This window comes from Amycolatopsis sp. CA-161197 (assembly GCF_050942255.1).
Taxonomy (GTDB): Bacteria; Actinomycetota; Actinomycetes; order Mycobacteriales; family Pseudonocardiaceae; genus Amycolatopsis.
In genome coordinates this window covers 9060128-9116419 of the sequence record NZ_CP192059.1, presented here as the reverse complement: position 1 = coordinate 9116419, position 56292 = coordinate 9060128, and the positions used below count along the sequence as shown (strand labels likewise).

Genomic DNA, 56292 nt, shown 5'->3' with positions numbered 1-56292 from the left:
CGGCATCGTGGTGCGGGGTGCGCAGATGCTGGCCACGGGCGGTCCGGTCGCCGACGAGATCCTCGTGTCGTGCATCAAGCCGCTGACGCCGGAGGACACGGATTTCGCGCTCAGCTTCGTGCTGCCCGTGGACACCGAGGGCCTCAAGCTCTACTGCCGCCGCCCGTACGCGCCCGCCGCGACGAGTCACTACGACTACCCGCTCACCACGCGCTTCGACGAGACCGACGCGTTGCTGATCTTCGACGACGTGTTCGTGCCGTGGGACCGCGTGTTCGTCTACCGCGACGTCGCCGGCGTCCGCAACCAGTTCTTCGCGACGGGCGCGCACGTGCTGGGCAACTGGCAGGCGCAGATCCGGTTCTCGGTGAAGCTGCAGTTCCTGGCCGGCCTGGCGCGCAAGGTCGCGGCGGTCAACGGTGTCGACAGGTTCCCCGGTGTCGTGGAGAAACTCGGCGAGCTGGCCAGCCTGGTGTCCCTGGTGGAGTCTGCCGTGCTGGCCGCCGAGTACACGGCCTCGCCCGACTCGGCCGGCCTCTGGCGCCCGGGCAGCCGCGCGCTGTACGGCGCCATGGGCCTGCAGTCGGAGCTGTACCCCCGCGTGCTGGCCATCCTCCGCGACCTCGTCGGCGGCGGCGTGCTGCAGGTCCCCTCCAGCGTCGCCGACATGACCACCCCGGAAACCCGCGCGGACATCGACCGCTACATCTACAGCCCCGGCACCCCGGCCGCCGACCGCGTCAAGCTCTTCAAACTCGCGTGGGACGCCGTCGGCAGCGAATTCGCCGGCCGCCACCACCAGTACGAACTCTTCTACGCCGGCGCGCCCTTCGTGGTGAAGGGCTACTCCTTCCGCAACTACGGCTTCGACGGCCCGCTGTCCGAAGTGGACCGCTTCCTGGCCGGCTACTCCGAGGACAGCCAATGAGCAAACCCGAACGCGAGTTCTTCCCCGTGACCGACGTGGACTTCACCATCTGCAAGGGCGACGACCCGCGCATCACCGAACGCGTGCTGTCCACGGACCCGGCCTCCGGTGTCGCCACCCGCATCCTCCGCTACGCCCCGGGCGCCGACTCCTCCCCGATGGGCGTCCAGTCCCACGACTTCTGGGAGGAGGTCTACATCCTCGAGGGCTCGTTCACCGACCTCACCCTCGGGCAGACCTTCACCGCCGGCATGTACGCCTGCCGCCCCCCGGGCATGCCCCACGGCCCCTGGCGCACCGAGGAGGGTGTGCTCACGTTCGAGGTCCGTTACCGCGCATGACCACCATGCCTCCCGACTGCACTCCCGGATCCGGCCCCGTTGACGCGTTGGCCATGCGGACGACGATGGGCCGGTTTGCCACCGGAGTCGCGGTGGTGACCACCGTATTCGACGGGGTTCCCCATGGAATGACGGTGAATTCGCTTACTTCGGTGTCCCTGTCTCCGCCTTTGGTGCTGGTGTGCTTGACGACTGGTGCTCGCACTACCGAGGCGGCGGTCTCGGCGGGCCGCTTCGCGCTGAACGTGCTGTCCACTCGGCAGGAGCAACTCGCCCTTCGCTTCGCTCGTCGCGGCGAGGACCATTTCTCGGGCCTGCCGGTGAAGACGGGGGCACATGCGGTGCCGGTGATTCCGGATGCCCTGGTGCACTTGGAGTGCTCGGTCCACCGGGCGTTGACGGCTGGGGATCACGAGGTGGTGATCGGCGAGGTGCTGAAGGTGTGCTCACGGGACGGCGAACCGCTGGGGTTCCTCGGCGGGCGGTTCAGTGACGTGGTGGACCGGGGTCATGAGCCGGTGCCGTGGTTCTTCTGAACCACCCGCTTTCCGCCGGCCAAACCCATCTCCCCGACAGACAGCGGGCTTACCCAACCCAAACATCTCCTCAACCAACCCCCCGAGCCGTCGTGACAATTGAACTTCGGGGAGCTACTCGTAACCAATCTTTTGATCTTTAAAGAAGAAGATAAAAGATCAAAAGACGAAAGACATGCACATGTGGCTAGCCCCCGCTGCGCTCAATGGTTCTACGGGACTTGCTTTGTGTCAAGGCTGGAAAGAGTACCTTGACACAAAGCAAGTCCCGTAGGAGAAAGTGCTTCGCCGGGGGCCGGCCGGGGGAAGGTTAGTCGGAGATATCGGCGGCTTTGTCGGGTGGTTGAGTTGGGTGGACGGAAAAGCAGAAGCCCCGCACCGAGTTGTTTCGGTGGCTGGCTGGCTGGTGCGGGCGGAGCACCCAGTCGATCATCCGGCAGGTGCCACCCCAGCATCTCCTCCGGAGTGAACTCGACAGCCTGAGGAAGAGTCGCGTGCCGACGGGCAGTCTCCGGGAACGGCACGGCAAAGAAACAAACCGACACCAGCCCACCGTGGTCCGAGACCAAATCCCGCAGCATCTCCCCGAAGCGCGCGAACGGGGAAGATCCCCTCCAAGACCACGGCGTAACCGGTGCCGAGCACCCGACATGCCGCGCACGATCAGCAAACGCGCCACAGCCACCGACGCTGACTCAAAGCGAGTATGACCGTTCAGACATGCCCGACGCCCGGATCGGCATTGGACGGGTATGGCTCCGGCAGCGACGATGGATGCACCAATCACCGCTGGTCAGAAGCGGCTTACGTCGAGGAGGACGTCCGTGGGAACACCGCGCAGCACCTACGCCCCCACCGATCCGCACGCGTTGAAGTTTCGGCGGGCGTTGCGGCACTTCCCCAGTGGTGTGTCGGTGGTGACCGTTGTGGATGGGGACGGTGGGGTGCACGGGATGACGGCGAGTTCGTTCGCGTCGGTGTCGTTGGATCCGCCGTTGTGTGCGGTGAGTGTGAACAAGCCGGGGCGGATGCATCAGTTGCTGCAGGGCACGGATGGGCACTTCGGGCTCAGCATCCTGGGGAACGACCAGGGGGCGATCGCCGATTTCTACGCGCGGCAGCCGTGGAGCGTGGCGGTGGACGTGGAGATGGACGTGTACCACGGGTGTCCCACAGTGGGCGGTGCGCTGGCGTGGTTCGTGTGCCGGAAGTGGGCCGCGTACGACGGTGGGGACCACACGATTTTCGTGGGCGAGTCGTTGGACTACGGGTCGACGTCGCGGGAGGACCTGCAGCCGCTGGTGTGGCACAAGTCGGCCTATCACGACCTGGGCGAGCAGCGTCCGCGGGTCACGAAGCAGGGCTGAAGCGGCGGGTCACCTGGACGGCCTCGGCCACGAGCTTGTCGATGAGCGCGCTCGCCGACGGAGTGGGCGTGCCGGCGGCGGGCATGGTGATGCCGACGCTGTGGCCGATCGGTTCGAGCGACAGCGGCAGGCGCGCGATCCCGGGGTCCTCCTCGGTGATCAGGCGCGGCAGCGCGGCCACGACGTCGGTGTCGCGCAGCAGCTGGCGCACGGTGAGGAACGAGGTCGCCTCGACGCGGTTGGCGGGCAGGAGCACGTCGTTGTTGTGGAACAGCTCCTCCAGCTCACGCCGCAAGGCCGTCTCCGGACCGGGCAGGATCCACGGGTACTCGGCGACCGTCGCGAGGTCCACGGTCTTCGCACCGGCCAGCGGGTGCGCGGCGCGGACCACGAGGACCACGGACTCGTCGTAGAGCTTGCGGCGCAGGAAGCCCTCGTCGGAGATCTGCGTGAGCCGCCCGACGATCAGGTCGAGCCGGCCCGCGCTCAGCTCCACCAGCAGTGACTCGGGCGTCCCGTCTCGCACGGCCACGGTGAGATTCGGCCGCTCGGCCTTCAACGCCGCGATGGCCCTCGGGAGCAGCACGTTCGAGCCGAACAGGTGCGTCCCCACCACCACGGTGCCGCGTTCGGCGCCCGCCAGCTCCACCACGTGGCGGGCGGCCTGGCGGGCCTGGGCGAGGATCGCGCGCGCGTGCTCGGTGAAGGCCTCGCCGTACACGGTCGGCGTGAGGCCGCGCGGGCCCCGCTGGAACAGCTCGACCTCCAGGATCTCCTCCAGCTCCCGCAACCCGCGCGTCGCCACGGGCTGGGTCACGTGCAGCTCGGCGGCCGCGCCGACGATCGTGCCGCGCCGCGCGATGGCGTCGAGCAGCACCAGGTGGCGGAACTTCATCCGGCCGTCGAGCAGTCGCGGCAGCTCACGAGGGGTCATACCGAGCGACTATAGCCATATGCACATATCAACTTAAGGCTTTGGCATTTGTCAGGCATAGCTGGAGGTCGCGACGATGAGCAGGGATCACAGCCACGCGGGAAGGTGGACATGACGGTGCTCAAGAGCTTCGTGGACGGGCGGTTCACCGACAGCGGTGGTGACCTGTTCGACAAGGTCAGCCCGGTCGACGGGACCCTCGTCACCCAGGTCGAGGAAGCCGGCCAGGCGGTGGTCGACCGCGCGGTGCGCGCCGCCCGGGCCGCGCTCGACGGCGCGTGGGGCCGCACCTCCGACGCCGAGCGCGCGCGGGTGCTCAGGAAGATCGCCGACCGGATCGACGAGCGGTTCGACGACCTGCTCGCGGCCGAGGTCGCCGACACCGGCAAACCGCTCGACCTGGCCCGCCGCCTCGACGTCTCGCGCGCCGCGGCCAACTTCCGGGCCGCGGCCGACACGATCGCGTCGGCCGGGCTCGACTCGTTCCTCACCGAAGGCCCGGCCGGGCGCGCGCTGAACTACGCGCTGCGCAAGCCGCTCGGCGTGGTCGCGGTGATCGTGCCGTGGAACCTGCCGCTGTTGCTGCTGACCTGGAAGGTCGCGCCGGCGCTGGCCGCGGGCAACGCCGTGGTGGTGAAGCCGTCGGAGGAGACGCCCTCGAGCGCGACGCTGCTGGCCGAGCTCATCACCGAGGCCGGCGCGCCCGACGGCGTGTTCAACGTCGTCCACGGCTTCGGCCCCGGCTCGGCCGGCGAGTTCCTCACGAGCCACCCGGGCATCGACGGCGTCACCTTCACCGGCGAATCCCGCACGGGCTCGGCGATCATGCAGGCGGTGGCGCCGCGCGTGCTGCCGGTGTCGTTCGAGCTCGGCGGCAAGAACGCGGCCGTGGTGTTCGACGACGCGGACCTCGGCAAGACCGTCGACGGCCTCGCCCGCTCGACGTTCACCAACACCGGCCAGATCTGCCTGTGCACCGAGCGGATCTACGTGCAGCGCGGCATCTTCGACGAGGTCGCCGCCGGCCTCGCCGAACGCGCCGAGGCCCTGCGCTTCGGCCGCCCCGACGATCCGGGCACCACCACGGGACCGCTGATCTCCCGCCAGCACCGCGAAAAAGTCCTCTCCTACTACGAGCTCGCCGAGCAGGAAGGCGCGAAGCTCCTGGCCGGCGGCGGGATCCCGGACCTCGGCCCCGATCTCGACGGCGGCGCCTGGGTGCGCCCCGCGCTGTGGACCGGGCTCGACAACACCCACCGCGTGCTGCGCGAGGAGATCTTCGGCCCCGTCGCGGCGCTCGTGCCGTTCGACACCGAGGACGAGGCGATCCGCCTGGCCAACGACAGCGACTACGGTCTCGCCGCGGCCGTGTGGACCACGAATCTCGAACGCGCCCACCGCGTCGCGGGCGCCATGCGCGTCGGCATGTCGTGGGTCAACACCTGGTACCTGCGCGACCTGCGCTCGCCCTTCGGCGGCAACGGGCTTTCGGGCATCGGCCGCGAGGGTGGTGTGCACTCGCTGCACTTCTACACCCAGCCGACCAACGTGTGCGTGGCGCTGTGAACGCCCGGGTCGCAGCGGCGATCGACACCGCCGTCGCCCGCCTCCAGCGGGCCGAACGGGACCGGACGCCCGTGCAGCCGGTGCGCGAGTTCCTCGGCGAAGACGACATCGACGCCGCCTACGAGGTGCAGCGCCGGATCATCTCGGACAAGATCGCGAGCGGCCGTCGGATGGTCGGCCGCAAGATCGGGCTGACGTCGGAGGCCGTGCAGCGCCAGCTCGGCGTGGACCGGCCGGACTTCGGGGTGCTGCTCGACGACATGGTGTTCGGCGACCGCGCCGAGATCCCGCTCGAGCGCTTCTGCCAGCCGCGCGTCGAAGGCGAAGTCGCGTTCGTGCTCGGCGCGGACCTGTCCGACGGCGCCACGGTCGTCGACGTCCTGCGCGCCACGGAGTTCGTGCTGCCGGCGATCGAGATCGTCGACTCGCGAGTGGCCGGCTGGGACATCCGGATCACGGACACCGTCGCGGACAACGCGTCGAGCGGCGCTCTGGTGCTGGGCACGCGGCCGGTGAAACTGTCCGAAGTGGATCTCGCCGGGCTCGGCATGGTGCTGGAGCACGGCGGCGAGCCGATCTCGACCGGCTTCGGCGCGGCCTGCCTCGGCTCACCGGCCGTCGCCGTCGCGTGGCTGGCGCAGGAGGTCGCGCGCCGCGGAGAGCCGCTGCGGGCGGGGGAAGTGGTGCTGGCCGGCGCGTGGGGACCGATGGTGGCCGTGCCGGCGCCCGGGAGCTACGTGGCCCGGTTCGAAGACATCGGAGAGGTCCGCGTCGGGTTCACCGCCGGACCGGACGGAGGGAAACGCGCATGAGCACCCCGGTGGCGATCATCGGGTCGGGCAACATCGGCACCGACCTGATGTTCAAGGTGAAACGGCTTTCGACCGAGCTCGAAGTCGCGGCGATGGTCGGCATCGACGCCGCCTCCGACGGGCTCGCGCGGGCGCGCCGGCTCGGGGTCGCGACGTCGCACGAAGGCGTGGCCGGGCTCGTCGCCCTGCCCGAGTTCGCCGACATCCGGCTGGTCTTCGACGCGACGTCGGCCGGCGCGCACCGGCACAACAACGAGGTCCTCAGCGCCCACGGCAAGCAGCTGGTGGACCTCACGCCCGCGGCCATCGGGCCGTACGTGGTGCCGACCGTGAACCTCGACGAGCACCTCGGCGCGCCCAACGTCAACATGGTCACCTGCGGCGGCCAGGCGACGACCCCGGTCGTGGCCGCCGTTTCCGCGGTGGCGCCGGTGGCCTACGCGGAGATCGTGGCGACGATCGCCGCCAAGTCCGCCGGTCCCGGCACCCGCGCGAACATCGACGAGTTCACCGAGACCACGGCGCGCGCACTGGAAACCGTCGGCGGCGCCGGGCGCGGCAAGGCGATCATCGTGCTCAACCCGGCCGACCCGCCCATCACCATGCGGGACACGGTGTTCTGCCTCGTGGAAGAGTCCGAAGTGGACGAAGCCGCCGTCAGTGCGTCCGTCGAAGCCATGGTCGCGCAGGTGCAGGACTACGTGCCGGGCTACCGGCTCAAGCAGCGCGTGCAGTTCGACCGGGTGGACGAGCCGTTCCTGCCCGCGCTCGGGCGCGCGTTCCGCGGGGTGAAGGTGGCGGTGTTCCTGGAGGTCTCCGGCGCCGGGCACTACCTGCCGGAATACGCCGGCAACCTCGACATCATGACCTCGGCCGCCCTGCGGACCGCGGAACGGCTCGTGCAGGTCGCCGCGGAAGGAGCCCTTCGATGAAACTCTACGTGCAGGACGTGACGCTGCGCGACGGCATGCACGCCGTCGCCCACCGCTACAGCGTCGAGCAGGTGCGCACGATCGCCGCCGCGCTGGACGCGTCGGGTGTCGCGGCCATCGAGGTCGCGCACGGCGACGGGCTGGCCGGGTCCAGCGTGAACTACGGCCACGGCGCGGCCACCGACGCGGGCTGGATCGCCGCGGCCGCCGAGGTGGTGAAGAACGCCAAGCTCACGACGCTGCTGCTCCCGGGCGTCGGCACGATCGAAGACCTGCGGGCCGCACGCGACCTCGGCGTCGCCAGCGTCCGCATCGCCACGCACTGCACCGAGGCCGACATCGCGATCCAGCACATCGGCTGGGCGCGGGAGAACGGCATGGACGTCGCCGGGTTCCTCATGCTGAGCCACATGAACTCGCCCGAGGAACTGGCGAAGCAGGCGAAGATCATGGAAGACGCGGGCGCGCACTGCGTGTACGTCACCGACTCCGGTGGGCGGCTGACCATGAGCGACGTCGCCGCTCGGGTCGACGCGTACCGCGAGGTCCTCGACCCGGACACGCAGACCGGCATCCACGCCCACGAGAACCTGTCGCTGTCGGTGGCCAACAGCGTCACCGCGGTCGAGCACGGTGCCTACCGGGTCGACGCTTCCCTGGCCGGCCAAGGTGCCGGCGCGGGCAACACGCCGATCGAAGCGTTCGTCGCCGTCGCCGACCTGCTCGGCTGGGACCACGGCTGCGACCTGTTCGGCCTGCAGGACGCGGCCGAGGACCTCGTCCGTCCACTTCAGACGCGGCCGGTGCGGGTGGACCGCGAGACGCTGACGCTGGGCTACGCCGGCGTCTACTCCAGTTTCCTCCTCCACGCCGAACGCGTCGCCGGCCGCTACGACCTCGACGTCCGCGCGATCCTGCTCGAAGCCGGCAAGCGCGGCCTCGTCGGCGGCCAGGAAGACATGCTGGTCGACGTCGCGCTCGACCTCGTGGCCACGCGAGAGGCGGCCCCGGCGTGATCGAGGAGTTCGCGACGCGGCTCGACGAAGCCGCCACCACCCGCAAGCCGTGTGCGCAGCTGTCCACGGACCACGAGCTGTCGCTGGACGACGCCTACGCCGTGCAGCGTGAGCTGGTCGAACGCCGCCTCGCCCGAGGCGAGCGCCACTTCGGGGTCAAGCTCGGCTTCACCAGCAAGGCCAAGGCCGCGCAGATGGGGGTCGACGACGTCATCATCGGCCGCCTCACCTCGGGCATGGTCCTGGCCGACGGCGACGAGCTCGACCTGAACACCCTCATCCACCCGCGTGCCGAGCCGGAGGTCGCGTTCCGGATCGGCCGCGACGTCGAGCCCGGCGAGGTGCCCGGCCCGGACCTCGTGGACGCGGTCGCCCCGGCGATCGAGGTGATCGACTCCCGCTACCGCGACTTCAAGTTCTCGCTGGCCGACGTGGTCGCCGACAACACCTCGGCCGCCGCCGTCGTCCTCGGGCAGTGGCAGCCGCTCGCAGCCGGGCTCGACAACCGCGGCGTGGTGTTCGAAGTGGACGGACGCATCGCCGGCGCCGGCTCGACCGCCGCCATCCTCGGCGACCCGCTGCGCGCGATCCCCGCCGCCGTCCGCATGGCTCAGCGCTACGGCCTCCCGCTCGCCGCGGGCACCGTCCTGCTGGCCGGCGCGGCCACCCCCGCGGTGGCGCTCGAAGCCGGCACCCACGTCAGCGCCACCGTCTCCGGCCTCGGCCGGGCCCGCTTCTCCGTCGCACCGCAGGGAGCACCCCGATGACCGAAGCCAAAACGCTCGCGGACAAGGCCAAACCCCGCGGCCGCTTCCCGCACCTGAAACGCGCCGGCGACCTCGTGTTCGTCTCGGGCACGAGCAGCCGCCTGCCGGACAACACGTTCGCCGGGGCCGAGGCCGACGAGTTCGGCACTACGACGCTCGACATCCGCGTGCAGACCGCCGCCGTGCTGGACAACATCGACGACATCCTCGGTTCCGTCGGCGCGAGCCTCGACGACGTCGTGCAGGTGACCAGCTACCTGGTCAGCATGAACGACTTCGGTGGCTACAACGAGGTCTACGGCCGCTACTTCGACGAGAACGGTCCGACGCGCACCACGGTCGCCGTGCACCAGCTGCCGCACCCGCACCTGCTCATCGAGATCCAGGCCGTCGCCCACGTGCCGCGTGAATCCAGTGGAGGGAACTGAAATGACCGACATCAACCCCGTTTTCAACTTCGCCGCGTGGGTCGAGGAACACCAGCACCTGCTCAAGCCGCCGGTCAACAACAAGCAGATGTGGGAACGCACGGGCGACTTCATCGTGCAGGTCGTCGGCGGGCCCAACCAGCGCACCGACTTCCACGTCGACCCGTACGAGGAGTGGTTCTACCAGGTCAAGGGCAGCATGCACGTGAACGTGATGACCGACGAGGGACAGCAGACCGTCCACGTGCGCGAGGGTGACATGTGGCTGCTGCCCGGCAACGTGCCCCATTCGCCGCAGCGCCCCGAGGCCGGCTCGATCGGTGTCGTGATCGAGCGCGTCCGCGAAGAGGGCACGCTGGAGAAGTTCCAGTGGTACTGCCTCAACTGCGAACACCTCGTGCACGAGGTCGAACTGCAGGTGCGTGACATCGTCGAGGACCTGCCGCCGGTGTTCGAGCAGTTCTACGAAGACGAGTCCCTGCGCAAGTGCGCCAACTGCGGCACGGTGCACCCCGGAAGGTCCGCGCTCTGATGCCCCAGGTGATCGACGTCCACACACACTTCGTCCCGCGCGGCTGGCCGGCGCTGGGCGACGGCCCGGTCGAGGAGAGCACGCTGCCGTGGCTGCGCGTCGAGAACGAGCGCGAGGCGACCATCATGGTCGGCTCGCGCGAGTTCCGGCGCGTCCTCGCCAACTGCTGGGACGCGGGCGAGCGGCTGCGTGAGATGGGCGAAGACCAGGTCGACGTGCAGGTCGTGTCGCCGACGCCGGTGTTCTTCTCCTACGACCGCACGCCCGCCGAGGCCGTGCGGATCGCGAAGGTCTTCAACGACCTCGCGCTGGAGATCTGCGAACCGGCGTCCGGACGGCTGCTGCCGTTCTGCCAGGTTCCGTTGCAGGACCCGGATCTCGCGTGCGAAGAGCTCGACCGGTGCCTCGCCGCCGGCCACCGCGGCGTCGAGATCGGCAACCACGTGGGCGACCGCGACCTCGACGACGCCGGCATCGTCACGTTCCTGCAGCACTGCGCCGCCAAGGGCGTGCCGGTGTTCGTGCACCCGTGGGACATGCCGAGCTCGCCGCGGCTGAGCCGCTGGATGTCGCAGTGGCTCACGGGGATGCCGGCGGAGACGCACCTTTCGCTGCTGGCCATGATCCTCGGCGGCGTGTTCGACCAGGTGCCCGAGACGCTCAAGATCTGCTTCGCCCACGGCGGCGGCTCGTTCGCGTTCTGGCTCGGCCGGCTCGAAAACGCCTGGCACGAGCGCCACGACGTGATCGGCGGCTCCGCCAACCCGCCGTCGAGCTACCTCGGCCGGTTCTCCGTGGACAGCGTGGTGTTCGACCCGTCGGCGCTGCGGCTGCTGGTCGACGTCGTCGGCGTGGAGAACATCCTGCTCGGCAGCGACTACCCGTACCCGCTGGGCGAACGGCCGGTGGGCCAGGTGGTGCGCAAAGCACAGTTCTTGTCCGAAGCCGAACGCGGCCTGTTGCTCGGTGGCAACGCCGCGCGGTTCCTCTCCCTGCCCGAGGAGGTCACGACATGACCGCGTACAACTCCTACCTCAAGGCCGACGTCCTGCACACCCTGCAGGAGCCGGTGACCGACCTGGAGGGCGAGCGGTCGTTCCTCGTGGTGTGCCAGGTGCAGGAGCTGTACTTCGGCCTGATCACCACGGAGCTGCGCTTCGCCGCGCAGCACTTCCGGGACGGCGAGACCCCGTCGGCCGCGGCGGCCCTGCGCCGGGCGGCGGACCACTTCGCGGGGCTGAACGCGTCGTGGAAGTCGCTGGAGTGGATGACCGTCGGCGACTTCCTGCCGATCAAGAACGGCCTCGGGTCCGTGCACGGCAAGTCTTCGTCGCTGCAGTCGTGGAAGTACCGCGAGCTGGTGTTCCTGCTCGGCATCCGCCCGCACGCGCTGGCCGACCCCGTGTCGTCGATGCCGGACGAGCACTCGTCGCTGCTGACGACCCTGCGCGAGCCGAGCGTCTACGACGAGGCGCTGGCGCTGCTGAGCCGGCGTGGACTGTCCATTCCGGACTCGGTCGTGAAGCGTGACCCGCAGGAGGAACACGAGTCGCACCCTGACGTGGTGCGCGCGTGGACCACGGTCTTCTACGGCGGCGACCCCGCGCTCGTGGACCTGCGGTTCTGCGGCGAGGCCCTGATGAAGATCGCGGAGGGCTACGCCGAGTACAAGCACCTGCACCTCGTGGCCACGCGCCGCACGTTCGGCCACCGGCCCGGCTACTACGGCTCCAGCGGCCTCGACTGGCTGGTGCAGACGGTGGTCGAGGTGCCGTTCCCCGAGCTGTGGTCGATGGACCCGGAAGAATCGTGACGGGAGAAAACCCTTGTCGGACTTGACGATCCTCGCGCTGTCCGGAAGCCTGCGCAAGGATTCCCTGAACACGCGCCTGCTCATGGCGGTCACGCAGCTCGCGCCGCCCGAGCTCTCCTTCGACGTCTTCGGTGAGCTGGCGGCGATCCCGCCGTTCAACGAGGACGAAGAACACCCGGCCCCGCCGGCCGTCGCGCAGCTGCGCCACCGGATCCGCACGGCCGACGGGGTGCTCATCGCCACCCCGGAGTACAACGCGGCCATGCCCGGCGTGCTGAAGAACGCGCTGGACTGGCTTTCCCGCCCCGTCGACGAAGGTCCGGCGCTGGGCCGCAAGCCCGTCGCGATCATCGGGGCTTCGCAGGGGCCGCTGGGCACCATTCGCGCGCAGCTGAACCTGCGTTCGGTGCTGCACAAGATGAACGCCGACGTGGTCGGCCAGCCCGAGTTCGTGCTGCCCCACGCCCATCAGGCGCTCGCCGACGGCGAGCTGCCGGAGGGTTCGCCGTCGTCGGCGATCCTCACCGCCGTGGTCGACGGCCTGGTCGACCTGATCGAACACCGCCGCGCCCTGGCCTCGCTTGGCCGGTGAAGCGCTTTCCCCGTCCCCTGAACAACGGAGTTCCCCCATGACACAGGTGTCCCCGCCGCCGCGGCAGATGAGAAAGAACATCCTCGTCAGCGTCGCCGGTTCGGCCATCGAGTGGTACGACTTCTTCATCTACGCGTCGGCTTCGGCGCTGGTACTGAACAAGCTGTTCTTCCCGTCAGTCGATTCCGTCGCGGGCACGCTGCTCGCGTTCAGCACGTTCGCCGTCGGCTTCCTGATCCGGCCCGTGGGGGCGGCCGTGTTCGGGCACTTCGGTGACAAGTTCGGCCGCAAACCGGCGCTGGTCACGGCCATGATGATCATGGGCGTGGCCACGACGGCGATCGGCCTGCTGCCCTCCTACGCCACCCTCGGCGTGGCCGCGCCGATCCTGCTGGTGGTGCTGCGCCTGGTCCAGGGCCTGGCGCTCGGCGGCCAGTGGGGCGGCGCGGTGCTACTGGTCACGGAGTGCGCGCCCGAGGGCAAGCGCGGGTTCTACGGCAGCTTCGCGCAGCTCGGTGTGCCGATCGCGTTGATCTTCTCCAACGTGATGTTCCTGATCCTCTCGGCCACGCTCTCGCAGAACGCGTTCCTGGCGTGGGGCTGGCGGATTCCGTTCCTGCTCAGCATTCTGCTCATCGCAGTCGGGCTCTACGCCCAGTCGCGCGCGTCGGAAACTCAAGCAACGCCTGCGGAGGAGCCGGCCCGGCGGCGCGCGCCGCTGCTCGAACTGCTGCGCTCGCACCCCAAGCAGATCCTGCTCGCCGCCGGCGCGACCGTGATCAACGGCGGCGCGTACTACCTGCTCACCGTCTACATCCTGTCCTACGCCACGCAGGCCCTGGGCGTGCCGCGCGGCACGATCCTGGTGGCCGTGCTGATCTCCGCGGTCGCCTCGGGTCTCACGATCCCGGCCGCCGCCGCGTTGTCCGACCGCGTCGGCCGGCGCAAGGTGTTCCTCAGCGGGGCCGCGGGGCTGGCGGTGTGGGGCTTCCCGATGTTCTGGCTCGTGAACACGGGCTCGCCGGTGCTGATCACCGTGGCGCTCGTCATCGCGCAGGTCATCTTCAGCCTCACCTACGGCCCGTGCCCGGCGTTGTTCTCGGAGATGTTCGGCGCCAGCGTCCGCTACTCGGGTGTCTCGGTGGGCTACCAGATCGGCGCGGTCGCCGGCGGTGCTCTCGCGCCCATCATCGCGACGTCGTTGTTCGCCGAGTTCCGGACGGCCAACGCGATCGCACTGTACCTCGCGGTGATGGCCGCGGTGTCGTTCCTGGCGGTGTTCCTGGTGACGGAGTCCGTCCGTCGCAAGAGGACAGTCCCTGCCCCGCTCGCGGCGCCGGTGGACTGACGAGGTGCCGGCGGGCGGCGCGCACACCCGCGCCGCCCGCCGGGCCTCAGCCCAAGCGCACCAGGGCGCTGCCCTCGGCGGTCTGCTCGCCGAGCTGGTTGCGCGCGGACAAGGCGATCAGCACCTCGCCGTTGTCCCGCACCTCGGTCACCTCGCCGCCGCACCAGACGGTGTCGCCGAAGATGTCCGGCCGGCGCAGGCGCACGGAGAACTCGCGCAGTGAACCGGCGTCACCCATCCAGTTCAGCACGGGGTGCGCCATCCACCCGCATTTCTGCGGGCCGTTGTTGTACGCGCCGGGCATGCCGATCTCCTTGGCCACCTCGGGGTCCTGGTGCCCGAGGCTGGGTAGCACGCGCTCGCTGAAGTACGTGGGGTCGTAGTTGTTCGGCAGCCGCTCCGGCTCCTCGACGGCCCACGTGCGGTACAGCCACGAGATCTCGCCCGCCTTGTAGCCGGGCGAACCGATGCAGCCGGCGTAGTAGGCCGTCATGGTGATCTGGTCGATCGGTCCCTTCACCACCTCGGGGACCACGTCGCCGACCTGCACTTCGGCCGGGTTGCGCGGAGTGGTACCGCGCCGTGCCTCGGTCGTCGCCCAGCGGCGGATCTCCTCGAGCTCCTCGTCGCGGTAGACGTGCTTGTCGCGGGCCTTGTACGACAACCCGCCGGACGCCGATGCGCGCGGCACGCGGAACGTGCTGGCCAGCGCCTCGGCCAGCAGCGCTCCGTCGCTCTCGCGGCGGTACTCGGTGTGCACGCGCTGGATTGCGAACCGGTCGGAGTGGCGGCCACTGTGGACGGTCACCTTCCCCAGCCGGGCCTTCGGCAGGATGCGGTCGCCGCGGTGGATCGTCTCGTGGAACACCCATTCCGTGCCGGCGTAGATCGGCTGCACCCCGGGAAAACCGAGGCCGACGGCACCGTCGTAGCTGGAGTACAGGAACGTGGGCGGGGCGATCACGCCACCGTGCGGGCTCGCCGCCGCGTACTGCTCGTCGTGGAACAGCGGGTTGTGGTCGCCGAGGCCCCAGGCGTAGTGGCGGATGGTGTCCAGTGTCGCCTCGTTGTTCCACGGTTCGACGCGGATCTCCTGGCCTTCGAGCGCTGCCGCCTCCGACAGCATCTCGTCGGTGATCTCGGTGCTGAACTCAAGACGCGTGGTGGCCATTGGTGCTCGCCCCCTCTTCCTCGAAGTCCTTCTCCCAGGCCGCCCACAGCTTGTAGCCGACCTTGCCCCAGCCCGACACGCCCAGCACGAGGAACGCGATCTGCAGCGACTCGCGCAGCTGCTCGGCGGTCAGCCCGGCGCGCTTGGCCGCGCGCAGGTGGTTGATCGCGCCGCCGGCGTTGCTCACGGCCAGGTCGAACATGACCAGCAGCAGCTCCTTCATCGCGAGGGAGAGCCCGTCGGCGTGCTGGGTGTAGATCCGCTCGCGGATGTCGGTGTAGTCGCCGGCGAAGCCCTCGTCCATCGCGAACATCGTCGAGATGGCGGGCGGGATGTTGCCCAGCGACTCCTGGTAGTGCTGCAACCTGTCTTGTGCGGTCATGCTCTTCCCTTCACCCTTCGTTTCCGCCCGATCGCGTCGATCGCACGGACCCCGTCCGCCAGCACGAGCACGGGGTTGAGCTCCACAAAGGACACCGGCTGGTCGGCCAGCGCCGTGAACAAGGTGGTGATCGCGGCGTTGAGCGCCTCGACGTCACTCGCCGCCTGGCCGCGGTAGCCGGACAGGAGCACGCCGAGCCGGGACTCCCGCAGCGTCGCCAGCCGTTGCTCGGGCGGCCAGCCGTGCCAGAGCACGACCTGGTCGTCGAGCAGCTCGGCGTTCACGCCACCCGGGCGGAGCACGGCGGACAGGCCGTACTCCGGGTCGCGCACGACGGCCACCAGCACTTCCTGCCCCGAACCGACTCCCCGCTGCACCACGACGTCGTCACCGTGCTCGGCGCACACCTTCGCGACCCGTTCGTACGCCGCCGTGAGGTGGTCCTCGCCGTGCACCACCGCGACGGCGCCGAGCTCGGATCGGTGCGCGATCGTCCGCCCGGCCGCCTTGACCGCCACGGGGTAGCCCCACCGGCCCGCCGCCTCCGCCGCGGCCGCTCGGTCGGGTGCGGAAACCCAAGGCGCCCAGGGGAAGTCCGCGGGCAGTAAGTCGGCGATGTCCGGCAGGCCGAGGTACCCGGTCAGGTCTTCGGCGGGTTCGGCCGTGGCTTCAGCACCCGCGTCACCCGCCAGGAGGCCCAGCGCCTGCACCGCGCGTTCCGGCGTCGGGACCACGGCCACCCGCGCCGCGGCGAGCCGCGCGAGGAGGTTTTCCGGGATCGGATCGTCCTCGCTGAGGTGGCTGAGCACGACGGGACTCGCAGCGGGGGATCGCGCGGTGAGGATCTCGGTCAGCACCTCGCGGTCGTGCGCGAGGCTCGACTCGACGGCCACGACGACGTCCGAATCCGGCGCTTCGGACAACGTTGCCACCGTGCGCGCGAACGTCTCGGTCTCGCCGAGGAACGGCACGTCCATGGGGTTGTGCAGTTCGACCCGGTCCGCCAGCACCTCCCGCAACCGGACGCGAGTGGAAGAACCCAGCTCCGGCAGCGACAACGCCGGCGCCTGCTGCACGCGGTCGGCCAGTACCACCGCCCCCGCCCCCGACACCGACGCGGCGGCGATCCGCGGCCGCGCGGGCAGCTCGCCGACCACCTGCGCGGTCACCAGGCAGTCGGCCAGCTCCGCGATGCCCGGCACCCGCACGAACCCGGCCTGCTTCAGCACCGCGTGGGAGATGTCGCTCGACCCGACCACCCGCCCGGTGTGCCCGCCGGCGGCGAGCTGCCCGAGGTCGCTGTCGGCGATCTTGACCAGGAACACCCGTTTCCCGGTGCGCGCGATGGCTTCGGTGGCCGCCGGCAGCCAGTCGAGGTCGGTGATGGCTTCGAGGAACAGCCCGACCGTGCGCACGTCGTCGCGCGCCAGCACGCCCACGAGCAGTTCGAGCGCGCCGACGTCGAACTCGTCTCCCGTGCTGAACCAGTGCGCGATGCCGCCGCCGCGGCGCAGGATCGACATGAGCAGCCCGTTGCCGCTCGCCCCGCTCTGCGTGATCATCGCGACCGAACCGGCTCGCGCCGGCCCGCGGCCGAGCACGCTCGAGAAGTTCAGGTGCGCACCGGAAACCACGCTCATCGTGCCGACGCAGTTGGGTCCGATCACCCGCAGCCGCCGGTCGGGCGAGGCCAGGAACCGGTTGAGCTCCTGGCGCGGGGCGCTGTCGGGGCGCTCGAAGCCGCTGCCGATCACGACCGCGGCCCGCACACCGCGGCTGTCGAGGTCGTGCAACGCACTCGGCACCTGGTCGGCGGGCAGGTTGACGATGGCGGCCTCGGCCGCGTCGACGGGGAGGTCGAGCACGGCCGGCACCGCCGGGTAGCCGCCGACGACGGAGTGGCGGGGGTTGACGACGAACACGTCACCCGTGAACCCGTAACGGCTGAGGTAGGCCAGCGGCCGGCCCGCGGGCTTGGCCGGGTCGGCCGACGCGCCGACGACGACCACGCTGCGGGGCGCGGTGACGAGGTCGACGAGCGCGCTCCCGGTGGCGAGCTCCGCCATCACGCGGCCCCGGTCACGGTGCCGGTCCACGCGCGCCGCAGCACGCCCAGCACCGCACCGGCGTCGGGAACTCGCTTGGGGTTGAAGAACAACCCGCGGTCCTGCATGACTTCCTCGGCCACCCGCGCCAGGTCGGACTCGGCGAGGCCGGTGTCCGCCAGCGTCCTCGGCACGCCCGCACGCCGCTGCACGGTTGCCGCCAGCACCGCCGCGCGGCCCGTCTCCCCGAGCCCTTCGCCGAGCGCGCGGGCCAGGATCGCCTGCTTGGCCTCGGTGTGGTCGTGGTTGTACTCCAGGACGTACGGCAGCATCACGGAGTTCGCCACCCCGTGCGGCACGCCGTACGCGGCGCCGAGCACGTGGCAGACGGCGTGGTGCAGGCCGACCCGTGCGTTGCTGATGACGAGGCCGCCGATGGCCGCGGCGGTGAGCGCGTCCTCCAGCAGGTCGACGGGCAGCGGCCCGGTGGCACCGCCGATCCGCGGCAGCGTTTCCGCGAACCGCCGGGCGCCTTCCGCCGCCAGCGCGTCCGTGAACGGCGACGCGGACTTGGAGTACAGGGCTTCGGCGCAGTGGGCGAGCCCGTTCATGCCGGTGGTCAGGAGCAGCTCGGCCGGGACGTCGGTGAACAGCTCGGGGTCGTACACCACCACGCGCGAGGCGACCTTCTGGTCCCAGAACACGCGTTTGATGCCACGCGCGTCCGTCGCGCCGCCGCCGGGCGTGACCTCCGCGCCCGACAACGTCGTCGGGATCGTGAGCACAGGGATCTTCGGCTGGTCGAGCTGCACGTGCTTGAGCACATCGGGCGGGGTGAACGTGCTGCACTTGGCCTCGAGCGGAAATCCTTCGGCCAGCAGGATGGAAAGCGCTTTCGCGGTGTCGCTCACACTGCCGCCACCGACGGCCACCAGTGCGTCGGGCGGGTCGTCGCGCAGCTGCCGCGCCATCGCCTCGGTGTCGGTGATCGGCGCGTGCGGCGCGATCTTGCCGAACTCGTGCCGGACGTCGAAGCCGCGCAACGCTTCGCGCGTCGCCTGCCCGGCGGCCGACGCGAGCGAGCGCGGGCTGCCGACGAGGCACACCGAACGGGCGGACAGAGCGGTGAGCTCGTCCGGCACCGTCGCGATCGTGCCGGCCCCCACGGTGAGCACCTGCCTTGCCTGGTCGTAACGGAACACGCGGTTCAGCTCCTTTCCCCGGGCCGGTCGGTCCGGAAACGCGCCAGTGCGGCTTCGTCGATCTCGAACCCGAAGCCGGGTTCGGCGGGCACCCGCAGCACGCCGTCCCGGATTTCGGGCGGGCGGACCACGAGGTCGCCGTCGAGGTTGAGCAGGTAGGCCAGCTCGGCCGGGTGCTGCGCCGTCACGGGGCTGGCGGCGGCGAACGCGGCGCTGGTGTACGTGCCGATCGCCGAGTCGCCCTGGCTGCCCACGATCGCCTGCGCGCCGACGGCCGCGCAGAACTCGCGGATCCGCGTCGACGCGCGGATCCCCGTGCGGGCCAGCTTGATGCTGATCATCGTGCAGCGCCGGGCCAGGATCTCGGTGGCGACCTCCCGCGGCGTCGTGCAGCTCTCGTCGCCGAGCACGGGCACGGTCGACTTGGCGACCACGTCGGCGCGCCCGAGCACGTCCTCGGCCGGGCACGGCTCCTCGATCCACGCGAGCCGGTAGTCCTTTGTGGATTCCAGGAACGTCATCGCGTCGGCCGCGGAGTAACCGTGGTTGGCGTCGACGTAGATCAACGCGTCGGGGTGCTCTTGCCGCAGCTGCGCGACCAGCCGCACGTCGCGGTCGAGGTCCAGGCCGACCTTGACCTTGTAGCTGGTGATGCCGTGCTCCGCGCGCAGCGCCGCGGTCTCGGCCACGACCTCGTCGATCGTGCCCGCGCCGAGGATCGCCGTGCAGCGGACTTCCGGCGCGTAGCCGCCGAGCAGGTCGTGGCAGGAGACGCCGAGCGTTTTGCCCAAGGCGTCGAACATCGCCAGTTCCACGGCGCCGCGGGCGGTCGGGTTGCCGACGAGGTGGCGCAGCCGGTGGCCGAGCTCTTCGGTGCCGAGCAGGTCGAGCGACTGCGCGGCGGGGGCGATCATCGTGTCGATCACGTGCGCGATCGACACGGTGGTCTCGCCGTAGATCATCGGCCGGGGGATGGCCTCGGCCAGGCCGACCACACCGTCAGCCGTGCGCACGCGCACGAGCAGGTGCTCGGCGTGGGTCAGCCGGCCCGTCGCGAACTTCACCTCGTGTTTCAGGGGAATCCGGAACGGGATGACGTCGATCGAGGAGATCTTGCTGGTTGTCACCTGTCGCACACCTCCGGGGGAGTTTTCACAGGAACGCGTTCTCGATGACCGAGCGGGTCAGCACCGCGGCGGCCGGGCCCCGCTCGACCTCGCGGCCGAGGTTGAGCACCAGCACGTCGTCGCACAGCTCCCGCACGACGGTGAGGCTCTGCTCGGCGATGACCACGGCCATGTCCGTGGTGCGCGCGAGCCGGGTCAGCGACTCGACGAGCCCGCTGACCGCGATCGGGGACAGGCCGAGGGAGGGTTCGTCGAGCAGCAGCACCCTCGGCTGGGACACCACCGCCCGCGCGACGGCCAGCGACTGCTGCTGGCCACCGGAAAGGCGACCGGCCGCGCGGCGGCGCAAATCGCGCAGCACGGGGAAGAGCTCGTACGCGAACTCCGTCCGCTCCGCGCGCTTCGCCCGGCCGCGCACCCGCAGGCACCCCGCGTGCAGGTGCTCTTCCACGGTCAGCTCGCCGAAGAGCTCCCGCGACTCGGGTACGAACGCCAGCCCGCGGCGAGCGCGGTCCCACGCCGGCACGCCGGTGAGGTCCTCGTCGCCGAGCCGGATGGTCCCGGCGTGCGGGGCGACCACGCCGGACAGAGCTTTGAGCAGCGTGCTCTTGCCCGCGCCGTTGGCGCCGACGATGCCGAGGTAGCCGCCCGCGGCGACCTCGAAGCCGAGGTCGTGCACGACCGGGATCCGCCCGTACCCGGCGTGGATCCCCTGCGCGGAGAACGTCATCGCAGTGCTCCTTCGGCTCCGGGGCCGATGTAGGCCGCGAGCACGTCCGGGCGCCGCAGCACCTCTTCCGGGCCGCCGTCGGCGAGGATCTCGCCCTCGGCGAGCACCACCGTGCGGTCGGCGACGCGCCGGACGAAGCCCATGTCGTGCTCGACGAAGATCACCGTGGCGCCGGCGGAGCGGACGTAGTCGAGCACGCGGTCGGCCACCATTTCCTTGTCCTCCACAGGCATTCCGGCGCTGATCTCGTCGAGCAGCAGGAGCTCCGGCCGGCTCATCAGCGCGCGGCCGAGGTCCACGAGCCGTCGTTCGGGCGCCGACAGGAGGTCGACGTTCACCGCGGCCTGGTGCTCGATCTTCAGCTGCGCCAGTACTTCGTGGGCCCGGTCGACAAGTCGTCTCTCGTCGGCGAGGAAGCCACCACCGCGCAACACCGCGCCGAGGAACCGGCTGCGTTTTTGCTGACCGGCGAACGCGCCCGTGGCCAGCTGGTCGAGCACGGGCAGTCCGGCGACGAGCCGCGAGTCCTGGAACGTGCGCCCGATGCCGAGCCCGGCGCGGCGCCACGCACCCACACGCGTCAGGTCGGCGGAGCCCCGCGTGGTCCGCAAGGTGATCGAGCCGCCGGTCACGGGGACCAGGCCGCTGATCGCGTTGAACAGCGTGGTCTTGCCGGCGCCGTTGGGGCCGACCAGGCCGGTGACCGAGCCGCGCGCCACGGAGAAGCTCACGCCGCCCACCGCGACCAGACCGCCGAAGCGGACGAGCACGGAGTCGAGGTCGAGGATCGCGTCAGCCACGGCTGCCACCCGACGAACGCAGGTTCACCAGCGACCGCAGCCCACCGGGCCGCAGCACCAGGATCACGAACAGCAGGGCCGCGTTGAGGTAGCTGCCGAAGCTCCCGCTGCTGGGCAGGAACTGCTGCACCACAACCATGATCAGCACGCCGGTGACCGTGCCCCACACGCTGCCGACGCCACCGATCACGATCATCGTGAGCAGCAGCAACGTCAGCTCGAGCGTGAAGTTCGTCGGCGTGATGAACGTGAGCACCGCGCCCAGCAGCACCCCGCCGAGCCCGCCGAGCAGACTGCTGAAGGCGAACGCCAGCATCCGCGTCAGCGGTACGTTCACGCCCATCGTCGCGGCCGCTTTCTCGTCGGTGCGCACGAGGGCGAACGCGCGGCCGATCTTCGAGCGCGTCATGCGTTGCACCACGATCAGCGCGACCGCCGCGAACACCACAGCGACGAGGTAGGCCTGATCACCGCCGAAGTCGACGAGGATCCCGTTGTCGCCCTGCGTGGGTGGCCACAGCTGGATCGCCAGCAGCGCGGCCTGGGAGAACGCGAGCGTGAGCAGCGCCAGGTACAGGTCGCGGGTGCGGATGATGGCGACGCCGATGATCGTGCCCGCCACGGTGGCCGCGACCGCGCCGACGATCAGCCCGCCCACCGGACCGAAGCGCGGTTCGGACACCGCGTACCCGTAAGCGCCGAGGGCCATGAAAGCGTTCTGGCAGAAAGCGAACTGGCCGGCCTGCCCGAGCACGACCGTGTAGCCGAGCGCGGACACCAGGTACGCGGCGAACAGCCCCACCACGGTCTGGATGTACGCGCCGCCGACGTCGGCCCACACGGCGACGATCACCGCGACCAGCACCACCCCGGCCGTGGTCCACAGCGAACCGAGGTAGCGCTTCTCTCCGGCCGGCGACGTCACCGTGGTGGGCGTCGGCACGCGCAGCCGGCCGAGCCACTTCTGGACCGGCAGCGCGGAATCGCGGACGGCGGCCCGCACGCGGCGGGGGACGTTGACAGTGGTCATGCGCGTGCTCCGAACAGTCCGGTCGGCCGCGTCAGCAGGATCACGAGCATCACGCCGAGCGAGACGAACGCGCTGTAGCTCGCCCCGATCGCGCCCGACACGACCGACTGCACGACCCCGATCAGCACCCCGCCGACGGCGGCGCCCGGCAGGCTGCCGAACCCGCCGAGGACCACCGCGGCGAAGCTGTCGAACGTGTACTGCTGCCCGAGGTCCGGGGACAGCAGGTAGGTCGGGAAGATCAGCGCGCCGCTCAGCGCCGCGAGACCGCCGCCGACGCACCACGCCAGGGTGGAGACCCGCGCCGGGTTCACGCCGACGACCGTGGCGCCGAGGCGGTTGCTCGCGACCAGCCGCATCCGCAGGCCGGCCGACGTGCCGCGCAGCACCAGCGTGAGCCCGGCGACGAGCACGAGGCTCACCGCCATGAGCACCAGGTCGCTCGCCGACCAGCCGAGCCCCGGCACGATCGGCGAGCGGCCCGCGTACGGCATCATCGTCTTGGCCTCGGCCCCGAACGACGACAGGAACAACCCGCCGGCGACCTCGGTGACCGCGATCAGCACGATGATCTGGGCGAGCAGGCTCGCGCCGCGCAAGGGACGCAACGCGATCTGGTCCACGACCACACCCGACGCGACACCCGCGGCGACGGCGCCGAGCATGACCACCCACGCGGGGAACCCGTGCGAGCCGAGCTCCCACGCGACGTAGCCGCCGAGCACCATCTGGCTGCCGTTGGCGAAGTTGACCACACCGGTGGCGCGGTAGACGAGCGTGAAACCGAGTGAGACGAGGGCTAGGGCGAATCCGTTGACGATTCCGGTGCCGAAAGTGGCGGTGGTGACCATCGATCAGTCCTCACTGGGGCAAGGTCAGTTCGCGGTGAGCTGGTTCTGGGTCGTGTCGCTGCCGAAGAACGAGACCTTGCCGCCGGCGATGCCGTAGAAGTTGGTGCAGGAGTTGCCCTTGTGCGAGCTCGGGGAGAACGCGATGGGGCACGGCAGCTCGGGCGTCGAGAACGGCTTCATCGTCTCCAGGCCGGTGACCAGCCCGTCGGGCGTGGTGTCCTTGGCGTTGCGCAGCCCGGCGATGAACGCCTTGGCCGCCGCGTAGGCCTGCACGGTCCACACGATCGGCTCGGTACCCGGGTGCTCGGCCTTCCACGCCTTCATGAAGTCGGCCGTGCACGGGTCCCCGACGGGACAAGCGAGCGGGGTCAGCGCGTAGTAGCGCACCTTCGGGTCCGACTTCGCGAGCTGGTCGAGTGAGGTGTTCGACCCGGCGAACGTGACCAGCGGCAGGTAGGTGGCCTGGTGGATCTCGGCGTTGATCACCGCGGCCATCGGCGGCGCGGTGATGCCGAGCAGCACCGCGTCGACGCCGGCGTCCTTCAGGCCCTGCACCTGGCTGGTGGCGTCGGTGGCGTTGGCGGCGATCTTCTCGGTGGCGTCGACGTTGAGACCGTACTTCGCGAGCGCGGCCTTGGCACCGGACAGCGCGGCGTCGCCGTACGCGTCGGATTCCACCATCATGCCGACCTTCTTGGCGCCCATGGAGTGCACGAGCTTCGCGATGCCGACGGCGACGTCGTCGGAGGAGAACGCCGGCGCGAACGTGTACTTGTTGAGCGGTTTCGTCAGCTGCGGGTTGATGCTGCCCGGCGTGTAGAACGGGGTTTTCGTGCTGCTCGCGACCTGCATGGTCGACAACGCGGTGGGCGTGAAGGCGGGCCCGTAGAGCACGGAGACCTTGTCCTGCGTGATGTATTTGCGCGCCACCGTGACGGCGGTCGCCGGGTCGCTCGCGTCGTCGGCGTAGAGCAGTTCGACGGAGTGGCCGTTGACGCCGTTCTTGGTCAGGTCGGCGAAGGCGAGCTTGGCGGAATCCTGGTAGACCGCGTCGAACGCGGCGTCGGCGCCGGTGAGGCCGAACTGCACGCCGATCTTGACGCTGTCGCTGCTCGATCCGCTCGAGCCGCACGCGGTGAGGACCGCGGCGGCGGCAGCGACGGCGGCCACCAGCGCGAGTTTTCGCGGCCGCCTTGCAAAAGTCATCATCATTCCTCCGCGTCATTGGTTCGGATGATTCGAGACGACGACGCCGGCGGCGGCGGGGACCAGATCCGCAGGAGGCGCACTGTGAGTGCAGATTTTTACTGTCAACTCAGTCCAGTGTCAAGGCTCCGGTCGTTGATCTTTACGCTGGTCGTCGGCATACCTCCTGGTCACATGGGATGCAACGGTCGTTGCGAAATCGACATCGACGCCCATTTCGATCTTGGTTTGGCCGGTTAAGGTTTTACTGGTTGAACTGAGGGTAAAACTTGTAGAGTGGCGGTTCACCGTCCGATCGAGTTCCGCCAACCCCGACCCCCGCCGGCGCAGGAGCGACACATGGCCTCACCCCCCGAGCAGTCCGACGAGCCGCGCAGCACTTCGGAGGGCGTGCACATCGGCGCGAAGCTGCGCGAATGGCGGCACGAGAGCCGGACCACGCTCACGGAGGTGTCCGAGGCGGTCGGGCTTTCCGTCGGCTACATCAGCCAGCTGGAGCGCGGGCGCGCGAACCCGTCGCTGGAGGCGTTGAAGCGGCTGGCCGACGTGCTCGGCCACACCGTCGGCGAGCTGTTCAGCAACGAGGCGCCGCCGCCGAACCCGTTGCGGTACTCGGTTTCCAAGAGCGGGCAACGCAAACGCATCCAGTACCCGGGCTCCGGGATCATGAACGAGCTGCTCAGCCCCGACCTGCAGCACCAGATGGAAGTGGTGTGGGTCGAGGCCCCCGTGGGCGCCACCAGCGGCGGGCATCCGCACTCGCACGTCGGCGAGGAGTGCGGCATCGTCCTGGCCGGCGTGATGATCTTCTGGATCGGCGACGACGAGGTCAAACTCGAAGCGGGCGACGCGATCTACCTCGACTCGACGGTGCCGCACCGTTGGCACGTCGGGGAAGGGGAACCGCTGAAGGCGGTTTGGCTGATCACGCCGCCCACGTTCTGAGTTTTGTCTACTGTGGACTCGCTGCTGGATTGACTCGACGTTCATCGCGGGGTTGCGGCTTGGTTGACATGGCCTTCGCAATCTACGTGGCGGGGCGGCCTGAAATCGCTGCCGTTGAGGGGCTGCGGGTAACTGCCCAAGGTGAGTGGTAGCGCCAGTTGTCCACAACTCGGGTCTGCTGTGGACAACATGGTCGATCGCCAGGTTTTGTCGGTGCGCGCCGGTAGAATGGATCTTGGGCAGCCCCCGGGAGGGTGGGACTTTGCCGCCGCGGGGGTTGCGCACGCGAAGACGAGGCAGGCTGGAAGGTGCCTTCGTTCGCGCCGGCGCGGCCGGCAGGCAGACTATGGGCCACGGCGAACGCTCGGGCGGGTTCCCGGAACACGGCGCTGCGCTGATGAGGCCGTGGCCCTTTGCCGGGATGGCCACGGCCTTGTTCTCGGCGGGGTAGGCGAGCGAGCGCGCACGGTCGCAGGCTTTGTCCTCCACGCCGCGCCGGTCGCTTTCGTCGGCAGGCCCGGGATTTCGTCGCGGGGACGAGCACGCGGGACCGACCTGACCGCAGTTGGTCCATGAGGTGGTGAGCGTGCGGTCGACGACGAGCTGCGGGCCGGAGTCGTCGACGACCACGCCGGCCGAGGTGCCGCCGAGACCGAGCGCGACCTTTGGCAGTTTCGGCTGCCGGCACCGAAATCAGCGTTCCGGCGGCGGTGGAGCCGGCGAAGCTGACCATGTCGAGGCGGCGGTGTTTCGTGATGGCTTCGCCGACGATCGGGTCGGTGCCGTAGACGAGGTTGACGACGCCGTCGGGGATTCCGGCGGCGTTGAGGGTCGCCGCGAGGAGCGGCCTCGACGTCGCAACGGGCTTGGCGACGATCGTGTTGCCGGCCGGCAGCACAGGGGCGAGCTGTCATGAGCTGCTGGAACGGGAAGCTCCACGGGGTGATCACGCCGACGAGCTCGGCGTCGTCCGGCGAGGGAATTGCACAGGGTTTCGGTCCAGGCGAAGCCGGCAGTGAGGTCCGTGGTCGAGTTGGCGACGAGCTGCGGCAGGCCGGCCAAGGCGTGGCCGATCGAGGCGCTGATCTCCGCGGAGACGGCTTGGGTGAGGTCGTCGTTGCGTTCGCGGAGCTCGGGTGAGGCCTTGAGCGTTTGGGCGCGTTCTTTTTGATGCGGTGACGGCCCATGCGGGAAGGCTTTGTTCGCCGCGGCCACGGCGCCGGTCCGCGCCTTCCAGGGCGCCGAGCGGCATGTGGGCGACTGTTTGGCCGGGGTCGAGATCGTCGAGCATGGTTGCACCGTTGATTCAGTGCTCACGGTCTCGACGAGTGCCGGCGGTCGCGGAGCGTTAGCCATGATCGGGGTGCCTGTGGCTGAGCGTGGTGTTCGAGCGGAGGGCATGGACCGGCCCGAACTGGCGAAATTCCTGCGCGCGCGGCGAGAGGCGCTGCAGCCCGAGGACGTCGGCCCGCGCCGCCGCACCAGCGGCCTGCGGCGGGAGGAAGTGGCCGCGTTGAGCGGCGTCTCCAGCGACTACTACAGCCGCATCGAACAGCAGCGCGGCCCGGTGCCGTCGGAGCAGATCCTGGCCGCGATCGCGCACGGCCTGCACCTCACGCTGGCGGAACGTGACCACCTTTCCGCCTCGCGGGCCACGGCGCGCCCCAGCGCGCCGTCCGCGGCGACCACGTCAACGCCGGCCTAATGCGCGTGTTCGACCGTCTGCAGGACACGCCGGCGCAGATCGAGAACGTGCTGGGGGAGACCCTGCGCCAGACGCCGCTCGCGGTGGCGTTGCTGGGTGACGAGACTTCGTACACCGGGCTTTCGCGCGCCCGGGTGTTCCGCTGGTTCACGTCGGCTTCGGCCCGTGAGCGGTTGCCGGTCGAGGATCATCCCCACCACAGCCGCACCTTGGTCGCGCGCTTGGCCGAGGTGTTCGCCGAGACGGGCCGCTCCTCCCCGGCGGCTGTTTTGGTCGCCGAGTTGACTGCGCGCAGCCCGGAGTTCGCGGCTTTGTGGGCTGAGCACCCCGTGCTCGGCCCGTATTGCGAGCCGAAGCGGCTGCTGCACCCGGAGGTCGGCGCCATCGAGGTCCACGGCCAGACCCTGCTGGATCCCGACCAGTACCAGGCTTTGCTGATCTTCACGGCCGTGCCGGGCACGGAAAGCCACGAGAAGCTGCGGCTGCTTTCGGTGATCGGGGCGCAGCAGCTTTGACGGGTCGCCGGCCGCTGGGTGGGCGAAGCGCCGTGCCGGTGGCGGCTCGAAACATGAACGCGCCCCGGCCGCTTGTGGGCGGGGCGCGTTCGCGGTGCCGGAGGTGTCGGCCGGGTCAGTCCGTGCCCGACTCCATGGCCGCGTTGTCCAGGAGTGAGACGTCGTCGGTCTTGCCGCGGGAGGCGATGGCTTCGGCGCCGCCCTCGGGCATGGCGCCGATGAGGCCGGTGGAGGCGGCCTGGGCGGCGCCGATCAGGGCCGGGTGGGAGCCGCTGCCGACCATGCCGAGGCCGGCGTACTGCTCGAGCTTCGCGCGGGAGTCGGCGATGTCGAGGTTGCGCATGGTCAGCTGGCCGATGCGGTCGACCGGGCCGAAGGCGCTGTCCTCGGTGCGTTCCATCGACAGCTTGTCCGGGTGGTAGCTGAACGCCGGCCCGGACGTGTCGAGGATCGAGTAGTCCTCGCCGCGGCGCAGGCGGAGCGTGACCTCGCCCGTGATGGCCGTGCCGACCCAGCGCTGCAGCGACTCGCGCAGCATCATGGCCTGCGGGTCGAGCCAGCGGCCCTCGTACATGAGCCGGCCGAGGCGGCGGCCCTCGTTGTGGTAGCTGGCGACGGTGTCCTCGTTGTGGACCGCGTTGACGAGCCGCTCGTACGCCGCGTGCAGCAGCGCCATGCCCGGCGCCTCGTAGATGCCGCGGCTCTTGGCCTCGATGATGCGGTTCTCGATCTGGTCGGACATGCCGAGCCCGTGCCGGCCGCCGATCGCGTTGGCTTCCAGCACGAGGTCGACGGACGTCGCGAACTGCTTGCCGTTGATCGACACCGGACGGCCCAGCTCGAAGCCGATGGTGACGTCTTCCGGCTCGATCTCGACGCTCGCGTCCCAGAACCGCACGCCCATGATCGGCTCGACGATCTCGATGCCGGTGTCGAGGTGCTCCAGCGACTTGGCCTCGTGGGTGGCGCCCCAGATGTTGGCGTCGGTCGAGTAGGCCTTCTCGGTGCTGTCGCGGTAGGGCAGCCCGTGCGCCACCAGCCACTCGGACATCTCCTTGCGGCCGCCGAGCTCCGTCACGAAGTCCGCGTCGAGCCACGGCTTGTAGATGCGCAGGGCGGGGTTGGCCAGCAGGCCGTAGCGGTAGAACCGCTCGATGTCGTTGCCCTTGTAGGTGGAGCCGTCGCCCCAGATCTGGACGTCGTCTTCGAGCATCGCGCGCACCAGCAGCGTGCCGGTGACCGCCCGGCCGAGCGGCGTGGTGTTGAAGTAGCTGCGGCCGCCGGAGCGGATGTGGAACGCGCCGCACGTCAGCGCCGCGAGCCCCTCCTCGACCAGCGCCTCCTTGCAATCGACCAGCCGCCCGAGCTCCGCGCCGTACGTCGTCGCCCGCCCCGGCACCGACTCGATGTCGGGCTCGTCGTACTGCCCGATGTCGGCCGTGTAGGTGCACGGCACGGCGCCTTTGTCACGCATCCACGCCACCGCAACGGACGTGTCGAGGCCACCGGAGAACGCGATGCCGACCCGCTCGCCGACGGGAAGGGAAGTGAGCACCTTGGACATGGGTATGATTATGCATCAGGATGTATGACTGTGCATAGCCGGGGCGGCAAGTCGTGACGCAGATCGCTCCGGCCGGCCGCGCGGACGAGGCCCGACACGCGAAGACCGGGTGCCATCCCCACGAAGAGGATGACACCCGTCTTCACTACAAACTCGCAGACGTCACGTCCGCGGATCGCCCAGGGTGGTAAGCGCTCCGCCGAGTGGACTGATCGGCAAGTCGACTCCCGTCGGGGTTGTGCCGGGTCTGCGGGATCGCCAGAAGGCATTTGAGGTCGGGTGCGGGCACGACGACGACCCGGCCGCGTACGACGACTCGCCAGTCCTTGTGTTCCAAACTCGGACGGGTGCCATTCCTCGAGCCGCGAGGTGACCTCCATCAGAGTGGATCGACACGTCGGCTCCGTGTCTGAACTGCCGCTCATCCGAGGTTTGGTGTCGACCGTGAGAACGCAGACGGGTGCCATCCCCACGAAGAGGATGACACCCGTCGTCAACGTGAAGCCGCGGACGTCAGCCTCGCGGGTCGAACGGGATGCCGGCCGGCAGGGAGGCCGCCAGGAGGTCGTTGTAGCGCGCGTCGTTGATCTTGATCGTGGCCGCGCCGAAGTCGGCGGACATCAGCTTGTCGCGCAGGGCGGTGGAGGGGTAGCCGTCGTAGCCGACGAGCGGGGGGTAGCGCCAGTTGTGGTAGTGGTTCTCCGGCGGCTCGTCGTTGTTGTTGGCCAGGCGGAAGAAGTGCGTGCCCAGGCCGTCCTTGTGGTAGACGACCTTCGGGTGGCTGCCGTCGAACCGCACCTGTGAGCGGGGGTAGGTGACCTGGCTGCTGTGCTGCGTGGTGGTCACGAACTCGACCTGGTTGCTCGCCTGGTTGATCCAGGAGATCACGTGCTCCCAGTCGTGGCGGTGGCCGCCGAGGCCGCTGCCGTCGACGGCCTGGTCCTTCTCGAAGTAGCTGGCGTAGACCACTGCGCACCAGCCGTTGTTGCACTTCGAGCGGGAGTAGGTCTGGGAGTTGTCCAGGTCGGACTGGTCGCGGCAGCTGCCGTTGACCGCGCCGGTGGTGTTGAGGCCGGGGGCGAGGGTGCCGTCCGGGCCGATGGCGGGGGTGGCGTAGCAGCCGTCGCCGTCGTAGTCGTACGCGGGCGAGAACGACTGGTCGTAGCCGCCGGCGTTCTGGGGGAGGTTGTGCGGGGGATCGGCGTACGCCGCGGCCGCCGGGATCACCAGCGCCAGCACGGTTGCGCCGAGCACCGCACCTAGCCGTTTGAAGGTTCGCATAAAGGTCGACCTTCCGAATGGGGACAGGGCGTTGATCATGCTGGCGCACCCGGCCCCCGCGGAGAAGGAGTTGGACCCGAAAAGCCCGCGACGAAGGTGGGTCGCGGGCCTTTCGAGCCGGTGAACTCTCACTCCGCGCGCAGAGATTCCACCTTTGTGACCTGGCGCAGCAGCGGAATCGTGCATGCGGTCACGACGAACACCGCCGCGACGGCCGCACCAGCCATGCTCGCGATCAGCCCGCCGTCGAGCTTCAACGGGATGTCCGCCGCGCGCAGGATCGGCAACGTCAGCCCGGTCCCGGTGAGAACCGCCAACACCACCCCGATCACCACGGGCAGCGCGGTCTGCGCGAACGAACTGCGCGCCAGCACGCCCAGCGGAACACCCGAAGCGGCCAACGCGGCCAACGCCCGGCGCCGCTCGGTGATCTGCTCGACGGCCAGCATCAGCAGGCTCAGCGCCGCCACCGCGAGCACGAACAGCGACGCCGTGAGCAGCACCGCCCGGATCGTGCCCAGCACCCCGATCGGCGCGCTCGTGGGCTCGTCGGTGTCCACCTCGACGTGCCAGGTCAGGTTCGCGACGGTGGCCGCCACGCGGTCGGCCAGTGCCGCAGTGTTCCCGGGGCCCTTGACGTACACCGTGGGCGCCCGCACCGGCACCTGGACGCCGGCGAGCGCGCCGTCGGTCACGAGCAGCATGCCCTCCAGGTTGCGCGCGGCCGAGCTCACCGGCAGCCGCACCACCCCGGCCGGGACCGTCCACATCGGACCGCCAGCGTCCGAACCGGACGAGGTGAGCCGCACCGCCCCCGTCGGCACCGTCGCGTCACCCACCGCGAACACCGAACCGTCCACACAGGACGGAAGATCGGCCCGCAGGGCCAACGCGGCGCACGACCCGATCTCCAGCGCGGCGTACTGGTCACCGGCGACGGCGGACGTTTGCCGGACCGTGCCCGCCTGCAGCCCGGCCAGGCCGGACACGCGCCGCTGCACCTCGGCGGCCGTCGCCTGGTCCGCGTTCACGCTCACGTGCGCCGCGCCCGCCCACGAGTGGTCCGCCTTGGCCTCCGCCGCGTCCGCCGCGAGCAGGGAGTTGAGCACGACCTGCAGCAGGATGCTGCCGGCCACCACCACGACCAGCCCCGAAACGACCCGGCTCGGCGTGCCGCTGTCGAGCTGCAGCCGCCGCACCGCGAGCTGCCACGCGGGCGACCCGCCGCGCAGCCGGCCCGCGATCCCCTCGACGATCCACGGCAGCAATACGGTCACGCCCACCAGCAGGAACGCGCAACCCCCGGTGAGCGCGATCAACACGCTGTCGCTGCCCTGGCCCGGCTCGGTCGCGTACGCCGTGCCGACGAGCAGCACGCCCACGCCGGTGATCAGCCAGCGCCACCACATCCGCCGTCGCACGGGCTTGCCCTGGCGCACGACGCCGAGCGGCTCCACGATCGTCCGCCGCAGCCCGAACAGTGCCGCGCCGACGGCCAGCGCCGGCACGAGCACGACCACCAGCACCGCGAGCGGCCACGACGGTACGAAGTCCTCGCCGAACACGCGGTAGCCGAACAGGTCGAGCGACCCGAGAGTCGGGCGCACCGCCAGGAACAGCGCCACGCCGAGCAGCAGGCCGATCGTCGCGCCCAGCAACGACTCCCCGGCCGCGACCCAGCGGATCTGCCGCGCGTCCACGCCCAGCAGCCGCAGCGCAGCCAGCCGCTGGTCGCGCTGCGCCGCCCCCATGCGCGACGCCGTCGTCACGAAGATCAGCAACGGCAGCAGCAGCGCGATCACCACCGGCAGCACCGCGACGAGCAGCGACGTCGCCACGGCCAGCCGTGGCGGTTGCCCGCCGCCGAAGCCGTAGACCGTCCGCACGTCCGGATTCGCCTTCGCGTCGGCGACCGTGGTGCCGTACCAGGCCGTGATCTCGCCGGCGTCGACGAGCCCGGGCTTGCTGATCGTGCCCGCCGGCGCCGCGGGGAGGCGGGCCCGCAGTCCGGCGCCGTCCGGCCCGGCGAGCAGGCGCGCGAGCTCGGGCGACACGATGAGCTCACCCGGTTTCGGCACCGCGCTCAGCCCGGGCGGCACCGGCGCCTGCGGTCCGCCGGCCGCGACCGAGCGCAAGTCCACGAACTGGTTGCCCCGGATCGCCGACCACTCGACCACGAACAGCGGGTCGACGCCCGGCTTCGGCTGCGTGATCTCCGCGGTCGCGGCCGCGCGGTCCTCCCGCGCGTCGACGACCGAGCTCACCGAGGCTGCCGGCAGCAGCACGGCCACCACGAGCCCGATGCCCACCGTCGTCATCGTGAGGCGCAGCAGCGCCTGTCCCGACATCCGGCCGCCCCCGACGGCCAGCCGGAGGCCGAGAAGAAGGTTCGCGATCACTGCGCGAACTCCGGATCCGCCACGCGCCCGTCGCGCACCACGATCTCGTGGTCCGAGTACGCGGCGACGCGCGCTTCGTGCGTCACGAGCACGACGGCCGCGTTGGTCTGCCGCGCGGCCTCGGTGAACATGCGCATGACCTTCTCGCCGTTGAGCGAGTCGAGCGCGCCCGTCGGCTCGTCGGCGAACACCACCTTCGGCCGGGTCACGAGCGCGCGGGCCACGGCGATGCGCTGGCCCTGTCCGCCCGAGACGTCGCCCGGGCGCTTGTCCGCGACGTCGGACACCTGCAGCCGCTCCAGCCACTCGCGCGCGACGCCCTCGGCCTTGCGCCGCCCGACCTTCGCCAGGCGCAGCGGCAGCGCGACGTTCTCCAGGCACGTCAGCTCCGGCACGAGCTGCCCGAACTGGAACACGAAGCCGAACTCCGTGCGCCGCAACGCACTGCGCTCGCGGTCGCTCATGGCGACGAGGTCGCGGCCGCCGTAGGTGATGGTGCCGGCGTCGGGGCGGACGATGCCGGCGAGGCAGTGCAGCAGCGTTGACTTGCCCGAGCCCGACGGGCCCATGATCGCGAGCACCTCGCCGGCCGCGACGGACACGCCGGCGCCGCGCAGCGCCTGCGTCGGGCCGAACGCCTTCTCCACACCGTCGGCGACGAGCAGGGGTTCCGTCATGACCGCACCTCGCTCGCCAGCTCGTCGAGGCGCGCGGCCGTGAGCTCGAGCCAGCGCAGGTCGGCTTCGAGGTGGAACAGCGCGTGGTCGCAGATCAGCTGCGTCGCGAGGTCGCCGTCGCGCTTGCGGCGGGTGAGCTCGCGCATCACGTCGAGGTGCTTGGCGCGCTGCGCGTCGAGCACGGTCGTGGCGCTGCGTCCGGACAGCAGCGCGAGCACGACCTTGGTGTAGAGCGTGTTCTGCAGGTACGGCTCGGGGTTCTCCGGCGTCGCGAGCCAGTGCTCGACGTCGGTGATGCCGGCGTCGGTGATCGTGTAGCGCTTGCGCTCCGGCCCGTCGCCGGCTTCGACGCCCGCGACCTCCACGAGGCCGTTCTTGAGCAGTCGCGAGAGCGTGGCGTAGACCTGCCCGTAGGCGAGCGGCCGGTCCTGGCCGAACTGTTCGTCATACGCGCGTTTCAGGTCGTACCCGTGCCGCGGTCCTGGCTCGAGCAAGGCGAGCAGGGTGGTCCCCACTGACATGTCTGGTCCCCTTCGGACGATCGCTATACATCGCGAATATACATCGCGTGTATACGCAGGTGATCGGGGTGTGCCCGATTTGCTCAGTGGCGGTGCGTGAACGGCTTGGTGACGCCCAGGTGGACGACCTTCGTGGTGGTGGGGACCACCGTGAGTGGCCATGTGAGCTGTGTGTATGCTTCCGCATCGCTTGACTGGGTGGATTCTCACCTGATCGGTGGCCGTCGTGATCGGGGTGTGTTTTCTCACGCGGCTCCGACTTTCTGGTTCGGGCTTGGATGGGAGAACAGATGCAGGTCAGGTCAGGTCTGGTGCGAGGCGGGATCGCGGCTGCCGCCGCGGCCGTCGCGCTGATGGCGGCCGCTCAGGGCGCCACCGCGGACACCGGCGCGAAGGCTGAAGACGGCGCGGCCCGCGGGCGTCTCGTCCCCGGCGCGTTCACCAACGGTTTCGGTGTCAACCTGAACGAAAACGGCAAGGACCACTACTACGACACGGTCCTGTTCGGCCTCAAGCTCTCGGACGGCAGCACGCTGAAGCTGTACTGCGTCGAGATCGAGACGAACATCGACGAGCAGCAGGACATGCTCGAGACGCCGTGGGACAAGTACCCGAACCCGGACTCGCCGTTCAACCAGAACAACGCGAAGATCAACTGGGTCCTGCACCACGGCTTTCCGACCGAGGACCTCAAGGGCATCGAGGCCGAGCTGAAGGGCGTCACACTGCACGACGGCCTTTCGCAGGCCGAGGCGATCGCCGCCACGCAGGCCGCCGTCTGGCACTTCAGCGACGGCAAGGAGCTGGACCGCGACAAGCCCGTCCAGTACGGCAACGCGGACAACGGCGCCGACGTGCTCGCCCTGTACGACTACCTCACGGGCAGCGACAACGTCGGCATCGGCCAGCAGCCGAAGCCGACGCTGAGTATCACCCCGGCGTCGGCCAAGGGCGAAGCCGGTACGAAGATCGGCCCGTTCACGATCGCCACCACCGGTGACATCACCGACCTCACCACGCAGCTGCCCGACGGCGTCAAGCTGACCGACGCCGACGGCAAGGCCGTGACGGAGGGCGAGGTCAAGGACGGCACCAAGCTGTACCTCGACGTGCCCAAGGACGCGAAGGCCGGCACCGCCGAGCTGGCGCTCAAGGCCGTCGGCCACCTCGACACCGGCCGCCTGTTCGTGGGCGAGAACTACGCCAAGCACCCGGCGCAGTCGCTGATCGTCGCGGAGTCGCAGAAGACCACGGTCGACACCTCGGCCACCGCCACCTGGGCCGAAGCCGGCGTCACCCCGCCGACCACCCCGGCGGCCCCGGCCACCCCGGTCGCCCCGGCGGCCCCGGCCGGCGGCTCGGCGCCCCTGGCCAACACCGGCGTGGACGCCTCCCTGCCCATCGGCATCGGCGCGGCCCTCGTCCTGGCCGGCGGCGCGATGCTGGTGCTGGTGCGCCGTCGTCGTAGCAACGCCTGATTGCTGTAGCTGACCGAAGAAGCGGGGCTGGTCCATTGTGGACCGGCCCCGCTTTCGTTGTGCCTGGATCAGCCGACGACCACGCCGGTGATCACGCCTTCCTCGGCCACCAGGCGCACGCGGCGGTGAATCTTGATCGCGGCGCGGTCGTGGGGAGTGGGGGTGTCGATGACGTAGCCGTGGCGGGTCAGCTCGATCACGGCTTTGCGGATCGGCGTCCCGACCACGTCTTCGGGGCGGAACGCCGGATCGCGCGGTGGTCCGCCGTCGCGGATGCCCTTGTGGCCCATGGAGCCACGGTACTCAGAGGTGGTCCGCGTCCACGATCGCTTTTGTGAAGTCCGCAGGCGCTTCCTGCGGGACGCTGTGGCCGATGCCGGGCAGGACGCGGTGGGTGTAGGGGCCCGTGAACTGCTTGCAGTAGGCTGAGCCGTCGGCGGCGGTGCCGTCGAAGTCGCCGGCGAGGGTGATGGTGGGCAGGGCGATGGCGGGGCTCTGCTGGAGCTTCGCCTCTGCGTCTCCAAGTTTGGTGATGAGGTACCCGCTCACGAGCACCGGCGCCTTGCACCGCCGCGGCCACAGCGCAGCCACCGCGCCGGCCGTGCGCGAGCCCCAGTCGAAGCCGCCGATCACGGCGCGGGCGATCTCCAGCGCGCGATGACGTCGGCGGCGACGGGGTGGCGGAGTGGCTTCGCGCCCGTCAGGTGACGCCGTGCATGTACGTCATCCCTCGCGGCGCAGCGCGGCACCCAGCTCGCCGCGGGCGCTGATGCCGAGCTTCGGGAAGATCCGGTGCAGGTGCGTGCTCACGGTCCGGTGCGACAGGTACAGCCGCTGCCCGATCTCCCGGTTCGTCAGGCCCTCCGCGGCCAGCTGCGCGATGTTCAGCTCGTGCGCCGTGAGGTCACCCAGCGCGTCCGGCTCGCGGTCCGGCGTCGCTTCGCCCGCGGCGCGCAGCTCGCGAGCGGCCCGTTCGCTCCACGCGGTGACGCCGAGTGCGTCGAACGTTTCTCGCGCCGCCCGCAGCACCGGTCGCGACTCCGCCGCCCGGCGGCGCCGGCGCAGCCACTCCCCGAACGCGAGCTGCAGCCGTCCGCGTTCGAGCGGCCAGCCCGTGAGGTCGGCTTGCAGGGCCACGCGGAACAGGTCCTCGGCTTCTTCATCGGAGGCGAGGACGGCGCGGGCGTAGCGCAGGCCGTGGTGCAGCGCGGGGGACGTCGTCGGGGCTTGGCCGAGCGCGGTGATCAGGCACCGCACTACGTCGGCGCGATCGCAGTGGACGGCCGCGTCCGCCAGCTCCGGCAGGACGTAACAGCGCAGCGCCAGCTGGTACGCGGGGTCGGCCGGGTCGAAGACGCGCAGGAGTGCGGCCACGGCGTCGGCGTGCCGGCCCGCGCCGAGAGCGGCGAGACCTCGGGCGAGCTGCACCGTTGCGAGCACGGGCCGGGCGCCCGCCGCGAGGCCCACACGTTCGGCCTCTGCGGCCAGCTTCTCCGCCAGTGAGTGGTCCCCGCGCAACGCCGCGATCTCCGCCTGCACCGCCCGGGCCAGGCCGACCATGTACGGCTGGCGCGTCTCGTGCGCCAGCCGGCCGGCCTCTTCCGCCGCGGGCAACGCGGCCGCCAGATCGCCGAGGCGGGCGTGGCTCCAGGCCTGCACGGCCAGCGCGCGGCTCAGCAGGCCGAGGCGGCCTTCGGCGCGGAGACCCGGCTGCGCCGCCAGGGAGAACCGGGCCGCGAGGTCGAACGCCCCCACCTGCAGCGCCGCGCTGCCGAGGAACCGGATCACGGTCGGGTCGGTGGTTCGGTCCGCCAGCTCCCGCAACGCCGCCACTACCTCGGCCCCGCGCGCCAACGGCGTCACGTAGGCCGCGATCGCCACCATCCGCGGGTCGGCCGGGTCGGCCGGGTCGACGGGGAGCTCGCCGGCGATCGCGGTGATGCGTTCGCGCGCCGCGGCGCCGGGTTCGACCCAGAAGCACCGCATGGCCGTGCTCCAGAAGATCCGCATGGCGAGGTCGAGATCGCCGTCGCGCGCCACGGCGCCCGCCAGCGCCGCCAGCTCGGACGCACCGGCGGCGCCTTCGCGAACCCCCGTCGTCGAACCCGGTCGGCAGCCAGGTCACGAGGGCCCGTTGCCGCGGGGTGAGGTCCATTGTGGACGCTTCCGCCAGCAGCCGGTCGACCACGTCACGCCGGCCGGATTCGACGGCGAGGTCGGCGGCTCGGAGCAGCCGATCGGCGCGGCGCGCGTCGGTCTCGCTGAGGCGCGCGGCCTCCTCCAGTGCCGAGATCGCGGCCGCGACCCCACCCCGGCGCCGGGCGTCACCCGCCGCCGCTTCCAGCTCGGCCGCGACGGTCTCGTCCGTCCCGGTCGCCGCCGCCGCACGGTGCCAGGCTCGCCGTCCAGGCTCGGTCAACGTCGCGGCCAACGCGTGGTGCGCGGCGCGACGAGCGGCGGGTGTCGCCGAGCGGACGATGGCGGCGCGGGTCAGCGCGTGCCGGAACGTGATGGTCGTCGCGGCCACCTCGACCAGCCCAGCGGCCGGCCCGAGCGCGTCGGCGCCGGTGGCCTTGAGGGTCTCGGCGAGGGAGGTGCTGTCGTTGAGGGCGGCGACGAGGAGGCTCGTGCGCGTCGCCTCCGGCAGCTCGGCGACGCGGGCGGCGAAGGCATGGTCCAGCGGGCCGGTCCGGGCGGCGGGCAGTTCGGTGAGCGCGAGGGGGTTGCCGGCGGCTTCCCGGAGAATCCGCGCGCGGGCGTCCGGGGCGAGGTCCGGGGCGACGTGGTCGAGGAGCTCCTCGGCGTCGTCCGGCGGCAAGGGGCGCAGTGTGAGGGAGGGAAGGTCGTCGAGGCGGGTGGGTTCGTCGTCGCGGGCCGTCGCGATCAGGACGACGGGCTCGGACTCGACCCGGCGGGCGACGAAGGCGAGCACGTCCTGGGTCGCGCGGTCGAGCCAGTGGACGTCGTCCAGCAGCAGGACCAACGGGGTGGCGGCGGCTGCTTCGCTGAGCAGGTTGAGCACGGCGAGGCCGACGAGGTAGCTCTCCGGCGCAGCGCCGTCGACGAGGCCGAGGGCGGTGCGCAGAGCTGCGCGCTGGGTGGCGGGCAGCTCGGTGGTGGCGTCGCGGAGGGGGTAGAGGAGCTGGTTGAGGCCCGCGTAGGGGAGGTGCTGCTCGGGCTCGGCGCCGGTCGCGGTCAGGATCGTCGTGCGCGAGGGGCCGAGCTGCCGGCGGACGGTGGCGACCAGAGCCGACTTGCCGACGCCCGGTTCGCCCCGCACCAGCAACGCCCCGCCGCGCTCGCCGACGCCGTCGACCAGCTCCGCCAGGCGTTTCTGCTCCAGCTCTCGTCCGAACAGGACTGAACTCCTCTCCTCGGCCACGTCAGGGCAACGGCTCGTCGCGGGCGGTGATCCACAGGCGGTACCACTCTTCGTGCGTGATCGCCGGTTCGCGGTTCACCGCGTCACCGCAGGCGCGGATGCGTTCGGGCCGGGTGCTGCCGAGCACCGGGGCGATCCGCGCCGGGTGTCGCATCAGCCACCAGAGGACGATGGTCTCCGGCGTGGTGTCGTGGTGGGCAGCCAGTTCCTTCACCAGCTGGGCCGTCGCCTCCTCGACCGGAGTGGCCTGGCGTCCCGTGTAGACACCCTGAGCCAGGGAACCCCAGGACTGGAGCTGGATCCCGTGCTCCACGCAGTATTCGAGGGTGCCGTGGGGAAAACCGTTGGCAGCGGCCGCCGAGGTGTTCACGAGCACACCCGACTCGACCCAATCCCGGCGTGCGAGGCTCATCTCCAGCTGGTTGGCCACCAAGGGAAAGTCCACCCGCGACCGCAACGCGGCGATCTGCGCGGCGCTCATGTTGGACACGCCGAAGTGCCGGACCAGCCCGTCCTCACGCAGGCGGTGCAACGCCTCGGCGACCTCGCCGAGATCGGCCAGCGGGTCGGGCCGGTGCAGGAGCAGCACGTCGACGTATTCGGTGCGCAGCCGTTCGAGGCTCTGCTCCAGGCGGGCGACGATGCCGGCGCCGCGCAGGTCGTAGAAGCCGCCGTCGAGCCGGATCCCGCACTTGGTCTGGAGCACGATCCGCTCCCGCAGCCCCGGCGTGCGCGCGAGCACCTCACCGAACACGGCCTCCGCCTTGCCGTGGCGGTAGATGTCCGCGTGGTCGAAGGCGGTCACGCCGATGTCCAGCGCGGCGGTGATCGCCGCCTCGGCGGCATCGACGTCGGCGGGCGCGTACGGCGCCGGGTCCCAGCTGCCGCCGAGACCCATGCAGCCGTACCACGCCGGGGGCGCGGGGGCGGTGATCGTGTCCACCCGCGCGAGTGTAATCAGCGGAGGAATCGGAACGCCGCCCGAAGTTCTTTCGAGAACAGCTCCGGCTGCTCCCACGCGGCGAAGTGGCCGCCGTTGTCGACCTGGTTGTAGTAGCGCAGGTCGTGGTAGGCGCGCTCGGCCCAGCTGCGCGGCGCGCGGTAGAGCTCGCCGGGGAACACGGTGATCGCGGCCGGGATCGAGACGTCGACGGCGTTGAAGTTGTTCGCGTTGTTCTCCCAGTAGAGCTGCGCCGACGACACGGCGGTGTTGGTGACCCAGTAGAGGGTGATGTCGTCGAGCATCTCGTCGCGGGTGAGCACCTTCTCGGGCACACCGCCGCTGTTACCAATACGACCAAAAGTAGGCGGGTACGCAACGGGACATTGCGTATTCTGGCGACCTTTCCCGCCGTGGCTGTGGTCGGATTGGTAACAATCAGCGCTGTAGGTCCAGGCGGCGAACTTGTCGTACATCCACGCGGCGAGGCCCGCGGGCGAGTCGGCCAGTCCGAAGCCCACGGTCTCCGGGCGCGTGACCATCATCGCGGAGTAGCCGGAGCCGCGCGTGTAGAGGGCGTTGAGGGAGTCGAACGCGGCATGCTCCTCAGTGGACAGACCCGCCGGCGCGGGGCCACCGTCGGTGAGGATCTTCGCGATCTCGGGCGGCACGGTCGCCGGCATGTTCACGTGGATGCCGAGCAGCCCGGCGGGCTTCTGCGCCGCGAGCACGTCGGAGACGACCGAACCCCAGTCGCCGCCTTGCGAGACGTACTCGTGGTAGCCCAGGCGTTTCATCAGGACATCCCACGCCCGTGCGATCCGTGCCGGGCCCCAGCCGGTGGCGGTCGGCTTGCCCGAGAAACCGTAGCCAGGCATCGAGGGGATGACGACGTGGAACGCGTCGGCCGCACTGCCGCCGTGGCGCGCCGGGTCGGTGAGAGGCCCGATAACCTTGAGCATTTCGAGGACCGAGCCCGGCCAGCCGTGCGTGATGACGATAGGCAGCGCGTTCTCGTGCTTCGAGCGGATGTGCAGGAAGTGGATGTCGAGGCCGTCGATTTCCGTCATGAACTGGGGAAGGGAATTGAGCTTCGCCTCGACCTTGCGCCAATCGTAACGGGTGGTCCAGTACTTCACGAGATCATGGACGCGTTGGAGCTGCAAGCCCTGCGAATCGTCGGCGACAGTCTCCCGTGTCGGCCATCGCGTGGCGTGCAGCCGGTTGCGGAGATCGGTGAGGTCGCGTTGCGGCACGTTGATGCGGAAGCGGCGGATGGCGCTGGGCGCAGCGGTAGTGGTCACCGCGTTCGCGGGCGCGGACAGCAGCGTCGACGCACTGGCCGCGATGGCCAGCGCCCCCGCCGACGTGGCGAGGAACCGACGCCGCGAATGCTCGGACGTGTTCTCGGACATCACTGTTTCTCCTCGACGGGAAAGAATGCGGCCCGGACGGCCGTTTCCGACGCTAGCCGTTCTTGATCATCGCGGCCAGCGCCCGCATCCCGCCGAGGAAAGATGGCGAGTTCCGTTGTTTTTCTGGCGTTATCCGTGGGTGGATATTACGGAGTTCTTGCCCGGCACCGAGTCTCCCCGGCGCCGGGCAAGAGAATCTCAGATCAGGCCGAGCTGCGCCAGATCCGCCGCGTACTTCCGGATCAGCTCTGCCGTCACGTGCGGGATGTCCTTGTCCGCGCCGATGCCGGCGTCCTGCACCGCCGAGCGGAAGCGCTCGGTCGGGATGCCGGCGCCGTCGACCGGTTCGGCCGGAGCGGAGAACGCGTGCAGCAGCGGCAGCAACGAGTGCTGCTTCTGCTTTTCCGGCAACCCGCGGATGGCCGTCTCGAAGCGGGCGAACCATTCGGCGTAGTCGTCGATGCGCTTGATCGGATACCCGGCCGCCACGAGCCAGTCGACATACGTGTCGAGCGAGACGCCGTCCTCGTGGGGGTTGAGGACGTTGTAGGTGCGGTAGCCCTCGGTCGCCTGGGTGCCGAGGGTGGTGATGGCCTCGGCGGTGAAGTCGGCGGGCAGGCCGTCGTAGTGGGCGGGTGCCGGCGAAGAGTAGAAGGAACCCGGCGCGATGCCCGTGACGATGAGGCTGAGCAGCAGCCGCGTGAACATGTCCGGCACGTTGAGCTGGCCGGAGTATCGGCTGTGCGCGAGGATCATGTCGGAGCGGAACGTGGCGACGGGCAGGCCGAAGGCGTCGTTGGCCTCGCGCAGCAGCACCTCACCGGCCCACTTGCTGGTGGCGTAGCCGTTGGCGTAACCGTCGTCGAGCACGCGCACGGGGCTCGTCTCGCGGATGTCCGACACCTCGTCGGCCGAGGACGCCTGGTCGGAGATCACGGCCACTGTGGACAGATACGTGATCGGCTTCATCCGCGCCGTCAACGCCATCCGGATCAGCTCCGCGGTGCCCACCACGTTGGGGCCGAACAGCTGGTCGTAGGGCAGCACGTGGTTCACCAGCGCGGCCGGGTGCACGATGAGGTCGACGGTGTCGGCCAGCCGCCGCCAGGTCGTCTCGTCGAGGCCCAGATCCGGCTCACCGATGTCGCCCGCCAGCACCTCCAGGTGGTCGGCGGCCAGGTCGCGGAAGTGGCGCAGCAGCTTGGTGTCGCCGCTGTCGAACGCGTCCTCGAGCCGCTTGCGCGCCGCTTCGGCGGAGCGGCCGCGGACGATGCAGACGAGCCGGCCGCCCGATTCGGCCAGGCGTTCCAGCCACTCCAGGCACAGGAACCGGCCGAGGTAACCGTTGGCGCCGGTCAGCAGCACCGTGCCGACGGTGCCGATGGGGCGCGCCAGCGTCGACGCGCCCTCGAGCGTGGCCGCGTCGAGGAACTTCTCGAGCGTGAGCGCGTCGGCGCGGGCCTCGGTGCTGCCCGCACCGTGCACGTTGGCGAAGGTGGGCCGCTTCGCACCCGAGTCGCGCGCGTCCTCGATGTACGCCGTGAGCTTGCGCAGGTCCGTCGCCGGGCTGATCACGACCCCGACCGGCACCTCGACGTCGAAGATCTCCCGCAGCAGGTTGGAGAACGCGAGCGCCGACAGCGAGTCGCCGCCCAGCTCCACGAAGTGTGCCTCGGGCCTCAGCTCGCCCGAAGACGCGCCGAGCAGTGCCTGCGCCGCCCGCACGACCGTGTCGAACACCGGCTGCGAACGCCCGGCCTGCCGCAGTTCGCGCAGCTCGCTCGACTCGCGCTCGGCGATCTCGCGGTAGAGCCGTTCGAGCCGCTCGCCGTAGTGCTCCTTGAGCTTCGGCCGCGACAGCTTGCGGATTCCGGTGAGCAGCCCGTTTTCGGGGCTGAACGGCTCGATCTCCACGAGGAAGTCACGCGGGATCTCGTACGAGTTGAGGTCGGACTCCTTCGCGATGCTCTGCAGCGATTCACTCAGCTGCACCTTGAGCTTTTCCCCGTCGCCGAACGCTTCCAGCGCCTCCGGCGTCGGCACGATCACCGCGAGCAGGTACGCGCGCTCGCTGCTGCCGTAGAGGTAGATCTGGCGGATCGCCGGCGCGGCCGCGAACTCGGCCTCCAAACGCGACACGGCCACGAACTCGCCCTGCGACAGCTTCAGCACGTTCTTGCGCCGGTCGAGGTAGAACAGCGTGTCCGGCGCGGTCTCGACCATGATGTCGCCGGTGCGGTAGTAGCCGTCCTCGTCGAACACCTCGGCCGTGGCGTCGGGACGCTTGTAGTAACCGGGCACCAGGCTCGTCGCCTTGACCAGCAGTTCCCCGCGCGGGTGCGGGGAGTCCGTGGAGAAGTAGCCGAGCTCCGGCACGTCGTCGAGCTTGTAGTCGAGCACCGCCGGGCGGGTCGGCTTGTGGTCGAACAGCACGATGCCGGCCTCGGTCGATCCGTAACCGTCGTGCAGTTCGAGGCCGAGCACCGACTCGATGAAGGCCTGCATCTCGGCCGACAGCGGCGCGGAACCGGAGCCGGCCCACACCATCCGCCCGCCCAGGAAGCTCGTGCGCAGGTCGAACTTGACCTCGGCTTCCAGCTCGGCCGAGTAGCCGGTGCCGAGCGCGCGGCGGTCGAGCTCGCTTTGGTAGTGGTGGAAGATCATGTCGCAGATGCGCGGCACCATCACCATCTGGGTGGGTCGCGTCAGCGCGATGTCCTCGAACAACGTGGACAGGTCGCTCTTGGCGGCGAAGTGGACGGTGCCGCCCTTGGCCAGGACCTCGACGAGCAAGGCGCGGCCCATCACGTGGCTGAGCGGCATGAAGTTGAGGTCCACCAACGGGAACGAAGGCCGTTCGCGGAAGAGCCCGTGCCACAGGTTGGCGATGAGCCGGTCGGTGTACATCGCCCCCTTGGGCGTGCCTGTGCTGCCCGAGGTGTAGATGAGCAGCGACAGGCGATCCGGGTCCGCGTCCAACGCCGGCGGCGAGGCGGCGCCGCGTTCGAGCACCGCGGTCAGCGGCTCGATGACGATCGGGCTGTCGGCCGAGGCGAGCCGTGCCTGGGCGGCCTCGAACTTCTCGCGCTCGGCGTCGACGTCGGAGTGGTAGTCGAACACCACCAGGCGCCGCACGGTCGCGCTGTCGAGCACGAGGTCGACGGCGGTCTCGAGGTTGTCCACATTGGACGCCATGAGCTTCGGTCCGGTCTCGGTGAGGATCGGCTTGAGCGTGCCCGCCGTCGCGCCGGCCTGCAGCGGCACCGACACCACGCCGGCGCGGACGCAGGCGAGGTCGATGATCGCGTACTCGGTGCTCGTGAAGCCGAGCGTGGCCACGAAGTCCCCGATGGCCACCGGGGTCTCGGCGTGCTGGGCCCACTCGCCCGCGACGGCGCCCGCGCGCTGCCAGGCTTCGCGATAGGTCACCGTGTCGAACCGCGGCAGCAGCCGGCGGGTGGTGCGGCCGGTCGCCGGGTCGGTCGCCGCCTCCGTGGCCCGTTCGGCGAAGGCGGCGCGGTCGGCGTACCCCGTCATCACCGTTTCGATCAGCTCGACCAGCGACAGCCCCGGTCGTCGGATCGCCTCGTCGACCCGGGTGTCGGGGGCGGCGCCCCGCAGCTGCGGCTCAGCGGCCAGTAGTTCCTCGACGCGGTGCTCGGTACTGGTGATCTCGGTCGGCGGGGTCGCCAATGCTCAGCCCTCCCTGGGTCGGCGTTCGTCCAGCGGGAGGCGCCGTTGGCTCCTTTTGGGCTAGTTGTTTGCGTACCCTAAGTTTACTGATCGTGGTCGGCCGAGCACCGGCTTGTGATGGTGATCATGAACGCGTTGTGCTGCTTCGATCACTCCTGGTACGGAAAAGGTCAATGGGCAACAGCGGTCACACGTACCCCGAGATTCTCTGACGCGGCTGAACCTCGCAAACGGGATCAGGAAGGGCTTCCGTTGCGCAGGAAGAAGTACGCGTAGCGCTCGTCCAGCTCGTTCTTCGGGACGAGGTGGACGGCGAGCGGCTGCAGGCCGCAGCGGGTGGCGGTCTGCCAGAACGCGTCGATGCCGTACGTGGTCATCTCGGCGAGCCCCGTGCGGTAGGCGCGGCGCCGGGGCCCGGTGCGCCACGAGCCGGGGTCGTACTTGATCTGGATCATCGCCAGGCCGTCGGGAGCCAGCAGCTGCCGGGCGATGCGCAGCAGGCGTTCGCCGTACTCCGGGGTGGGGATGAGCTCGAAGACGTAGCAGGAGAAGAAGACGTCGACCGATCCGCCGACGGCATCGAGTGCTTCTTCGGGATTTGCGACGTCGATCGCGATCGGCAAAAACGGCGTGTCACAAGCGGCTTTCACTTGGCGTTCGCATTCCTGCAACGTTTCCGCCGCGATGTCGACGCCGATGAATTCTTCCGCGCGCGGAGCGAAGTGGATCGCGTTCGCGCCACCGCCACAGCCCCATTCCAGAACGCGGTGCCACGGGCCGGTGAAGCCCGCCATCCGGGCGCCCGCGTCGAACAGGTCGAGGTGCTCGCGGCCGAGGCGCGACCACAGGTCACTGCCCTGGAACACGGACGCGTCGCGCCAATGTGCGTTGGCCTGCCAGCGATCCCCGCTCGGCCGGCGCCAATACGTCTGCGAGTCGGCTGAGATCCGCGACTCCGGCTGGCGGGCGCCGACGGTCGCGAGCACACGCTGTGCGAGCTCTTCGGCACTCGCGGCCACCCGTTTCGCGTTGGCCACGGAAACGTGGTTCAGCAGGTTCCGGAAGTTGGCCGGTTTCTGTCTCTCGGACATGGCGGTAAACCCTTTTCGCCGTCGTTTCGGTTCACTCGCTCAGTCCGAAACCGCCCGGTGAGCGTTACCGAAGTGCCCGAAATCAAAACGAATTCCCAGAATGCCCAAAAACGATTTACGGGACGAAAGGGACTCAGTTCACGCAGGGGACGCCGTCGCCGGTGATCGGCGGCGGGGTCTGCGCGGGCGCGGGGCTCACGTACGCCGCCGGGTGCACCTGCGGCGCGCCACCGGTGCTCGACGAGCCGCTGGAGTCCTCGTAGTCCTTGCCCAGGAACACGCGGAAGTGGTCCTTGTCCAGCGAGGAGTCGGGGCTCACGGCGATGCCGCCGAGCGTCTTCGCGATCTGCGTCGCCTCGGTCTTCTGGCTGTGGCCGTAGAAGACGATCGACATCTTTCGCGTGGTCGCGTTGGCCACCGTGCCCTTGGTGTATCCGGCGGCGGTGAGCTTGTCGGCCACGCTCGCGGCCAGGCCGCTGGTGTCCGACGCGTTGCGCACGTCCACGGTGTACTGGCTCAGGCTCGAGTCACCCGGCGCGGCGGGCGCGTTCGACGAAGGGGCCGCCGGCGTGCCCAGCTGCTGGCGCACGAACTGCTGCACCTGCTGCGGGTCCACCTCCACCGCGTCGCCGTCCGACGGCGTCTTGAGCGAGATGTTCACGACCGGCACGGTGACGAACTTCAGCGCGCCCGCGCTCATGCCGTGCAGCTGCTGCGCGAAGCCGACGATGTCCCAGCCGGAGTCGACCACCACGGCCTTCTTCACGGCCGTGATCAGGTTGTCCAGCTTGCCCGGGTCGGCGAGCGTGCCGGCCGACAGGATCGTCTTGGCCATGCTCGCCATGAACACCTGCTGGCGCTTGATGCGGTCGAGGTCGCCGTTGGGCAGCCCGTGCCGCTGGCGCACGAACTGCAGCGCCTTCGCCCCGCCGACGCTCTGCGGGCCGGCCGCGAAGTTCGCGCCCGAGTACGAGTCGTGCACGGCCTTGCTCAGGCACACCGGCACGCCGCCGACGGCCTCGCTCAGGTAGTAGAAGCCCGCGAGGTTCACCGCCGCGTAGTGCGTGATGGTGAGGCCGGTGAACTGCTGCACGGTGTCGATCGCCGTCTTGGCGCCGGCCTGCGCGGAGTCCGTCTCCAGTTGTGTCCCGGAGACACCCTGCGCGACCAGCTTGTTCTTCTCCGCGACGAGGCCGTAGGTGTACGCGGAGTTGATCTTGTGCTTGCCGTAGTCGCCGGCGATCTTCACGTAGGAGTCACGCGGGATGGAGATCGCGGTCGCCTGGCCGCCACCCGCGGGGATGTGGATGACGATCATGGTGTCGGTCGTGTCGCCACCGTCGTCGGCGCCGCCCGCGTGCAGCTGTGAGAGCACGTCGGCGGGCAGCGGATTGCCCTGCGCGTCGGTGCGTGTGTCGAGGCCGACCATGAGGATGTTCTGCTCGCCCAGCGGCGGCTGGTCTGTGCCGGTGATCACATCGGCCCTGGTCAGGCCGTCGGTGAGCGACTGCAGGGTCGAATACGCGTAACCGGTGCCGCCCAGCACGAGCAGGGACACGATCACGACCACGACTTGGGCCGCGCGCAGCGGACCGGAGGCCTTGGTGCGACGCATCAGGGCTCCTCTTCTGCAGGTTCTCCGGCATACCGGGGCCCGACGCCATCCGGTGCTCGAAATGCCAACGGTAGCGGCCCCGTTTCCGGCTTCGGCCGGGGGGCGTTTTCGATGTCGTAACGGCAGTGGACAAGACCGGACAAAGGTCTGTACCGGTGATTATTCGGGGTTGGCGCAGAGTGCTCACGCGGACACGCGAAATCGCCGCCGCGGGGACGCTGGGTCCGGCGCGGCGGCGATTGTCCGAAGGGTTCCGCTCAGCGGAGCAACTGGGCCTTGACGTCCGTCTTCAGCACTTTGCCCACCTTCGACCGCGGGAGGTCGGGCCAGATCTGGACGACCTTCGGGGTTTTGACGCTGCCGAGGAGCTCCTTCACGACGGCACGCAGTTCGTCCTCGGACACCGACCGTCCACTGTGGAGCTGGACGACCGCGGTCACCTGTTCGCCCCACTTCTCGTGCGGCAGGCCCACCACGGCGCAGTCCTGCACGGCCGGGTGCGTCATCAGGGCCTGCTCGACCTCCGCGGAGTACACGTTGAACCCGCCCGTGATGATCATGTCCTTGGCGCGGTCGACGATGTGGAGGTAACCCTCGTCGTCGAGGTAGCCGATGTCGCCGGTGTGGTGCCAGCCGTAGCGGCTGACGTCCTCGGTCGCGGCGGGGTTCTTGTAGTAGCCCGGCATCACGAGCGGCCCGCGCACCACGATCTCGCCGCGCGCGCCGGGCGGCAGCAGGGATCCGTTGTCGGACATGATGGCCACGCGCGTGAGCGGCGTGGGCCGGCCCGCCGAGGTGAAGCGTTCGCGGGCGAGGGAACCGTCGGCGTGGAAGTGCTCGGCCGGCGCCAGGGTCGAGATCATCATGGGTGCCTCGCTCTGGCCGAAGAGCTGCCCCAGGACCGGGCCGATGCGCGTGATCGCCTCTTCGAGCCGCGCCGCCGACATCGGAGCCGCGCCGTACCACAGGCATTCCAGCGAGCCGAAGTCCGTTGTGGACAGATCGGGGTGGTCCAGGAGCAAGTAGATCAACGTCGGCGGCAGGAACGTGTGCGTGATGCGATGGCGTTGCACCAGGGCCAGGAACTCGCCCAGGTCGGGCTTCGGCATCACGACGATCTCGCCGCCCAGCGTCAGCACCGGGAAGCACAGCACGCCCGCCGCGTGCGTCAGCGGCGCCAGCGCGAGGTACCGGGGCCGCGGCGAGAACGGGTAGCTCATGAGCGTCAACGCCGACATCGTCTCGACGTTGTGCCCGGTCAGCACCACGCCCTTCGGCCGGCCGGTGGTGCCGCCCGTGCCGACGAGCATGGCCACGTCGTCGGGCGGCCGCACGTCGAACGGGGCTGCCTCGAGCCCGTCGAGCCATTCCGGCAACGACACCGCGCCGGCAATCGACCCGTCGAGGCACACCACCGTTTTCACGGCCGGCAGGTCCGGCAGGATGCGGGAGACGAGCGGTGCGAACGAAGACTGCACCAGCAAGCACGTGCAGTCGAACAGGTCCAGCAGCTCCCTGTTCTCGGCCGCCTCGTTGCGCGGGTTGACCGGGCACCAGACCGCCCCTGCGCGGCTGATGCCGAAGACGCAACCGAACGAAACCGGGTCGTTCCCCGAGAGGATCGCGACCTTGTCGCCCGGCCGCACGCCCGAGCGCGCCAGCGCCCGCGCGACCCGCCAGGACAGTTCCTGGACCTCGCCGTAGCTCAGTGAGACGCCGTTCTTCGTCAAGCACGGCGCCGAAACGCCCAGCGAGGCGCCCTTGTCGAGGTAGTCGATCAACCGCACCGCTCGTCTCCCCGGCTCACGCGTGCACGGTCAGCACGGGGTTGGACACGAGCCCGAACGACCGCAGCACCCCGAGCAGCTCCCGGTGCCCGAACGCCTGGCACGCCGACGCGAACCCGGCGCGCCGCGGCGGCTGCTGCAACAGCGAGTACGCGGCATACGCCTGCAACAGGCCCGTCTGCTTGTAGTTGCAGGTTCCGTGGATCACGCAGTGGGCGCGGCCCAGCGGACCGGACGCGTGCACCGAGTCCAGCGACGTGTTCAGCCGCTGGTTCTCCCGCGGCGGCATCTCATCGCGCACGGCGGCGGCCTGCTCGTGCAGCACCTTCAGCTTCTCCGCCTCCGGCAGGTCCTTCACCCGCTCCAGCACGGCGGCCACGATCATCGGCACGCCCTGCATCAGCGCGCGGTCGAACACGCCGCCGATGGCCTTCACGTTGGCCACGCGCGGGTCGCGCTTGAACCACACCGGGTGCGAGGTCCCGCCCCACGGCAGCGCGAGGCCGGTTTCGTGGTGACCGGGCACGACGACGTCGTGCAGCCCACCGTCGGCCGGCCACTCCTGGTACTCGTTCTGCTCCAGGTAGTACGCCGACGAGAGCGCCGCGTTGACGAGGATGGTGCGGGTCGACGCGACGGTCGGGTAGCCCTTCCAGAACACCAGGATGTCGAGGGTGTCCAGCCCCGGCGTCTCCAGGCAGATGTTCGCGGCGATCTCGCCGGTCGTGTACATCTGCGCGATGCCCGGCGACAGCAGCAGCCCCTGGGCCGCCATGTCGGCGCCGTAGCGCTCCTCGGCCGAGATCAGCCAGTCCTGCTCGCCGGTCGTGTCGAGGTAGTGCGCCCCCGACGCGAGGCAGGCCTGCACGACCTCGTGGCCGTACTCGCTGAACGGGCCGACGGTGTTGCACACCACCGACGCGCCCGCGAACAGCTCGGTGAGCGGGCCGACCTCGTGGGCCACCTCCACCACCTCGTGGTCGACGGTGTCGAGGCCGGGGATGTGGTCGAGCGACTCCTGAAGCCGCGCCTTGTCGCGCCCCGCGGCGACGAAGGGCACGTTGTACTCGCGCAGGTATTCGCAGATCAGGCGTCCGGTGTAGCCGGAAGCGCCGTAGACGACGACGGGCTTGCTCACGACGGTTGTCCTTTCGCAGAGGTCGCTGAAGTCAGTGGGGTCGGCTCGGATTTCCGGTCACATGCCCATGCCGCCGTCGACCGGCAGCCCCGCGCCGGTGATGAAGCGGGCAGCGTCGGAGGCGAGGAACACCACGGCGTCGGCCATGTCGGCCACCTCGCCGAGCCGTCCCGCGGGCGTCTGCGAGACCACGGCGCCGATCGCCTCCTCGACGCTGGGGAACAACCCCACGTCGACGACGTCGTTGGCCAGCTGGTTGCCCATCTGCGTGGGCACGAGGCCCGGATACACGCAGTTCACGCGCACGCCGTAACCGAGCTTCCCGGCCTCCATCGCGGCCACCCGCGTGAGCCGGTCGACGGCCGACTTCGTGGCGGAGTAGGCCGCGATCCCGGGGAACGCGATGGTGGCGGCCACCGAGGAGATGTTCACGACCGCCCCGCCGTTGCCGGCCGCGCCGCCGGGACGCATCGCGCGGAACGCGTGCTTCACGCCGAGCGCGGTGCCCAGCACGTTGACCTCGAGCATCTTGCGCACGTGGGCGGGGTCGAGGTCGGCGACGAGGCCGGTGATCTCCACGCCGGCGTTGTTCACCAGCACGTCGAGGCCGCCGTATTCGCCGACGACCGCGCTCACGGCCTGCTCCCAGCCCGCGTCGTCGGTCACGTCCAGGCGGACGAACCCGGCCGTGGCGCCGGTCTGCTTGATGGAGTCGGCCGTCGCGCGGCCCAGTTCCTCCTGCACGTCGGCGATGACCACGGTGGCCCCGGCCTTCGCGAGCGCCTCGGCCATCCCGGCCCCCAGGCCCTGTGCCCCACCCGTCACCAGCGCGGTTCGCCCGCTGAGGTCGTACGAAACCATCGACATCTCCTCCTTGAGACATGCGGCGTAGGTCACACCGTAGCCAACTTTGGACAGTCGTCAAGATTTTCTTGGACAGTCGTCAAGAGATTTCCGCGCCGGGAACCGGGCCGCGCTAGACTCCCGGCGTGACGCAGGCAAAGGAGCGCATCTCGCGCCGGGGCGTGGACAAGTTCGCCCAGCGGCGCGAGCAGCTGGCGGAATCCGCGCTGCAGGCGCTCGCCGAGTTGGGCTACGCCCGCACGAGCCTGCGCGAGATCGCCCAGAAGTCCGATTTCTCCCACGGCGTGCTGCACTACTACTTCGCCGACAAGGTCGAGCTGCTCACCTACGCGGTGCGCAAGTTCGAAGAGGTCTGCGTGACGCGCTACGACGACGTCGTGGCCGAGGCGAACACCGCCGAGGAGCTCGAACGCGGCTTCGGCGCGGCCATGGCGGCCACGCTGCGCACCGACGCCGTGATGCACCGCCTCTGGTACGACCTGCGCAACCAGAGCCTGTTCGAGGAGTCCTTCCGCGTCGACGTGCTGGAGATCGACGACCGCAGGCAGGCCATGATCTGGCGCGTCGTCGAGCGCTACGCCGAGCTGGCCGGCGCCGTGCCGCAGGTGTCCGAGGCGGTCGCGTATGCCACGTTCGACGGCCTCTTCCAGCAGTTCCTGCTCCGGCACCTGGCCGGGCGGGAGACGGCGGCCGCCGAGCTGGGCGAAGCCGTGCCGCGGGTGGTCAAGCAACTGTTCTGCACGGCCTGACGTCGTGTGCTGCCCGGCCGTGTGAGTGTGCCGGGCGATTCCACAGCATCAGGTTAGGATTCCGACGTTCGGTCGGCAGGCAGGAGGGCCAGTGGTCGAGAAAGCGCGCTGCGCAGGGGGTGCTCGGTGACGGCGTCCTCGGCTGAGTTGCCTCCGGAGCCCCAGGAAGTGGTCGGCCCGCTCACGCGCGCGGCGATCTTCCTCGTGGTCCGCGTGAACCCCGGCGGGGAGTCCGCGGCGAGGGATCTGCTGGCCGATCTGGCCGGGCTGCAGCGTTCCGTCGGGTTCCGGTCGCTGGACGGCGGGCTCACGTGCGTGGCCGGCATCAGCTCGTCGGCGTGGGACCGGATCTACGGCTCGCCGAAGCCGGCCGAGCTGCACGATCTGCCCGTGTTCGCGGGCGACAAGCACACGAGCGTGACGACGAAGGCCGACCTGCTGTTCCACCTGCGGGCCGAGCGCATGGACCTGTGCTTCGAGCTCGAGTCGCTGATCATGGCGCGGCTCGAGGGCGTGGTCACGGTCGTCGACGAGGTGCAGGGCTTCCGCTACTTCGACGCGCGTGACGTGCTCGGGTTCGTCGACGGCACCGAGAACCCGACCGGCCGCGGCGCCGTCGAGGCCGTGCTGGTCGACGACGACGAGGCGTTCAACGGCGGCAGCTACGTGGTCGTGCAGAAATACCTGCACGACATGGCGGCGTGGAACAAGCTCACCACCGAGCAGCAGGAGCTGGTGATCGGCCGGCGCAAACTGTCCGATGTGGAGCTCTCGGACGACGAGAAGCCCGCCGACTCGCACATCGCGCTCAACGTGATCGAGGACGAAGACGGCAACGAGCTCGAGATCCTGCGCGACAACATGCCCTTCGGGCGCCCCGCGTACGGCGAGTTCGGCACGTACTTCATCGGCTACGCCAAGACGCCGTCGATCATCGAGACGATGCTGGAGAACATGTTCGTCGGCTCGCCGCCGGGCAACACCGACCGCATCCTCGACTTTTCGACGCCGCTGACGGGTGCGTTGTTCTACGTGCCCGTGGCGGAGTTTCTGGAAGACCCGACCGTCGCGAGCGAAGCGTCGGACGAGCCCGAGCCTCAGCCCCCGTCACTCAAGCCCGGTACCTCGCTGGGCATCGGCAGCCTGCGAAGGAGTCCCCGGTCATGAACAACCTGCATCGCGAACTCGCCCCGATCTCCGACGTCGCCTGGTCGGACCTCGAGGACGAGGCCCGGCGCACGTTCGCCGAGTTCGCGTCGGCGCGCAAGGTGGTCGACGTGGTCGTGGCCGACGACGCGACGCACTCGGCCGTGGGCACCGGGCACGTCGAGGGTGTCGAGAGCCCGCTGGCCGGCGTAACCACGCGGCTTCGCACGGCGCAGCGGATCGTGGATCTGAAGGTGCCCTTCACGGTCTCGCGCGAGGCCGTCGACTCCGTGGAGTGGGGCGCGAAGGACCCGGACTGGCAGCCGGTGAAGGACGCCGCGCAGGCGATCGCGTACGCCGAGGACCGCATCGTGTTCGACGGCTTCGCCGGCGCCGGCATCGCGGGCATCCGGCCCGCGTCCTCGCTGAGCCCGGTCGCGCTGCCCGGTGAGGCGAGCGCGTACCCGAAGGCGATCGGCGACGCGCTGGCGAAGCTGCGTTCGGCCGGCGTCGCGGGGCCGTACTCGGTGCTGCTGAGCAACGCCGCCTACACCGCCGCGATCGAGGCGGCCGACCACGGTTATCCCGTGCTGGAGCACCTGAAGCAGATCGTGGACGGCGACCTGATCCTGACGCCGGCGATCGAGGGCGCGTGCGTGCTCACGACCCGCGGCGGCGACTACGAGCTGCACTTCGGGCAGGACCTGTCGATCGGCTACACGAGCCACGACGCCGACAGCGTGCAGCTGTACTTCCGCGAGACGCTGACGTTCCTGGTCAACACGGCCGAAGCCGCGGTCGGCCTGACTGCTTGAGTTCGACCGGGGAAGCCGCCTTGTCCGGGCGGCTTCCCCGATTGCTCCAAAGCTTGGTTCAGAGCTTTCCGGCCGCTTCGTACAGGTTCTTCGCGTCCGCGCCGAGCGGGGCGCCTTCGAGGCTGAGGGTCTTGGACTCGCCGGTGGTCTCGTCGTAGTCGAGCTCGCCGCGGCTGGTGACCGAGAAGATCTCGCCGCTGCCGGTCCAGCGGTTGAAGCCGTCGAGCCACGGGCCGCCGCTGGAACCGCCTGCCATGTCGCACGTCGACATCCAGTGGTCGAACTCGGCCGGGTCCTGGTGCGTGGGCAGGTCGCACCACATCAGCGCTTCCCCGAAGTACGCCTTCGACCCGGGGTAGCCGACGATCGCGGCCTGCGTGGTTCCCTGGTGGTCGAAGGAAATCCGCTGCGTGCCCGCGACCTGAGCGACGTGCCGCCCCTGCTGCTGGTCGAGCACGACCATGGCGACGTCGGGTTCGCTGCCGGTGGCGTAGGAGTGGCGGAAGGCGAGCGCGCGCGTCGCGAACACTCCGTGCGGGCGGCGGCCCTGGTCGTAGCCGGGCACGAACACGGAGTTCTTGATCGGGATCACCTGGTCTTCGCGGTTCAGCCCGGCGTACGCGCAGTGCCCGGCCGTCACGAGGACGTCGCCGCTCGTGCTCGGCACGGCGGTGGCGGTGCACCAGCTGTCCTGCGGCGCCTCGCCGGGCGGGACCTCGGTGAAGAACAGCCGTCCGACGCCCTGCAGCCCCGGCCCGGACCAGCGCTTCGCCACCTGTTCCACGCGATCGATCGTGTCGGCCCCGGCGGCCTTCATCTTCTCGGGCGTCCAGTACGCGAGCGCGGCCGCTCGATCGGCGGGGCTGAAGGCGGTCACGTCGTTCTCACCGGCGGCCGAGGCGGCGGTGGTCGCTGTAGCGGACGCGGCCACCACGGCCGCGAGGGTCACCAGGGCGCGGCGGATCGTCAAGATCATCATGACCAGGAGACGGCCGGGGGCGCGGGCGGTTCCGACCCGGTCCGGTGAATTGCCCGGTCGTACTAGCCCGGGGTGCCGTCGAGGGCGTCGAGGACCTTCTCGCACGTCGCGGTGAAGCGGGCGGCTTCGGTGGGTGAGACGACGTCGAAGAAAAGCTTGCGGACCTGCGCCACATGGGCGGGGGCGGCGTCGACGATGGCCTGGTGCCCCCCGGGCGTGAGGCAGAACTCGGGGGAGCGCGCGTTGTCCGTCGCCTCGCGGCGGACGAGGCCGCGACGCTCCATGCGCTTGAGGTGGTGGGAGAGCCGGCTCTTCTCCCATTCGGTGGACTCGACGAGCTCGTACGCGCGCATCCGCTCGTCCGGGGCTTCCGACAGGGTGACCAGGATCGTGTAGTCGGCGCCGGAAAGGCCGAACTCGTCCTGCAGGTGGCGGGTGAGCGCGTGGTCGAGGCGCCGGCTCATCTCGAGGAAAGCGCGCCAGGCACGCTGCTCGCCTTCGCCGAGCCAGCGCGGTTCTGTCATGAGGGGCGATCGTACCGGGGCCGGTTTCGCGTCAGCGCGGGCAACGCGGCCAGCAATGCGAGGCCGCGCACCACGCCGGCGACGGGGTAGGGTGCGCGCAGCCCGAAGGTCGCGGCGAGGAAACCGCCGGTCAGCGTGCCGAGCGGGATGAGGCCCCAGCCGAGGAGTTTGTAGACGCTGGTGACGCGCCCGAGCAGCGGCGCCGGCACGAGGTCCTGGCGCAGGCTGACGGTGACGACGTTCCAGAGCGTGGTGACGAAACCGTTGAGGGCCAGGAAACCGCCGAGGACCACGGCGTTCGGGCTGAGGCCGATGGCGCCGAAGACCGCGGCGTTCGCGGCGAGGCTGGTGATGAGGGCGCGGTACGGGCCGATTTTCGCGACGACCCGGGCGTTGACCGGGCCACCGGCGACGCTCCCGACGGCCGCGGCCGCGAGCAGCACGCCGTAGCCGCCGGGGCTGACGTGGAGGGTTTCGGTGGCGAGCAGGACGAGGGTCGCCGTGGCGAGCTGGCCGCAGAAGGTGTTGACGCCCAGGAGGATCGCGAGCGTCCGCAGCAGCCGGTGGTGCGCGAGCCAACGAAGGCCTTCGACGATCGGGGCTTTCCGCGTGG

At 70.1% G+C, this 56292-nt stretch carries 53 protein-coding genes and 1 pseudogene (2 of these 54 only partly in view); 22 read left to right on the top strand and 32 right to left on the bottom strand.

Annotated features, from left to right (window positions below):
- The 4 genes from ACQPXB_RS43120 to ACQPXB_RS43105 form a co-directional block, all read left to right on the top strand.
- A protein-coding gene (locus tag ACQPXB_RS43120; RefSeq protein ID WP_432847677.1) for a 4-hydroxyphenylacetate 3-hydroxylase family protein crosses the window boundary here: on the top strand, positions 1–928 show its 3' portion. It extends 509 nt beyond the left edge of the window; the window shows 928 of its 1437 coding nt (coding positions 510–1437); the start codon falls outside the window, past its left edge; it ends in the stop codon at positions 926–928.
- Positions 925–1269 (top strand): cupin domain-containing protein, encoded by a 345-nt coding sequence (locus tag ACQPXB_RS43115; RefSeq protein ID WP_432847675.1) that lies wholly within the window; start codon positions 925–927, stop codon positions 1267–1269. Before ACQPXB_RS43120 ends, ACQPXB_RS43115 begins: the two co-directional genes overlap by 4 nt.
- Positions 1266–1805 (top strand): flavin reductase family protein, encoded by a 540-nt coding sequence (locus ACQPXB_RS43110; RefSeq protein WP_432847673.1) that lies wholly within the window; start codon positions 1266–1268, stop codon positions 1803–1805. The genes ACQPXB_RS43115 and ACQPXB_RS43110 overlap by 4 nt, the downstream gene beginning before the upstream one ends.
- Positions 1806–2629: 824 nt before the next feature.
- Positions 2630–3172 (top strand): flavin reductase family protein, encoded by a 543-nt coding sequence (locus ACQPXB_RS43105; RefSeq protein WP_366585719.1) that lies wholly within the window; start codon positions 2630–2632, stop codon positions 3170–3172.
- Here ACQPXB_RS43105 and ACQPXB_RS43100 read toward each other — a convergent pair.
- Positions 3156–4106: a LysR substrate-binding domain-containing protein gene (locus ACQPXB_RS43100; RefSeq protein WP_366585721.1), complete on the bottom strand. Its 951-nt coding sequence runs from the start codon at positions 4104–4106 to the stop codon at positions 3156–3158. The two genes, ACQPXB_RS43105 and ACQPXB_RS43100, sit on opposite strands and share 17 nt — an antisense overlap.
- A gap of 111 nt (positions 4107–4217) precedes the next feature.
- Here ACQPXB_RS43100 and ACQPXB_RS43095 point away from each other — a divergent pair, with 111 nt between their 5' ends.
- Genes ACQPXB_RS43095 through ACQPXB_RS43045 form a run of 11 tightly spaced genes read left to right on the top strand, consistent with a single transcriptional unit; the run spans position 4218 to position 13912 of the window.
- The gene (locus tag ACQPXB_RS43095) at positions 4218–5672 is read left to right on the top strand and encodes a 2-hydroxymuconic semialdehyde dehydrogenase (protein WP_432847670.1); all 1455 of its coding nucleotides are present in this window, start codon (positions 4218–4220) and stop codon (positions 5670–5672) included.
- Positions 5669–6484 carry a 2-keto-4-pentenoate hydratase gene (locus ACQPXB_RS43090; protein ID WP_432847668.1) on the top strand — a complete coding sequence of 272 codons (816 nt, stop codon included), beginning with the start codon at positions 5669–5671 and terminating at the stop codon, positions 6482–6484. The genes ACQPXB_RS43095 and ACQPXB_RS43090 overlap by 4 nt, the downstream gene beginning before the upstream one ends.
- On the top strand, positions 6481–7416 hold the full coding sequence (locus ACQPXB_RS43085; RefSeq protein ID WP_386953965.1) for an acetaldehyde dehydrogenase (acetylating): 936 nt from the start codon (positions 6481–6483) through the stop codon (positions 7414–7416). The genes ACQPXB_RS43090 and ACQPXB_RS43085 overlap by 4 nt, the downstream gene beginning before the upstream one ends.
- Complete coding sequence (dmpG, locus tag ACQPXB_RS43080) at positions 7413–8432, top strand: 4-hydroxy-2-oxovalerate aldolase (protein WP_432847666.1); 1020 nt, start codon at positions 7413–7415, stop codon at positions 8430–8432. Before ACQPXB_RS43085 ends, dmpG begins: the two co-directional genes overlap by 4 nt.
- Positions 8429–9199 (top strand): 2-keto-4-pentenoate hydratase, encoded by a 771-nt coding sequence (locus ACQPXB_RS43075; protein ID WP_432847664.1) that lies wholly within the window; start codon positions 8429–8431, stop codon positions 9197–9199. The genes dmpG and ACQPXB_RS43075 overlap by 4 nt, the downstream gene beginning before the upstream one ends.
- Positions 9196–9627 carry a RidA family protein gene (locus tag ACQPXB_RS43070; protein ID WP_366588449.1) on the top strand — a complete coding sequence of 144 codons (432 nt, stop codon included), beginning with the start codon at positions 9196–9198 and terminating at the stop codon, positions 9625–9627. Before ACQPXB_RS43075 ends, ACQPXB_RS43070 begins: the two co-directional genes overlap by 4 nt.
- A 1-nt stretch (position 9628) precedes the next feature.
- Entirely contained in the window at positions 9629–10159 is a 531-nt protein-coding gene (locus tag ACQPXB_RS43065) for a 3-hydroxyanthranilate 3,4-dioxygenase (protein WP_432847661.1), read from the top strand.
- The gene (locus ACQPXB_RS43060; protein WP_366588445.1) at positions 10159–11175 is read left to right on the top strand and encodes an amidohydrolase family protein; all 1017 of its coding nucleotides are present in this window, start codon (positions 10159–10161) and stop codon (positions 11173–11175) included. Before ACQPXB_RS43065 ends, ACQPXB_RS43060 begins: the two co-directional genes overlap by 1 nt.
- Positions 11172–11972, top strand: coding sequence for a tryptophan 2,3-dioxygenase (locus ACQPXB_RS43055; protein WP_366588443.1), 801 nt, complete (start codon positions 11172–11174; stop codon positions 11970–11972). Before ACQPXB_RS43060 ends, ACQPXB_RS43055 begins: the two co-directional genes overlap by 4 nt.
- A gap of 13 nt (positions 11973–11985) precedes the next feature.
- On the top strand, positions 11986–12564 hold the full coding sequence (locus tag ACQPXB_RS43050; protein WP_386953981.1) for an NADPH-dependent FMN reductase: 579 nt from the start codon (positions 11986–11988) through the stop codon (positions 12562–12564).
- 37 nt (positions 12565–12601) lie between these two features.
- A complete protein-coding gene (locus ACQPXB_RS43045) occupies positions 12602–13912 on the top strand; it encodes an MFS transporter (protein ID WP_432847659.1) in 1311 nt (436 codons plus the stop codon).
- Positions 13913–13958: 46 nt separating this feature from the next.
- Here the strand turns inward: ACQPXB_RS43045 and ACQPXB_RS43040 are convergent, their stop codons facing one another.
- The 10 genes from ACQPXB_RS43040 to ACQPXB_RS42995 are packed head-to-tail and all read right to left on the bottom strand — an operon-like array spanning position 13959 to position 24456.
- The gene (locus ACQPXB_RS43040) at positions 13959–15083 is read right to left on the bottom strand and encodes an FAS1-like dehydratase domain-containing protein (RefSeq protein ID WP_366588437.1); all 1125 of its coding nucleotides are present in this window, start codon (positions 15081–15083) and stop codon (positions 13959–13961) included.
- Entirely contained in the window at positions 15064–15465 is a 402-nt protein-coding gene (locus tag ACQPXB_RS43035) for a carboxymuconolactone decarboxylase family protein (protein ID WP_432847656.1), read from the bottom strand. The genes ACQPXB_RS43040 and ACQPXB_RS43035 overlap by 20 nt, the downstream gene beginning before the upstream one ends.
- A complete protein-coding gene (locus ACQPXB_RS43030) occupies positions 15462–17561 on the bottom strand; it encodes an acetate--CoA ligase family protein (RefSeq protein WP_432847654.1) in 2100 nt (699 codons plus the stop codon). The genes ACQPXB_RS43035 and ACQPXB_RS43030 overlap by 4 nt, the downstream gene beginning before the upstream one ends.
- Positions 17531–18712, bottom strand: coding sequence for an iron-containing alcohol dehydrogenase family protein (locus ACQPXB_RS43025; RefSeq protein WP_386953993.1), 1182 nt, complete (start codon positions 18710–18712; stop codon positions 17531–17533). The genes ACQPXB_RS43030 and ACQPXB_RS43025 overlap by 31 nt, the downstream gene beginning before the upstream one ends.
- Before the next feature lie 5 nt (positions 18713–18717).
- Entirely contained in the window at positions 18718–19839 is a 1122-nt protein-coding gene (locus tag ACQPXB_RS43020) for a mandelate racemase/muconate lactonizing enzyme family protein (protein WP_432847652.1), read from the bottom strand.
- A gap of 25 nt (positions 19840–19864) precedes the next feature.
- Positions 19865–20569 (bottom strand): ABC transporter ATP-binding protein, encoded by a 705-nt coding sequence (locus ACQPXB_RS43015; protein ID WP_366588428.1) that lies wholly within the window; start codon positions 20567–20569, stop codon positions 19865–19867.
- Entirely contained in the window at positions 20566–21369 is an 804-nt protein-coding gene (locus ACQPXB_RS43010; protein ID WP_366588426.1) for an ABC transporter ATP-binding protein, read from the bottom strand. The genes ACQPXB_RS43015 and ACQPXB_RS43010 overlap by 4 nt, the downstream gene beginning before the upstream one ends.
- Complete coding sequence (locus ACQPXB_RS43005) at positions 21362–22399, bottom strand: branched-chain amino acid ABC transporter permease (RefSeq protein ID WP_432847649.1); 1038 nt, start codon at positions 22397–22399, stop codon at positions 21362–21364. The genes ACQPXB_RS43010 and ACQPXB_RS43005 overlap by 8 nt, the downstream gene beginning before the upstream one ends.
- The gene (locus ACQPXB_RS43000) at positions 22396–23250 is read right to left on the bottom strand and encodes a branched-chain amino acid ABC transporter permease (protein ID WP_432847647.1); all 855 of its coding nucleotides are present in this window, start codon (positions 23248–23250) and stop codon (positions 22396–22398) included. The genes ACQPXB_RS43005 and ACQPXB_RS43000 overlap by 4 nt, the downstream gene beginning before the upstream one ends.
- 24 nt (positions 23251–23274) lie before the next feature.
- Positions 23275–24456 carry an ABC transporter substrate-binding protein gene (locus tag ACQPXB_RS42995; protein ID WP_432847645.1) on the bottom strand — a complete coding sequence of 394 codons (1182 nt, stop codon included), beginning with the start codon at positions 24454–24456 and terminating at the stop codon, positions 23275–23277.
- A 339-nt stretch (positions 24457–24795) separates the two neighbouring features.
- Between ACQPXB_RS42995 and ACQPXB_RS42990 the strand changes: the two genes are divergently transcribed.
- Positions 24796–25401: a helix-turn-helix domain-containing protein gene (locus ACQPXB_RS42990; protein WP_366588418.1), complete on the top strand. Its 606-nt coding sequence runs from the start codon at positions 24796–24798 to the stop codon at positions 25399–25401.
- 82 nt (positions 25402–25483) lie between these two features.
- Here ACQPXB_RS42990 and ACQPXB_RS42985 read toward each other — a convergent pair whose 3' ends face one another.
- Entirely contained in the window at positions 25484–26299 is an 816-nt protein-coding gene (locus ACQPXB_RS42985) for an aldehyde dehydrogenase family protein (RefSeq protein WP_432847643.1), read from the bottom strand.
- A gap of 501 nt (positions 26300–26800) precedes the next feature.
- On the opposite strand from ACQPXB_RS42985, the gene ACQPXB_RS42980 reads away from it, so the two are divergent.
- Together ACQPXB_RS42980 and ACQPXB_RS42975 are read left to right on the top strand one after the other, a co-directional pair.
- Positions 26801–27106, top strand: a complete 306-nt coding sequence (locus ACQPXB_RS42980) for a helix-turn-helix domain-containing protein (protein ID WP_432847641.1) — start codon at positions 26801–26803, stop codon at positions 27104–27106.
- Positions 27106–27621, top strand: a complete 516-nt coding sequence (locus ACQPXB_RS42975) for a hypothetical protein (protein ID WP_432847639.1) — start codon at positions 27106–27108, stop codon at positions 27619–27621. The genes ACQPXB_RS42980 and ACQPXB_RS42975 overlap by 1 nt, the downstream gene beginning before the upstream one ends.
- A gap of 115 nt (positions 27622–27736) precedes the next feature.
- On the opposite strand, the gene argG is transcribed toward ACQPXB_RS42975, so the two are convergent.
- From argG to ACQPXB_RS42950, 5 genes are all read right to left on the bottom strand, one after another.
- Positions 27737–29185, bottom strand: a complete 1449-nt coding sequence (gene argG, locus ACQPXB_RS42970; RefSeq protein WP_366588410.1) for an argininosuccinate synthase — start codon at positions 29183–29185, stop codon at positions 27737–27739.
- A 513-nt stretch (positions 29186–29698) separates the two neighbouring features.
- Positions 29699–30466, bottom strand: a complete 768-nt coding sequence (locus tag ACQPXB_RS42965) for an NPP1 family protein (protein ID WP_432847637.1) — start codon at positions 30464–30466, stop codon at positions 29699–29701.
- 128 nt (positions 30467–30594) lie between these two features.
- Positions 30595–32865 (bottom strand): FtsX-like permease family protein, encoded by a 2271-nt coding sequence (locus ACQPXB_RS42960; protein ID WP_432847635.1) that lies wholly within the window; start codon positions 32863–32865, stop codon positions 30595–30597.
- Entirely contained in the window at positions 32862–33542 is a 681-nt protein-coding gene (locus tag ACQPXB_RS42955; RefSeq protein ID WP_366588404.1) for an ABC transporter ATP-binding protein, read from the bottom strand. Before ACQPXB_RS42955 ends, ACQPXB_RS42960 begins: the two co-directional genes overlap by 4 nt.
- On the bottom strand, positions 33539–34063 hold the full coding sequence (locus tag ACQPXB_RS42950) for a PadR family transcriptional regulator (RefSeq protein WP_366588402.1): 525 nt from the start codon (positions 34061–34063) through the stop codon (positions 33539–33541). The genes ACQPXB_RS42955 and ACQPXB_RS42950 overlap by 4 nt, the downstream gene beginning before the upstream one ends.
- Positions 34064–34353: 290 nt before the next feature.
- Here ACQPXB_RS42950 and ACQPXB_RS42945 point away from each other — a divergent pair, with 290 nt between their 5' ends.
- Complete coding sequence (locus ACQPXB_RS42945) at positions 34354–35541, top strand: Cys-Gln thioester bond-forming surface protein (RefSeq protein ID WP_432847632.1); 1188 nt, start codon at positions 34354–34356, stop codon at positions 35539–35541.
- Positions 35542–35609: 68 nt separating this feature from the next.
- Here the strand turns inward: ACQPXB_RS42945 and ACQPXB_RS42940 are convergent, their stop codons facing one another.
- From ACQPXB_RS42940 to ACQPXB_RS42885, 12 genes and pseudogenes are all read right to left on the bottom strand, one after another.
- Complete coding sequence (locus ACQPXB_RS42940; protein WP_366588454.1) at positions 35610–35831, bottom strand: hypothetical protein; 222 nt, start codon at positions 35829–35831, stop codon at positions 35610–35612.
- A 13-nt stretch (positions 35832–35844) separates the two neighbouring features.
- Positions 35845–36174, bottom strand: a complete 330-nt coding sequence (locus tag ACQPXB_RS42935) for an alpha/beta fold hydrolase (protein WP_432847630.1) — start codon at positions 36172–36174, stop codon at positions 35845–35847.
- Between the two features lie 90 nt (positions 36175–36264).
- Positions 36265–37581 (bottom strand): LuxR C-terminal-related transcriptional regulator, encoded by a 1317-nt coding sequence (locus tag ACQPXB_RS42930; protein ID WP_432847628.1) that lies wholly within the window; start codon positions 37579–37581, stop codon positions 36265–36267.
- A gap of 901 nt (positions 37582–38482) precedes the next feature.
- Positions 38483–38923 (bottom strand): annotated as a pseudogene (locus tag ACQPXB_RS42925) (ATP-binding protein); the annotation flags it as partial.
- Position 38924: 1 nt separating this feature from the next.
- Positions 38925–39866, bottom strand: coding sequence for an aldo/keto reductase (locus ACQPXB_RS42920; RefSeq protein WP_432847626.1), 942 nt, complete (start codon positions 39864–39866; stop codon positions 38925–38927).
- Positions 39867–39880: 14 nt separating this feature from the next.
- On the bottom strand, positions 39881–41278 hold the full coding sequence (locus tag ACQPXB_RS42915) for an epoxide hydrolase family protein (RefSeq protein WP_432847624.1): 1398 nt from the start codon (positions 41276–41278) through the stop codon (positions 39881–39883).
- Positions 41279–41476: 198 nt separating this feature from the next.
- Positions 41477–44971 carry a carboxylic acid reductase gene (gene car, locus ACQPXB_RS42910; protein WP_432847622.1) on the bottom strand — a complete coding sequence of 1165 codons (3495 nt, stop codon included), beginning with the start codon at positions 44969–44971 and terminating at the stop codon, positions 41477–41479.
- A 236-nt stretch (positions 44972–45207) separates the two neighbouring features.
- A complete protein-coding gene (locus ACQPXB_RS42905) occupies positions 45208–46062 on the bottom strand; it encodes a class I SAM-dependent methyltransferase (protein WP_432847621.1) in 855 nt (284 codons plus the stop codon).
- Between the two features lie 133 nt (positions 46063–46195).
- Positions 46196–47677, bottom strand: a complete 1482-nt coding sequence (locus ACQPXB_RS42900; RefSeq protein WP_432847619.1) for an LCP family protein — start codon at positions 47675–47677, stop codon at positions 46196–46198.
- A 257-nt stretch (positions 47678–47934) separates the two neighbouring features.
- Positions 47935–49464, bottom strand: a complete 1530-nt coding sequence (locus ACQPXB_RS42895; protein ID WP_432847617.1) for an acyl-CoA synthetase — start codon at positions 49462–49464, stop codon at positions 47935–47937.
- Between the two features lie 16 nt (positions 49465–49480).
- Complete coding sequence (locus ACQPXB_RS42890; protein ID WP_432847615.1) at positions 49481–50602, bottom strand: DUF5938 domain-containing protein; 1122 nt, start codon at positions 50600–50602, stop codon at positions 49481–49483.
- 57 nt (positions 50603–50659) lie between these two features.
- Positions 50660–51463 (bottom strand): SDR family NAD(P)-dependent oxidoreductase, encoded by an 804-nt coding sequence (locus ACQPXB_RS42885; protein WP_432847613.1) that lies wholly within the window; start codon positions 51461–51463, stop codon positions 50660–50662.
- Positions 51464–51591: 128 nt separating this feature from the next.
- On the opposite strand from ACQPXB_RS42885, the gene ACQPXB_RS42880 reads away from it, so the two are divergent.
- The 3 genes from ACQPXB_RS42880 (at position 51592) to ACQPXB_RS42870 (ending at position 54176) form a co-directional block, all read left to right on the top strand.
- Positions 51592–52215 (top strand): TetR/AcrR family transcriptional regulator, encoded by a 624-nt coding sequence (locus ACQPXB_RS42880; protein ID WP_432847611.1) that lies wholly within the window; start codon positions 51592–51594, stop codon positions 52213–52215.
- A gap of 126 nt (positions 52216–52341) precedes the next feature.
- Positions 52342–53382, top strand: coding sequence for a Dyp-type peroxidase (locus tag ACQPXB_RS42875; protein ID WP_366588380.1), 1041 nt, complete (start codon positions 52342–52344; stop codon positions 53380–53382).
- Positions 53379–54176, top strand: a complete 798-nt coding sequence (locus ACQPXB_RS42870) for a family 1 encapsulin nanocompartment shell protein (protein WP_432847609.1) — start codon at positions 53379–53381, stop codon at positions 54174–54176. The genes ACQPXB_RS42875 and ACQPXB_RS42870 overlap by 4 nt, the downstream gene beginning before the upstream one ends.
- Positions 54177–54234: 58 nt before the next feature.
- Here the strand turns inward: ACQPXB_RS42870 and ACQPXB_RS42865 are convergent, their stop codons facing one another.
- The 3 genes from ACQPXB_RS42865 to ACQPXB_RS42855 form a co-directional block, all read right to left on the bottom strand.
- Entirely contained in the window at positions 54235–55152 is a 918-nt protein-coding gene (locus ACQPXB_RS42865) for a trypsin-like serine peptidase (RefSeq protein WP_432847607.1), read from the bottom strand.
- A 65-nt stretch (positions 55153–55217) separates the two neighbouring features.
- Positions 55218–55679, bottom strand: a complete 462-nt coding sequence (locus ACQPXB_RS42860; RefSeq protein WP_432847605.1) for a MarR family winged helix-turn-helix transcriptional regulator — start codon at positions 55677–55679, stop codon at positions 55218–55220.
- A protein-coding gene (locus tag ACQPXB_RS42855; protein ID WP_432847603.1) for an MFS transporter crosses the window boundary here: on the bottom strand, positions 55676–56292 show its 3' portion. 574 nt of this gene lie beyond the right edge of the window; 617 of the gene's 1191 nt are visible here — the last part of the coding sequence; its start codon lies beyond the right edge, outside the window; it ends in the stop codon at positions 55676–55678. Before ACQPXB_RS42855 ends, ACQPXB_RS42860 begins: the two co-directional genes overlap by 4 nt.

Coding starts and splice junctions, on each gene's coding strand:
- ACQPXB_RS43115 (WP_432847675.1), top strand. CDS start 925: ATGAGCAAACCCGAACGCGAGTTCTTCCCCGTGACCGACGTGGACTTC.
- ACQPXB_RS43110 (WP_432847673.1), top strand. CDS start 1,266: ATGACCACCATGCCTCCCGACTGCACTCCCGGATCCGGCCCCGTTGAC.
- ACQPXB_RS43100 (WP_366585721.1), bottom strand. CDS start 4,106: ATGACCCCTCGTGAGCTGCCGCGACTGCTCGACGGCCGGATGAAGTTC.
- ACQPXB_RS43095 (WP_432847670.1), top strand. CDS start 4,218: ATGACGGTGCTCAAGAGCTTCGTGGACGGGCGGTTCACCGACAGCGGT.
- ACQPXB_RS43085 (WP_386953965.1), top strand. CDS start 6,481: ATGAGCACCCCGGTGGCGATCATCGGGTCGGGCAACATCGGCACCGAC.
- dmpG (WP_432847666.1), top strand. CDS start 7,413: ATGAAACTCTACGTGCAGGACGTGACGCTGCGCGACGGCATGCACGCC.
- ACQPXB_RS43070 (WP_366588449.1), top strand. CDS start 9,196: ATGACCGAAGCCAAAACGCTCGCGGACAAGGCCAAACCCCGCGGCCGC.
- ACQPXB_RS43065 (WP_432847661.1), top strand. CDS start 9,629: ATGACCGACATCAACCCCGTTTTCAACTTCGCCGCGTGGGTCGAGGAA.
- ACQPXB_RS43060 (WP_366588445.1), top strand. CDS start 10,159: ATGCCCCAGGTGATCGACGTCCACACACACTTCGTCCCGCGCGGCTGG.
- ACQPXB_RS43055 (WP_366588443.1), top strand. CDS start 11,172: ATGACCGCGTACAACTCCTACCTCAAGGCCGACGTCCTGCACACCCTG.
- ACQPXB_RS43045 (WP_432847659.1), top strand. CDS start 12,602: ATGACACAGGTGTCCCCGCCGCCGCGGCAGATGAGAAAGAACATCCTC.
- ACQPXB_RS43040 (WP_366588437.1), bottom strand. CDS start 15,083: ATGGCCACCACGCGTCTTGAGTTCAGCACCGAGATCACCGACGAGATG.
- ACQPXB_RS43035 (WP_432847656.1), bottom strand. CDS start 15,465: ATGACCGCACAAGACAGGTTGCAGCACTACCAGGAGTCGCTGGGCAAC.
- ACQPXB_RS43015 (WP_366588428.1), bottom strand. CDS start 20,569: ATGACGTTCTCCGCGCAGGGGATCCACGCCGGGTACGGGCGGATCCCG.
- ACQPXB_RS43005 (WP_432847649.1), bottom strand. CDS start 22,399: ATGACCACTGTCAACGTCCCCCGCCGCGTGCGGGCCGCCGTCCGCGAT.
- ACQPXB_RS43000 (WP_432847647.1), bottom strand. CDS start 23,250: ATGGTCACCACCGCCACTTTCGGCACCGGAATCGTCAACGGATTCGCC.
- ACQPXB_RS42995 (WP_432847645.1), bottom strand. CDS start 24,456: ATGACTTTTGCAAGGCGGCCGCGAAAACTCGCGCTGGTGGCCGCCGTC.
- ACQPXB_RS42990 (WP_366588418.1), top strand. CDS start 24,796: ATGGCCTCACCCCCCGAGCAGTCCGACGAGCCGCGCAGCACTTCGGAG.
- ACQPXB_RS42980 (WP_432847641.1), top strand. CDS start 26,801: ATGGACCGGCCCGAACTGGCGAAATTCCTGCGCGCGCGGCGAGAGGCG.
- ACQPXB_RS42975 (WP_432847639.1), top strand. CDS start 27,106: ATGCGCGTGTTCGACCGTCTGCAGGACACGCCGGCGCAGATCGAGAAC.
- argG (WP_366588410.1), bottom strand. CDS start 29,185: ATGTCCAAGGTGCTCACTTCCCTTCCCGTCGGCGAGCGGGTCGGCATC.
- ACQPXB_RS42965 (WP_432847637.1), bottom strand. CDS start 30,466: ATGCGAACCTTCAAACGGCTAGGTGCGGTGCTCGGCGCAACCGTGCTG.
- ACQPXB_RS42955 (WP_366588404.1), bottom strand. CDS start 33,542: ATGACGGAACCCCTGCTCGTCGCCGACGGTGTGGAGAAGGCGTTCGGC.
- ACQPXB_RS42950 (WP_366588402.1), bottom strand. CDS start 34,063: ATGTCAGTGGGGACCACCCTGCTCGCCTTGCTCGAGCCAGGACCGCGG.
- ACQPXB_RS42945 (WP_432847632.1), top strand. CDS start 34,354: ATGCAGGTCAGGTCAGGTCTGGTGCGAGGCGGGATCGCGGCTGCCGCC.
- ACQPXB_RS42940 (WP_366588454.1), bottom strand. CDS start 35,831: ATGGGCCACAAGGGCATCCGCGACGGCGGACCACCGCGCGATCCGGCG.
- ACQPXB_RS42915 (WP_432847624.1), bottom strand. CDS start 41,278: ATGTCCGAGAACACGTCCGAGCATTCGCGGCGTCGGTTCCTCGCCACG.
- ACQPXB_RS42905 (WP_432847621.1), bottom strand. CDS start 46,062: ATGTCCGAGAGACAGAAACCGGCCAACTTCCGGAACCTGCTGAACCAC.
- ACQPXB_RS42900 (WP_432847619.1), bottom strand. CDS start 47,677: ATGCGTCGCACCAAGGCCTCCGGTCCGCTGCGCGCGGCCCAAGTCGTG.
- ACQPXB_RS42885 (WP_432847613.1), bottom strand. CDS start 51,463: ATGGTTTCGTACGACCTCAGCGGGCGAACCGCGCTGGTGACGGGTGGG.
- ACQPXB_RS42870 (WP_432847609.1), top strand. CDS start 53,379: ATGAACAACCTGCATCGCGAACTCGCCCCGATCTCCGACGTCGCCTGG.
- ACQPXB_RS42865 (WP_432847607.1), bottom strand. CDS start 55,152: ATGATCTTGACGATCCGCCGCGCCCTGGTGACCCTCGCGGCCGTGGTG.
- ACQPXB_RS42860 (WP_432847605.1), bottom strand. CDS start 55,679: ATGACAGAACCGCGCTGGCTCGGCGAAGGCGAGCAGCGTGCCTGGCGC.